We start from the raw sequence: 56,335 nt of genomic DNA, 5'->3' as shown, positions 1-56,335 counted from the left end.
GGCTCCCCCCGAATGAGAAGCCCCTTGATCGTTTCATCTTGAAGTGTAGCTTTGGCCTTGCGCATAACCTGCTCCTCCCTTCTGCTCCATCAGCTTCTGCAGCTTCAGCTTCAACCGGCCGTATTTTTTCTTGACCGCTCCCTCACTCTTCCCCGAAATTTCTCCTATCTCGGCAAAAGACTTCTCTTCAAGCGCTCGCAAGATCAGCAAGCTGCGCTCCTCCGCATTTAACGAGGTGATGGCGGAAGCCAGCGGTTCCCCGAATAAGCGTCCGGTCATCGTTTGCTCTGCGCTTTCGGTTATCGTATCCTGCCGGAACCAACGCTGGAACTTACGCTGAACGCTACGCTTACGGAGTAAATTCAGACAATGGTAATGCGCGATTCTGTATAACCAGGATGAAAAGCTGCCGGTCGGCTCGTACCCTTCTATTTTTTCAAACGCTCTGATCAAAATGTCCTGCACTGCATCCTCCGCCTCCTGCCGGTTCCCCAACATCCGGGTGCAGTACCGGTACAGCGGAGCCTGGAATGCTTCCACGATATGTACATACTTTTGAATTTCGCCCGCTTGGACTTCCATTACGTATTTTTCCGCAGACTCCATGAAGCCGCCTCCTTCCTACTATAAAACACTTCAGCGGCAGCAAAAGGGACACTTTTTCCCGCTTTCGTTATTTCATGTACGATGCTTCCAATAGACGCCCCATAGGGAAGCCATGCGGACAAACGCGATGACCGCTTAACCGCGCAAAAAAAGAGACGGCCCTCCTAACGCATGGCCGCCCCTTCTTCATCCTTTGATGTAACTATGCTTTGGCCCAAAACCGAAATCCTTCTTCTTCCAATTTAGTTCGGAATATGGATTTCGTCAACAAATTAGCTATCTTCGTTGATTCCCATCTCAGAATTAGCTAATATATCAATAAATTAGCTAATTCGAGGTGAAATGTATGCGAGTGCCTTCCACCGATATGCAAAACCATTTCGGAAAATATCTAAAGTTTGCCGAGGCGGGCGAGGAAATCATCGTGACGAAGAACGGCAGAGATGTTGCCAAATTAACAACCTATACCGACGCAAATGAGCTTGTACTAAGGGAGGGAGCTGCGAGGTATACGGCTGACAACGACAGAGTCACCTACGAGGAGTTTCTGGAGCTGACCGAAGGCTCGGAACAGCGCTACGAGCTGATCGACGGGATCGTCTATAACCTGGCCTCCCCTTCGTACAAACACCAACACGCGGTCAATGAACTGCACGGCACCTTTTACAACTGGTTTAAAGGAAAACCCTGCACTCCCCTGACTTCTCCATTCGATATTACGTTAGAGAAGGAGAAGACAAACATCTGTGTCGTGCAGCCGGATCTGGTCGTCATTTGCGACAAAGACCAAATCGATGAGAAGGGAAAATATATGGGTACACCCGACCTCGTCATCGAGGTGCTCTCCCCGTCCACGCGAAGCAAGGATATGATCCCGAAGCTTGATCTCTATCGGCAATGCGGCGTGAAGGAGTATTGGATCGTCGATCCAATGAAAGCTCTAGCCACGGTGTATTCCTTGTTAGACGGAGAGATCGCGGATGTGAGCTATTACGCGGGGGCCCATGATCCGTTTGTGGAATCCGCACTTTACCAGGGCTTAAAGGTTTCAACGCAAGATTTATTTGCGTGAGCCTTGCATATAAAAAAAGCAGGGGCCCCTTCGGCCACCTGCTTCCTAGCTTATGAAACCGCCGCTACACTGCGATAAAAGATTGGTGCTGAGGCGGTAAGCGAAAACGCCGGTTATTGCCGCCATATTCGCAGATCTGTACAAAAGGGACCGGCTTCCCCTTAAGATCAGTTAACTGCTCGGTTAACTAACTTTCGGAATCAGGCATTACCTCCTGCTGATTACTTGGATAAATCTTGCATGAGGGCGTTTTGGTCTTTCGGCTGCGCCTCAAACCATTTCAGGAAAGCTTCGGCAACCACCGCACCCGCAAGCCCGTTCGGATGCGGATCATCGGAAGAGCTCATATACTTCGGCTCGATCCGATGCTCCTCCGGAGCCGGGCAGGACAGGATTTCCGCAATATCGAACACGGCGTCCACGCCTTCCGGAGGACGGGTGCGAATCACTTCATTGACGGTACGCCATACCTCTTCCCTGTCTCCGGTAAAGTTGAACGGAGCTACAGTGAAGAGGATGATCCGCGCTTTCGTCCCGTCCTCCCTCTGCTTTAACCGCCTTACGATCGCGGACAAATCATCCAGCAGTTCCCCGGAGCTTCTCGCTCCGATATCGATATCGTTGACGCCGAGCGCGATCGCAACAATATCCCCTTCCGCTGCCTTCGCTAGCCACGGGCCGTCTGCCGAAGCGTCATAGGCCCTCGCCCAACCGGAACCGATATTCCATACGCTGTATTCCGGCGAGAGACCTTCCGCGATACGGGACACCCAGTATTCGTAGCCGTCTTTAGCCGTTCTTACACCTTGGGTAATAGAATCGCCCAGGAAGATCATCCGCTGCTTGACCGGTTGGGCATACCCTATAAATGCAGGCATAACCAAACGGTTCTCTGCCGGCATGAATCCTGTTCCACGCTCGTCATCCGCCAGGTTCCCCTCAGCCTCATAAGCTGATACGAGCAGTCCCTCCGTATTGTACGGCACCGTTTTCCCAGGAGAGCGCGTCGTAATGGTCCACGTGAACGCCAGATCATGTCCATCGGGCAGTTCGAGCTGTACCGGATCGCTCCAAAACGTTTCGCCGGGAGCCACCTCCTTACCGGGCTTCCCGTCAAATGTAATCTGCACGCTGGTTCCTGGTACAAGCTGTCCATCCCGGCCCGTGCCGCCATCGGCAGCATAAGCCGCTTCAATGCGCCACGCTCCCCCCGGCATGCTCCCTTTTGCGACCGAGCCAACATCCCAAGTAGAATCGACCGAGTTGCTATGCCAAAATCTCAGCTCCAGCTGCCCGGACTCTCTCGGTTTCATATAGGTTCGATATGTACGTGTACTTCCATCCCCTTGCTCCATAATAAAATTGGTTGCCGTTGATACTACCGTTAATGATGCATATCTTCCTCTCACAATGTCTCACCCTCAGCTTTATGATCTTGGGAATCTGCGGGAATCGTTTGCAGTTCCGCTTCTTGCTTAATCTATCGTCGGCCTCGTTCCCCACCGGCATCGACTGCTGATAATCGGCCGATGCTCATGGCCGCCAGTTGTCCTGTTATCCGGCCTAATGCTCATTGTAGATCAATCCGGTGGAATTGTGTTCATTTTTTTACGCATCATGATGCTAACAGCTTGCCCGGCGCCTCCTGGAACCCAGCAACCAGTTTAAGGCTTTTTTGGGAAGCAACACAAAAAAGCTCTTGAACTCCCACAAGGGAAATTCAAGAGCTTCTTCATGGTAAATAAGGTATGCGGTCGAGAGGACTCGAACCTCCACGGGGGTTAGCCCACACGGACCTGAACCGTGCGCGTCTGCCAATTCCGCCACGACCGCGTATCATGTTCTTCGCTATTCGGAGACAAGCTCTTATCAGCGGCGACAAGATATATAATATCACGGTAATAATAGGGAGTCAACACTTTTTTTAAACTTGATTAAACCATGGATGTTCGGTTAAAATAAGAACATAAGTTCGTATAATATATCCAATTTCTATATAAAGGCGGTGAAGTTAATGGCCATACCGGCTGTTACCTCAGAGGAGCGGGCGTTGATTAAGAGCTACCTGCTTCTGATGTTCATTCATAAGGTGTTTGAGCGGGATTGCCGAATCATTCAGGAGAGCGGTGTCTTCAAGACCCCGCAATTGTATGTGGAGGTGGTCGGCAACGGAGCGAAGCGGGCGGCCGTGCTTCTCCGTGAAGTGAAGCAGGAATTCGCGAAGCGGGCGATCAAGGTGTTCGACATCGGTCAGGGCAAGGAAGGAATCGAGGCGCGCTATGCGTGCAGGGGCTACATTGGATCGATCAACATTCTATGGCCCTCCTTTCGCGAGGAGATGATGGACCGCATGCGGGCCTACCTCAATCTGCCCACCTCGGAGGCGGAAGAAGGCGTCCTAACTCCCGCTGAGGCCGCCCCAGTCCGCTGAGCGGATTACCACTGGACTACACGGATGACCTTGCTTGATCTTAATGAATCGGGTCCCATCGGTGTCCACAACATAACAACAACCGTCTGCCCCGAAATCCATTCGGAACCGACGGTTGTTTCCTTAGAGGCTATTGCAGATGGTGCTGTACCCGGGTCAGACCCTGCGACAGGGCATGTCCTGCGCTTGCAGCCGAAGCGACCGCTACGGCCTCCATAATTTCAGCCTCCGTAGCCCCCTTCGAGCGAGCTTCCTCCATATGATAGAACGTGCACAGCTCATTGTTCGCGAACAAACCGATGCCAAGAGCAATCAGCTGCTTCGTCTTCTCGTCCAGCTCTCCCTCACGGAAGCACACGCCCGTGAAATGATGATAAGCCTCTGCCATCTCCGGCATGCTCTGCTTCAGATTGAGAATTTCATTCTTGTAAGCTGTTACTTTGTCATTGATCATGTCCAAGCGTCTAATCACACCTTTTCTGAATAATCATGCGTCCAGCTTAAGATGTCCGACGTTCGGCTGATCTATGCCTTATGCCCTGCCTATTGCCTGCTTATCATCTGCTTATCCTCTGCCCTATGGTTCAATCGGGCTTACCCGCGGCTCGCTCTTGAGCTGGTAGCTGTAATTCCGGTCCAGCTTCACAACGCGCCGATTTCTCCGGCGGATAATGACATGCTGGGGATCCCATGCCACGACGAAGCCGATAATATCATTGCTCTCGAGGCCGTCCCGGACAACCCGAACAAGGTCGCCGGACAAGCGAAGCTCGTCCAGCCGTTCATCGCTAATCATAGTCGATCATTCCCTCCCTTAGAATAGGATGCGCATTTCCTGCAACAAAAAGACCTAAATGAAACCATTTAGGTCTTCCTGTACGATATGGATAAACATCTGAAGCCTCAGATGTTCTATATTCCCATTAACGCTGCGCTGGCTCAATGCTGTCATTCTTCTCGTACCAGAAATCCAGCACCGTCGAAGACATGACGCGCTTCTCGATATATTCCACTTGCTGCGGCGTAAACTGCTCCTTCCACTCGAAGGAAAGCTCTTCGCATAGACCGGCAATCGTCAGAAGTTCGGACCAGGCAACATATCGTTTGTACCAGAAAAACTGAGGATGTTCAATCATATAGGGATATAGATCATCGAACTCCGTATGTTTACAGTCCAAAGCTCGTTCAAAGTGTACCTTCGCTTCATTCAGCTTCTCAATCATAAACGGCTCGGTTACAGGTTGTTTCCCCATGTTGCTGCCTCCTCTCTCATGCCTATACCTCTTCATTATAAGCGAAAATGCCCGGGGCGAAAAGAATTTGTTGTGATTTTAGGCTGAAAATTCGAATCGACAAGCGGTTGCCCACTTAAAAGAACAAGGTTCGCCAAGCTTCGCTTAGGGCGGCAGTTGGTATCGGCAGCGCGCGGATGCGACTGCATCGGCAGGATCGATCGGGATCACCTGCATCCCGGCTAGTCGAAATGAATATGTCCGTCCTCCAGCGAAGAAATGGTGACCAGGGATTCCACGCGAACATTCTGCTCGCGGAGTGTCCGCGCACCCGCCTGGAAGCTTTTCTCGATCACGACGCCAAGACCAACAAGCTCCGCGCCGGCCCGGCTGATAATTTTGATCAAGCCTCTGGCTGCATCGCCATTGGCAATAATATCGTCAATGAAGAGTACTCTGTCATTATCCCGTATATACTGCCTGGACACCATGATGTCGGTCACAATCCCTTTTGTAAAAGACGGAACCCGTTCGCATAAAGCATCCGGATCGGCGAGCAGCGTCTTTTTCCGCCGGGCGAACACCATCGGCACCCCGAGCTCCAGCGCAGCCGCAAACGCGACCGATATGCCGGAGGATTCCAGCGTAATCACCTTCGTCACGCCTTGATCCCGAAAACGCCTAGCAAATTCCCTGCCCATATCCATAATAAGAGCCGGGTCCACTTGATGCGTCAGCAGGGCGTCCAAGATCAGCACCTGATCCGACAGCACGACCCCCTCTTTAACAATCCGCTCCTTTAACCAATCCATCCACAATGACCTCCCACCCATTCCTTTGTCGTAAAAGTAACATATTCAACCCTTGTACGGCAAGTACAAACGCTCCACCCGTCACTTATCCGTCATGTAATTACACGGGAATTCGTCATTATACCTGACATTGGGAGTGGAGCCATCGGTTCACCTTACCATGTGCCCCTTCTGAAGCACGGTGTAAGGATGTTGCAGTGTGATGTTCGCTTGTGCGATGCTCGCCAGTGCGCTCCACGGCAGTGTGCTGCATGGCTGTGCGCTGCATGGCAGTGTGCTGCATGGCTGTGCGCTGCATGGCAGTGTGCTGCATGGCAGTGCGCTGCATGGCAGTGCGCTGCATGGCAGTGCGCTGCATGGCAGCGCGCCACGACAGTGCGCTTCCCGCCAGTGTGCTGGGAAGCGCAAGCACCAAGCACAATCCCCCTAAACCCAGCGTGGCAGGACAGGTTCGAGTCATGTCCATGCGCGGTCAGGCATACCTTGTACTATACACAGATGTGCCGATCACACCATTAGCAAGGGGGCTTAGCGCTTGAAGGATATTATCCGTGTTTTCCAGATCGCTTTCACATATATCGGAACCATCGTCGGCGCAGGCTTTGCCACCGGCCGTGAAATCCTACAGTTTTTTACCCAATACGGTCACTGGGCAACCCTTACCATCATTCTCGCAACCGGTTTGTTCATTTGGCTCGGCACGAAAATCCTGATGATCTCCAGGCGGATCGGCGCGAAATCGTTCGAGGATTTAAATAAATTTTTGTTCGGCTCGAAGTCAGGGAGCTGGATCAGCGTGTTCATGTTCGTCATTCTGCTTGGCGTCAACAGCATCATGCTGGCCGGCGCCGGGTCGGTGTTCGTGGAGCATTTAAATATCGGTTATCAGACCGGCTTGTTCGTAACCATGATCGGGGCCTACTTCATTCTGAGAAAGGGCATCCAGTCCATCATGACCATGAACTCGCTCGTCGTCCCCATGATGATTACATTATCCATTGCGGTGATCTCGCAGACGTTCCAGGCTCCCGGCGCCACCCGGTTTCTCACCTTAACGACGGATCAGAGCCTGCCCGCGGCATGGCTGGCCCCGCTTCTGTACACCGCCTTTAATTTGGTGCTGGCGATGCCCGTACTGGTGCCCCTCGGCAATCAGACCGAAAATACGAATGTCGTAAAATGGGGCGGCATCCTCGGCGGAGCGGGGGTTGGATTTATGCTGATGGCTGCCCATTTCGCCTTATCCGCGCAGATGCCCGGCATCGCCCAGTTTGAAATTCCGATGGGGAGCATTGCCGCTCATCTCGGCTGGTTCGTGCAAATGATCTACCTGATCCTGATCTTCCTCGAAATCTTCAGCACCTTCGTGGCGAATATATACGGGATAACACTGCAGGTGCAGCAGTGGACCTCATGGTCCTCAAGAACGATCACTTTCGGGATCATGCTGTTCTGCTATTTCTTCAGCCAATTCGGCTTCAGTTCGCTGCTGTCGCTGCTCTATCCGATCTTTGGCGGCCTCTGCCTGCTGTGGGTGCTGCGCCTCACCTTGTTCGGCACCCCCTTGACGAACACGAAGTAAGCGACCAGCATTTAATCGAAAAAAAGACCGGTTTCCTCCGACTGGAACCGGTCTTCCCTTATATTTACATTACGATGACTTGCGCCCCGGGAATACGCTGCCGGATCTGATCTGTAACGTGCGGATGACACGTCATCATGACGATCTGGCGGCTGTGCGACAGCTCGGATATCAGCTCCAGGACATACCCGAGCCGCCGGCTGTCAAAATTGACGAACAGATCATCGAGCATAAGCGGAATGCCCGCCGCATGCGGCATGGATTGTACCAGAGCAAGCCGCATCGCCAGATACAGCTGCTCCGCCGTCCCCCGGCTCAACTTCGCGCTCTCGACAAGCCCGCCGTCCGGCCGCTCGGCTAATAGGGCATGATCTCCCATGCGCATAACGATCCTGCTGTAGGTGCCGCCTGTAAGCTTCGAGAAATAGCGGGAAGCAAGCCGCAGCACCTGCGGCTGCTTCTCCTGTTCATAGAAGCGTCTTGTGCGCTCAATCAGCCCAGCTGCAATGGCGCGAACGGCATATTGGCTGACGAGCTCCTTCAGCTCTGCCCGCTGCTCCTCCAGCTGCTGGTTCGCAGAGTCGCGATTCCCGGCGGCCTCCAGCGATTCCCGCTCCTGCAGCAATCTTCCGCGCCGCTCCTGAAGCTCATCCCGCAGCTCAGCCAAAGAGGCATCGGCCGCCTCCCGCTCTTTGAGCATGGCCTCCAGCGCCGCACCGTCGGCCGATTCAAGCAGCTGTAAGACCTGGCTTCGGAGCTGGCTGCCCAGCCCGCTGAACATCGTGATTTCATGATGACGGACCGTGCGCTCCAGCTCTTCCTTTCGCCGTGCGGCAGCGCCCATCCGCAGATAGGCTTCCCCGTCGGCTGCCCCGGACAAGCCGAGCAGCTGTTCCTTCCGCTGCAGCACTGCCGAGCGGGCTTCGTCCGCGGCTGCCGCTTCTTCCTGCAGCTCCAAGAGCCGATGCCGAAGCGATTCCCGCTGTGCCGAAGCCTCTTGATACTGCTTCCAGCGCCGGTGCAAATCGCCGAGCAAAGACAGAATGGCATCCGGGGTAGTCAGGGACTCTCTGTTTCGCTCCGGGTCCTGTTCGCCCTGAGCCAGCTCAAGGCAGGAAGCCGCATAAGCCTTGGCATCTCGCGTTAGCTCAGCGATCTTTGCCGCTCTCGCTCTCTGCTGCCGCACGATCTCTTGCCCCTGCTCAATCGCACTAAACATATCCATCATCGCATCAGGCGACAGGCTCTGCGGCAGCAAACGCTGCATCAGCCAGGATTCCCACTGCCGCTCCAGCTGGACAAACCGCCTCTCTTCACTTTGAATTGCACTCTCGATCGCCGATCGCTCGGCAGCCTGGAGCTTAACCTTCTCCTCGGCCGAAAGGCACTCGGACGTCAAGCGGTCCAGCCGCTGACGCCATGCCTGCCAGGCATCCATGACCGATCGGAGCTCCCGCAGCTGAGCCTCCACCGCGAGCGGATCCCGCGCAGGCCGCGCTTCGGTCTTCGCCCGTCGGCTCCCCCGATACTCCAGCGTCGCAGCGGCAGCATGGTATGGACTGGAAACAAGCTCCGACAACAGTTGTTCAACCTCATGGGCATCATCTCCGCCGGGCTCCCCGGCAGAAGGGGAGGATTCCCGGGAAGGACTGTCCTTCACATTTCTTCGGCCGCTCCAGATCACATAGACCATACCCGCCAGCATGAGCACGCCGGATATAGCTGCTGCGCCGTTCGCACCGCTCCAGAACAGGAAGGACACCAGGACAACCGTTAATATGGCCATGACGGCAAGCAGGCCCGAATAAGCGGACGGCAGCCAGCCATGCTCGCTTGCCCCGGAAGCCTTAAGCTCAGGCAGGGCCTGGCTGAGCCTTCGCTCCCGCCAGCGCTCCGCCGTCTGCTGAAGCCGGCTCCATAGCATGGCCGTCTCTTGTGGCGAGCGGGGCTTAAGCATCGCAAAATTCTCTTTCCCCCGCTCCATCTCCTCGCGCAGCTGCCGCCGTGCTTCGCTTAATTCAGACTCCGCAGCGACTGCCGCCCGCTGGGCTCCGCGCAGCTCCAGCGACAGCTGCTCCATCCGGCGGTCATAGCCGGCAAAGGCAGCTCCGAGCCGCCGAACCTCCTCGCGTTCGGCCGCCGAGGTGGACAGCGCGAGCAGCTCCGCCTCGGTCCAGCCCGGATCGATGCTTCGCAGCAGCCCTGCAAGACGGTCGGCCTGGGCCGTTTGCTCTGCCGTAAGCTGTGCAAGCTCGCGGTTTCCCGCCTCATACAAACTCCGCTTGCCCCATAAATCCTCAATTCGCTGTCCCTGCTCCTCCAGCCATGTCAGCCGGGGCATGTCGGCAAGCTTCGCCTCGGTATCCCCGAGCGCACGCTCGATCCGCTGGATCTGCGCCTCCAGCTGCAGCAGCTCCTCTTCGATTCTCTCCCACCTCGCGGCACCCTCCGGCGGGAAGCTGCCGCAATCCGGCAAGTCGTCCAGCTCCAGCTTGGCCTCACGCCAAGCCAGCCACAACGGGCGGATATCAATCGCCTTGCGCAGCAGCGTTAGATCCTCTGCAGTGTCCGCGCGTTCAAGCTCCAGCCTCTCCAGCCGGTCCTCCGTTTCCCGGATAGCATCGATGACCTCGTTATAACGAGGGACATACGTCCTGCTCTCTGTCACCTCCGCCTTGAGCTGCTCGATGGACTGCAGCAGCTTTGCCGCATGCTGTACTTTGCCCCGCGGCTTATACAGCTTGTCCATCTCCTGCGTCAATCGGCGCTCGGCTTCCAAAATATTCGCGCCGCCGCCGATTCCGGCATGGAACAGATAGCCGCTGATCTCGGCGGACTGCAGGCTGCGAATTTCCTGCAGCTCGCTAAGCGAGATGGCAAACAGCTGCCGGAACATATCTTTCGATACACCGCCGAGCGCTTCCCGTTCAAGGTCATACTGCCCCAGCTCAAGCACCGTGCCGTCACCGGCCTGCTTCTGGATATGTACGCGTTCCTTCCGGCTTCCCGCAGAGCCCTCACTCGGCTGACCAAAGCGGCGGATCGTCCATAACGTTCCCTCATCGTCCAAGAAGCGCAATTCTCCCCCATGAACGCCGGAATCCGCCGGTTCACCGCGCTCCGCCGGCACACTCTTTCCGGGAAAGCCGTACAGCATTGCTCTTATAAAATACAGCACCGTGCTCTTACCCGCTTCATTCGGCCCGTACAGTACCGTTACCGGCGCCTCGATCGGGATACGCTTGTCCTGTACGCCGCCGAACCCCTGAATATGCAACCGCTCAAGCCTCATATCCCGGCACCTTCTCCCCGCTTAGACTCTTGAGTCAGCAGCGTAAGCGTCAGCTCCTCCGCCCTGCGCAGCCAGTCCAGCAGTTCTTCGGCGGGCATGCGTTCGAGCAGCGCCCGGATTTCGGCATGCTCCATCAGCGGCGCCAATGCATAGGGTACAATCCCGTCGTCCGCAAGCAAGCGCTGCTCCGACTGCTCCTTGCGAGCAAGACGGAGCAGTTCCCCGGCGAAGCTGTCCTCGGCAAGCAGACGGTCCAGATCAAGCACATCCCCGGATTGAAGCGCGAAGCCCTCGATCCAGACGCAGCCGCCGTAGCCCTGGGTCTTCGCCTTAGCCGCTTCCCTTCTCCTCATCTCGCTTAGCAGCTCATCGAGCACGTAGCCGTTTTCAAGCTGCCGGTGGACAGGACTGCGGCCCGTGATCATGACCCGGACCAAACTGAGCTTCTCCCTGTTTTCCTCCGCAACCTGCCCGAGCGTACGCTCCAGGTATTGCCTCCATTCGTCCACGCTGCCGCATCCATCGATCGGCGCTTGCACAAGGCTCCACCGCATGGAGTCCAGCTCATGGAAGCTCAGCACGGTGTTATACCCCTCGTCGACATCGACGACATAGCACCCTTTCGGTCCGGTTTCCTTGATATGCCGCCCTTGAATATTGCCCGGATACACAATATAGGGCGATTCCTGCAGCATCCGACGGGTATGGATATGCCCGAGCGCCCAGTAGTGATAACCGGCCTGCGACAAATCCTTCCGCGTGCACGGCGCGTACGTTTCGTGCTGGGCATCGCCATCCACATTCGCATGAAGCAGCCCGATATGATAAAGCTCCCGGGTTGCCTGCGGATAGGTAAGCGCAATATTATCCGTCACCTTCGATGTCGGATAGGACATGCCGGTGATCTGCGCCACCTCCCGCTTGTCCGAACGCCGGACGGCCGTCACCCGGGAAGGCTCGGCCCCGAACACTTGAACGTTCGGGGGCAGCTTCACCGCAAGCTTCGTGCTGTCCAGCGGATCGTGGTTTCCATGGATAACGTATACCGCTATTCCCTCCCGCGCCAAGGACTCCATCGCATCCAGGAAGCGAAGCTGCGCGCGGAGCGAAATGTTGGAACTGTCATAAATATCGCCGCTAATGACCATAAAATCCACCTGCTCGCTTACGGCAAGCCGAACCAGCCGTTCCAGCGCCCGGAAGGTCGAATCCTGAATGAAGGAGCGCATCCCGTCATCCAGTCCCCGCAGGCCGATGAACGGACTGTCCAGATGGAGGTCCGCAGCATGTATAAATCGAAATGAAGCCATAGCCGCTCTTTAGCTCTCTTTCTTCGGTTGATAATTCAAATACATTTTTTTCAGCTGATTGACTGAACGGGACAACGAATATTGGTTTTTCGCCTTATCCGACGCGGTCCGGGCCAGCTCATACCGGTACAGCGGGTCCACGATGACCTTCTCCAGGGCGTCCGCCAGCGCATTCGGATCCTCCGTCGGTACCAGCAGCCCGTTCACCCCGTCCTCAATCTGCTCCGCAATACCGCCGACATTGGTGCCGACTAGCGCAAGGCAGCTCAGCGCCGCCTCCGCGAATACGGAGCCGAAGGCTTCCGCCCTCGATGGCAGAACGAAGATATCAAAGAATGGCATGAATTCCTCGGGATGAAGCGTATAACCGTAAAATATCGTTTCCTGGTAAATGCCCAGCGATTTGGCCATCTCCTCCAGCTCTTGGCGAGCAGGGCCGTCTCCGATGATATGAAGGACATAATCATGGCCTTTTCGTTTCAGCTCGGCGCAAGCCTGGAGCAGAATATCCAGTCCCTTCGCAGGAACAAGGCGGCATACGGTCACCAGCTGAGGGACCGCATTTTCATGGGGAACCGGCTTAAAGCGCCGATCGTCGAATCCGTTATGGATGACCTCGATCGAATCGGCCTGATCCACATAGGGTGACATATAGGACTTGAAGGATTCCGAAACGGTCACCAGACGGTCGCTTATAAACTCAAGCTCTCTGTACAAAGAGGTGAGGAAACGGTGCTCGGGCCCGCCCTCTCGAATTTTCCCGTTCAAAATCAGCTCCCGCTCATAACTCGAATGGACGGTCTGGATAAGCGGAACCTCCGGGAACACGGCTTTCATGGACATGCCTGCAATCGGATGATGGCTATGAATGAGATCATAAGGCTTTTGGATGCGCAGCCGGGTCCACCATAAATAATCCCGGTAGGTCTGTATATATTTTGCAACAGTCGGGCTTTCCTCGAACTCCTTCCAATCAAAGGTATGAAAGACCGGATCCTCGTGGCCTTTATTGCGGATCCGCTTCGGGAGCCAGAACATCTCCATCTCCCATCGGGAGGAATGGAACCGTTCCTGCAAATATGGAATCATCGACGATACGCCGCCCGGCTGTTCAGGAGGGAAGAATAATGCTTGAAGAAGTTTCATGGGGATCTCCCTTTCTATAAATCTCTTTCTTTAAATCTCTTTCCAGAATCTTTTTCGATATGATATATTAGAACATATGTTTCATGCAAAGGAAACCTACAGGAGTGAAGCCATTTGTCCACAGATTTGACCTCTTGGTCGACTTCGCCTCTGCCAATGATATTCGCTGTCTGCGGGGCTTGCATCGCGTTCATGATGCTGATCATGTGCCTTTTTATGTACAGCAGGCAGCGGAAGAGCGCATATATTTATATGGCGGCCGCTTTCTCTTTCATTATGACACACGAGGGTCTGAACATCCATTCGGCATGGATCGGAATTGTCGATTTTTCGCCTGAACCGATCGTGCTTCGCATCATCCGCCTCTTCTCATTCGTGCTGCTCAATATGTCCGTTGTCATGCTGTACCGCAAAATCAAGACGATGCATTACTGGCTCCCGCTGCTGACCGCCGCCCTTCTATTGCTTCCGCTGATTCTTCCATCATTTCTGTCTTTCACCATTGATCCGGTCTGGCAAAGCGTATATTTTGACGTCATCTTGCTCTGCGCTTTATATGTCGCCTTTACGAAAGGGGTTCCGCGCATCGGGCAGCCCGTGAAATATGCGGTCGGACTTGCCGCCTACGCTCTGTGGTTCGCGCTTCAAGCCGTACAAACCTACACAGGCATCGTATCCATCCCGCTGCAGGGCTTTGCGCTCGCGCTCCCGGTGTTGTTCTACACCCTTGTATTCTTCATCCTGTTCCGGCGGATCGTAGAGCTGATGCAATCCATCTATCGCTCGGCGATCACGGATGGCTTGACCGGCCTATACAACCGGAGACATTTCATGAAATACCTGGATCACTACACTGCCCAGGCTTTGAAGATATCCGCAATCTTCTGCGATATTGACAATTTCAAGAAGCTGAACGATACCCAGGGCCACGCCAGAGCCGATGAAGTGCTGAAGCAAGTGGCCGCCATCATGGAAGAGGAGCTGGACGGGATCGGGATTACCGGCCGATACGGAGGCGAGGAGCTGGTTGCGCTCGTGGTGGATCGCAAGATCAAGCCCTCCCAGGTTGCCGAGAATATCCGGGCCCGCGTGGCAGCGGAGACCATCGTGACCATCAGTGTCGGATACAGCGTGCTCCGTCAGGGCGTCCAGGGGGACGAGCTGATGAATCAAGCCGACAAAGCGATGTATCATTCAAAAACGACGGGTAAGAATAAGGTTACCGATTACCGCTCTTTGGAGGAATTGCTCAATGAGCCGAAGGAAGCCGCCGTCCAGTAAAGGCCAAGGCCGTCCCTTAATCAGGGCGGTCTTTTTTTGCGGCAGAGCGGGTCGTAATGTATTCTTTACGAGCAGCGCTGCCGCGTGATAAACTATTGACCGTTCCTCAAGAGCCCGGGAAGTTGCCGCATGGAATTCGCATGATGTTTCGTCCTGGCGCGGCCGCCTTCCTAAGTGCCGTTACCTTATAGTTGCTTCTGCGTGAGCTGCTCGTGGTTACGAGAGAGAACAACGGATATTTTGCACGAAAAGGAGCTGCTGACCGGATGGGAAAGGAACAACTGCCCGCCGACTTCGTCTCCCGTATGCAGGAGCTGCTTCGAGAGGAGTCGGACGATTTTTTTGCCAGCTATGACACGCCCCGTACGCAAGGCCTTCGTCTTAATCTGCTGAAGGCAGAACAGGCTGCTGAACCTGTTCGGAACATCCTGCGGGATTTCCGGCTGACACCGGTTCCCTGGTGCGATACAGGTTATTATTACGATGAAACGGTACGTCCCGGCAAGCATCCGTACCATACTGCCGGACTATATTATATTCAGGAACCCTCGGCGATGTCAGCGGTAGAGCTGCTTGACCCGCAGCCGGGAGAGACGATCCTTGACCTTGCTGCGGCGCCGGGAGGAAAAACCAGCCACATTGCTTCCAAAATGGCGGGACGCGGCCTGCTCATCGCCAATGAGATTCATCCGGAGCGGGCCCGAATCCTCTCCGAGAATGTGGAACGAATGGGGATTTCCAATGCCGTCGTGACCAGTGCTGCACCGGACGAGCTCTCCCGGCGCTTCGCCGGATGCTTCGACCGGATTATGCTGGACGCCCCCTGCTCGGGCGAAGGGATGTTCCGCAAGGATCCCGGCGCGATCGAAGAGTGGTCGCCTTCCCACGTGGAGCTATGCGTCTCCAGGCAATGGGACATTGTGCAGGACGCTTGTGCCATGCTGAAGCCTGGAGGCACGTTAGCCTACTCCACCTGCACCTTCAACGAAGACGAGAACGAGAACATGGTGCAGCGCATCCTTGGCCGGTATCCTGAGCTTCAGCTTCGCGGCATGAAGCGCCTGTGGCCGCACCGGGAACGGGGAGAAGGCCACTTCGTGGCCATCCTCGTCAAGAACGCGGAGGGAGGATCAGCGGGCGAGCAGCCTCACACGGAGGCAGAGTCCAAGCGAGGCGGCAAATCACGCCGCGGAGACAAGCCCTCGGCGGAGCGATCCGCCCTTGAAGCGTTTAAAGCGTGGGCAGAGCAGGACTTACCGGGCCATGAGCTGCCTCCGGGCGCTCCTCTGTTGTTCGGGGATGAGCTTTACTGGCTGCCGGCCGGCGAAGGCTGGAGCTGGAGCGAGCATCAGCTGCGCGGGCTGAAAATTCTCCGTGCCGGCCTTCATCTCGCCCACCTTAAGAAGAACCGGATCGAGCCCGCCCACGCGCTCGCGATGGCCAGCAAGCCGGAGCAAGCCGCGCGCGCCGTCGATCTGCCCCCGGATTCGGTCGAGGTCTCGGCCTACCTTAGGGGTGAAACGCTATCGGTTCCAGCCGATTATAAAGGATGGACCCTCGTGACGACCGACGGGCTGCCGCTCGGATGGGGCAAGGCCAGCAGCGGACAGCTCAAGAATCACCTGCCTAAGGGCCTGCGCCAGTTTAAGTAATGACAGTGACATTTAAGGCTCCTTCATGCTTGACGACATTGCGGTAGATTCATGTGAACCGTCATTCAAGCAAATAAGGCGCTGCTGCAGCCACATATCCGTGGTTGCAGCAGCGCCTTGTTTTATGCGCGGAGCATAATAGCACTAGGACAAGCAGTATTTGACCAAAGCTTCGTGAACGCCGTCTTCGTTGTTGGACGCGGTCACCGCATTCGCAGCAGCCTTTACCTCGACCGGCGAGTTGTCCATGGCAATGCCCATGCCGGCAAATGTAAGCATCGTAATATCGTTATAATAGTTGCCGATGGCAAGCACCTCTTCCTGCCGGTATCCCCTTTTCGCGGCAAGCTGCTTCAGCGCACTGCCCTTGGAGGCCTCCGCATGCATCAGATCGATGAAGTATTCGCCGCTGCGGAGCATGTTAAGGGTCATCGTCCATGTGCTCCAGTCCTTGAGGACGGCGTCCATATCCCCGGGTTCGCCGAAGGCGGTAAATTTGACAACCGGGTCGGGCAGCTCCTCCCAGGCCGGGAGATTGCTCGGCATCATCAAGTAATTTTCATACATATGCCGGACAGGGCCTGCAAGCTCCTCCACATTGTCTACATACATCTCGAAGGCTGTATTGATGTCGAAATGAACCCCCCGCTCCCGGCAATAGGTCATAAACGGATCCAGCTCCGCCTGCTCCATGCCGAACTGGTGAACGATTCGCTTCGTTTCAACCTCCACCGTAGCCGCCCCGTTATGACTGATTACATAACCGCCGAGCCCCATGCTCTCCATGAACGGAATCGAGTTGAGCGGTCCGCGGCCCGTGCACAGCACGATCTCAATCCCCTGCCTTGCAGCTTCCATCACGGTGTTCCTGGTTACCTCGGTTATTTCATGCTCATCATTCAGAAGCGTCCCGTCTACGTCAAGCGCTACTAATTTGTATGCCATTCTCTACCCATCCTTATCCACTTTTTATCGTTGTCTATATCTTTAGCTCGTCCATTTTATTCGTCCGTCGCCCGTCCGATCCCGGCCAGCTCCGCTTTCGTCAGCTCCCGGTAAGATCCGATCTCGAGCGATTCGTCCAGCCGGAGGGTTCCCATACTGATCCGCTTGAGGTAAATCACCTTTTTGCCGACCGCTTCGAACATTCGTTTGACCTGGTGGAACTTGCCTTCATGGATGGTCAGCGTAATGCGGGAGCGGATGCTTCCATCGCCTTGCTCTTCCAAGGCGTCGATAACGAGCTCCGACGGCAAGGTTACATAACCGTCATCCAAGGTCACGCCCCTGGAAAATTGCCGGATATCCTCCTCGTCCACCCGTCCTTCGACGATCGCCTGATAGGTCTTAGGCACATGCTTTCGGGGTGACAGCAGCTCATGTGCGAGCTTGCCGTCATTGGTCAGCAGCAGCAGACCTTCCGTATCTTTATCCAATCTTCCAACGGGAAAAGGCTCGAATACAAGATACTTTTCATCCAGAAGATCCAGTACCGTCCGTTCCCGCACATCCTCCGTCGCAGAGATCACGCCTGGAGGCTTATGCAGCATGAGATACACAAACTCCCGATAGGCGATGGTTTCCCCATCGATTTCGATCGAATCCGTATACGGATCCACATGCTTCCCCGGATCCTTTACGACAGTGCCATTCACTACAATGCTGCCGCTCTTGGCCTTCTTCTTCAGCTCGGCCCTGGAGCCGAACCCCATATTGGACAACACCTTATCCAACCGCTGTGTCGTTCTTCCCTTTGCCCTCATACGGATGTCCACCTCCAACCTGCCGGATATTCGTTCTTAAGCATGCCGCCCTGCCATTTGCCCCAGCCTGCCGAGTAGCCATCTATACAGACTAACACATATCCCTTTCCTTCTGCAGCCCCGAAAACTTGCAGCCGCTCCTCCGGTATCGACAGCGTCTCGCCCTTCAGGTAACGGATCGCTTCCCCGTCTTCCGAATGCAGGCTGATCGTCCGCACGAATTCCTCAGCGCGAAGAGCGGTTGCCAGCGGGTGGCCGGGAACAAAGCGTTCGTTCTTGATCTGACCCATATACCACCCGGGGCGAATCACCTTGAGCCTCTCCAGGCGTTCTTTCGGTAACGGGGACAAATACACATGATTCCCGTAGGTAACCGTATAACCATGTAGAGTTCCTGGCAGATCCCCCCTCAGAAACGTTGTAAAAGGTTCCAGCGAGATGGAGTCGGCAGGACGCCCGGAGCCTTGCTGGCGAGTCGAATCATGCTGACCGCCTCTTCCGCCTCCGCGCGGATTGCCTTTGCGCGGATCCCGGAGGGACCCCCGTCCCTTGCGTTCGCTTCGCTTCTCCTTACCGGATGTGACCGCCAGGTGGCCGCCGGCAGCAGTATCCACATGAACAGGGGGCGCTTGTTCATCAGCTTCCTCCATCCGTGCAAGCTCGCCTTCCCGGCGCAGAACGGCAACAAAATGGCCTTCCCCTTGAACTTTATGCGGCCACAGCCTGCCTGTTCCGGCGACCTGCTCGCGCACTTCAGCGGAGATATGTTCCATGTGCCGAGCTAACCACTCGGTTTCCCCCGGCGAAAACGGGCCCGAATGATCGATCGGTATGACCCGGAAATCCGGATGCTTCATCAGAAGCTCTGCAATCATTCCCTCATTCTCCTCCGGCGAGAAGGTACATGTAGAATATACAAGCGTTCCTCCCGGACGCAGCATCTTCACGGCTGAATGCAAAATGTCGCGCTGCATTTCGGCAAACGTCAGCGGGGACGACTCCTCCCAATATTTCAGCATCGACTCGTCCTTGCGGAACATGCCTTCACCTGAGCAGGGTGCGTCAATCAGTATTTTCGTAAAGGCCTCGGGAAAGGCCGCGGCAATCCGCTCCGGGCTGTCATTAAGCACAATGGCATTGCGTACCCCGTACATTTCCAAGTTTTTGGCCAGCGCTTTGGTGCGGTCCGGATGCAGGTCATTGCTGACCAGCACCCCCTTGCCCTGCAGCTTGGCAGCTATTTGCGTCGATTTCCCGCCCGGTGCGGCGCACAGGTCCAGCACGACATCGCCCGGCTCAACGCCAAGGAGCTCAACCGGAGCCATGGCGCTCGGCTCCTGAATATAATACAGCCCCGCATGATAATACGGATGCCGTCCCGGGCGCTCCCCTTCTTCAATATAATAGCCGGTCTTGCACCAAGGTATCGGGTCCAGCTTATATGGCGAGATGCGGCGGAAATCTTCATCCGAAATCTTCAGCGTGTTGACCCGGATCCCGGCAAACGGAGGCTGTTCGTAGGATTTCATAAAATTGTCATAGTTCGGTCCCAGCAGTGTTTTCATCTTCGCCTGGAACGGCGAGGGCAGACGTAATGCCATGTTTAGTACCTACCTGTTCTGTATCAGATCTGTTGCTCGCTTATTTCGTCAATATGTAGCGGCGTTTCGCATGTTCCGCTCCTACCGTTAATATTGTATAATAAACTACATTAAAAAGGACAAGTCCTTATAGAGGTTGTTCAAAAAGTCGTCTTTTGATCACGAAGGGGGTCATAAAGTAACTCGACCTTTTTGAACTCTCACTTGTGCGCTTATTATTAATCCTTAAGGGGTGTATTCATGAATCGAAAAAAAAAGAATAACTACACAGCGCTTTACGCATTCGGAGGCGTATTTGTTGTCCTTGTTGCGGCGCTTGTCATTCTGAACCTCTCGGGCGGGAAGAGCGACCTGTACGGCGGCAAGAAAATATCCAGCCTGAATCCGGCTACGCAAGAGCTGCTGAATGATCCGAACTATCAGAATATCATACTTCCGGATCAGTTGAAGGACAAGGTCAACAACAAGGAGAACTTCTTCGTATACTTCTTCGCATCCGACTGTCCGCATTGCCGGGCGACAACCCCTGAACTGATGCCGCTGGCCAGCGACGCCGGCATTTCACTGCACCAGTACAATCTGCGTGAATATCAGGAAGGCTGGAGAGATTACAATATCGAGTTCACCCCTACCCTTGTCTACTTCGAGAACGGTGTGGAGAAGGAACGCATGGTCGGCGGTTTGAAGCCGGAAGGTGCATCGGAAGGGTACAGCTTGGACGATTTCAAGCAATTCCTGGACAAATATAAAGGGAGTGTGACGAAATGAAGCGCACTCGGGCCATCCTATTTACCTTCATTCTGTCAGGCATGCTACTTGCCGCATGCGGCGGCAAGGAATCTGCTACCGCAGGGCATCATCATGGGGCCGCCTCCGAACGGTATGAAACAACGGCAAGCGTGAGCGAGATGCCGAAATTCCTATCAAGCTACACCGACAATACGCAGGCGACCTATGCGACGGTCGGCGAACTGGAAGATATCATTAAAGAGATCAAATGCTACTGCGGCTGCATGGACGAGGAAACCGGCTATCACGATTCCCTTCACCGCTGCTTCATCGCCGAGAACAAGGACGGCGAGGTGAAATGGACGGACCATGGCGCCCAGTGCGGCATATGCCTTACCGAGCTTCAGGATGCGAAGCGGCTTCATGACGAAGGCAAATCCGTCGATGAAATCAAGCAATTTATCGACAATAAATATAAAGGCACCGAGTCCTGATTCGATATATTTGCAAAAAGAAGAGCTGCTCTCAAGTAGATTATTCTACTGACGGGCAGCTCTTGTTTATCTTTTCTATATCTTGCGCTAACTCCTTGATCGATATTTCCGACCATGCATTTCGCTTCCCGGATTAAGAGGACAATCCTTGCTTCGCACGCGGCCGTTCCGGCTTACGCCGCTGCGGCACATTCGGAGGAATATGCCTCGAGGCCTCATCGACGGCTTTCCGAAGCTTCGGATCCACGATGTCGATCGTCAAATCCCGATACGGAATCGGGTATTGCTCGTACCCGGACAGTCCGCGGACATACTCCCGCATCTCCTCCACCAGTTTTCCCATCCGGATGCCCAGCTCATCTTCGGCATAGCCTTCGAGCTTGTTTACGGCGCTGCGAAACATCTTCAATCCGCCCCGAATGTTATCGTTCCGGAAATGGAACAAGGCGACAGCCGCTTGAAGGAGCCCCTTGTATCTCGGATCCTTATCCGTATCGAGCCAAAGCTCCTCCAGCACCTCATGACATTCGAAATAGTCCCGGTCCCGGTTGAAGTAAACGAGGAACGCTACGTACAGCCGCTCATACATCGTACTCGTTCACTTTCTTCTTGGCCTGTGACAACAGCTCCTTCACCTCGTCCAAGAGCAGCTTCATTTCCTCCATGTCATGCTCCTGCCAGATGGCGTTAAAGCGCTCCTGGAAGGAGATCGCTTCGTTGACCAGGTGGAAAAAATACAGCTGGTGAATCGCATGCAGCACCTGGGTCGTTATGTTGGAATCATCCTCGAACCGACGCTGCGCTTCCAGTATTTCCTCGCGGATGCTGGACATTTCGGTATCGAGCGTGTTCGCCGCTTCTCCGGCCTTTTTCAGACGTTCCCGGATATCGTCAGGCAGGCTTTCTCTATATTTATAGCTGAGCGAGTGCTCGATCGTAGCCCAGAAATTCATCGCAAGCGTCCGGATTTGAATCTCGGCTAGCACCTTCTTCTGCCCGAGCGCGGTCTGCACCGGATACTCGATGATCATATGGAAGCTGCGATAGCCGCTTTCCTTAAAGTTTGTTATATAATCCTTCTCATATAATACCGTCAGGTCCTTCCGTGCCCGAATATACTCGGCAACCCGCCGGATGTCTTCCACGAATTGGCACATGATCCGGATGCCCGCGATATCCTCGATTCCGGTTTCCAGCTGATCCATAGGAACATTAAGGCGTTTTGCCTTGTCCAGAATGCTCGATATCCGCTTGACCCGGCCCGTTACGAATTCGATAGGCGCATATTCCTCCCGTTTCTTCAGCTCTGCGCGCATCGTCTTGAATTTGACCTTCAATTCTTCAACGGTCTGCTCGTACGGAAGCAAAAATGTCCCCCAGTCTCTAACGTCCATTGCCCTTGCCTCCTGTCTTTACCCCTTTACCGATGATTCGCCCCGACAGCTTCGGAAATATGGCTGAAGCCGTCCTTGGCCAGCAGCTGCCTCAAACCGGCGTGCAGCTTGCGGTTGACCTCGGGCCCTTCATAGATAAGTGCCGTATAAATTTCTACCAGGCTGGCGCCTGCGCGTATTTTCTCATAGGCATCGGCTGCCGTGAAGATTCCCCCGGAGCCGATGATCGGCAGCGCTCCGCCGGTCTGCTTATAAATCCTGGAGATGATTTCAGTCGAGCGCTCGCGCAGCGGCTTCCCGCTGAGCCCGCCGGTCTCTTTGGCGTTGGTGTGCGTAAGCCCCTCCCTGGAGAGCGTTGTGTTGGTAGCAATAATGCCGGACACCCCGCTGGCACGGATCGTCTCCACCATGTACTCCAGCTCGGCATCGCTCACGTCCGGCGCAATCTTGACGAGCACAGCCTTCCGGCTGCCGTGAATCTCCGCCTGCCGGTTCATCTCGTTCATCACCGCTTCCAGCAATGACGAGAGCTCGCTGCCGTGCTGCAAGCTCCGCAGGTCCGGCGTGTTCGGCGAGCTGATATTCACCACGAAAAAATCGCCATACGGAAACAAAGCCTGGATGCAGGCCTCGTAGTCGCCATTCGCCTTCTCGTTCGGCGTAACTTTATTTTTACCGATGTTGACCGCTACCGGAATCCGGCGCTCCTTGAGCGCGGACAGCCTCTTCGCCATCGCATCGGCGCCTTCGTTATTAAAGCCCATTCGATTGATGAGCGCCTCATCCGGAGGCAAACGGAACAGCCTCGGCTGTTCATTACCCGGCTGGGCTTTCGGCGTAACCGTACCAACTTCCATAAAACCAAAGCCGATGGAGGAAAATCCCTTGACGGCTTGCGCATTTTTATCCAAACCGGCGGCAAGCCCGACCGGTGTCGGGAAGTGAAGTCCGAACAGGTCCACGGCCAAATCCGGGGTTTCGCTCACGCCATACATCCCCCGCATGACCGCTTCCGCGCCGATGACGCCGGAGGCACGCCCAAGGCCGCCGACCACGAGATGGTGGGCCTTTTCCGGGTCCATTTTGAAAAATAAAGGTTTGCCTATATTGCGGTACAGCACATCGACTCTTCCTCTCATCCAATTAATTTCTCTACCCTTCAGTTTATCCGTTTCCGCCGTAAAAAGAAAGTTTTTGGGCATAAACCGGGCGCGCTTGCGTACGGACATGTTATGGATTTTTGGGCGCAAACCCTATACAATATAAGGAAATCAGCGATTATTTCATTGAGAAAGAAGGGAACGCCATATGTCAGCCAAACGAAAGCCTCCAGTCCTGCAGCAAAAAAAAGAAGAGGTTAACAAGAAAGCTCTGCTGTGGATCGGCACAGGCATCGCACTCCTTGTTATCCTCATTATCGTACTGATTGTGATTTCCCAGCCTTAATCAAGCCAGTGATACACTTTGGCGGGGTTGGTCTGACCCTGGCTGTGCTTCAGCTTGAAGCGCTCTTTCGGCGTCCACAGGTCGTCAGGCAGAACCCCTTCCCGAATTTTCACCGAGGTTCCCATCGGAACGAGATCGAACAGCTCTTCGACATCCTCTTTCAGCATCCGGATGCAGCCCTCGGACTCGTCCGCGCCGATGCTGTCCAAATCCTCCGTGCCGTGTATCGCGTACTGCGTATCGGATAACTGCATGCCTCGTGTGCCGTAGGGGCCTCTGGTCGTCCCATTCGGGTTAACCACCTTATCGCTGATCTGAAAATCCCCAAGCGGCGTCTTGGCTCCGCCAAGCCCGACCGCATAGTTCCGAAGCATGATCTTACCGCTGACCACGGCGAGGCGATGCTTGTCCTTGTCAATGATGACCTGCAGCGGCTCCTTGAAATACGGAGCTCCGTCCGGCGAGGTGCCCCAGTATCCGGGCTTGTCCGCCGCTTCTCCTTCTTCCGCATTCCCCTTGGCATCGTCTTGTACCTTGCCGGGAGGGGCATCGTCCTGTTTCAGCTGAATCAGGACATCAAACATGTCCTCCATCGCAGTCGAGCGCCCGGACAGCCAGTTGTTCGGAAACGGCCGAGTCAGCTCATCCAGCGAACTCGGCAGCCGCCCGTGCCGTGTTTGATAGTTCTCCACCGCCTTCTCCAGCACGGCCGTCTCCAATTGCAGATCCGCCCACTGCTTCGCGCTGCGGGCCAATCCCGCACTGCTTTGCGGCTCGCACTCGCATTCTCCGGCAGCTCCTTCGAACGGCGTAATCGCTATTTCCCCTGCCCGGTCCCGATGCAATGCATATAACCGCTCCATATCGCTGCTCCAGAGCAGCCACTTGCCCCGGAGAGGCATACCAAGCGCAACCGACCATGAAGGTAATTGCTCGGGATGCATTAGAAGGCGAGGCAATGCGCTGTCTCCCTCTTCGTCCGCCCCGTCGCCGGCTACTGCGTTCCTGCCTTCGGCCACAGCTGTGAACATCGGTTTACCCGCACGTTCGCCCACCGCTTGCCTGATCGCCGCTGCGGAAGCCGGGGCTTCAGGCTGAGCATCGGCTTCCGCCGGCAATCCTCCCGGATATCCCGGAGCTTGCGCAGGCGGAATGAGAACGAGGAGCAGCAGCGCGAGGGCTACCAGCCAGCGCCGGTTCCGCCTCCGCTTGAGCTCCTTCTCCCGCTCGAGCTGCAGCAGACGCTGCTCGTAATTTTTCCATATGTCCGAAGGGACTTTGCTTAGCTCGAAGGCCTCGTATACCTCCTCAGCCCGGTTATAGCAGTAAGTGGCCTTGCCCTGCTCTCCTGCCCGCTCGTACTCCTTGCCCAGCAAATACCAGGCCATCTTGTTATCGGGATGGGTCTCCACATACCTTTTAAGGTACATTGAATTGTTCATATGAGAGCCTCCAATACGGCTTCAATTGTTATCTAGATCTGGATATGTCCATATCCTTTATATCGGATCCTGCATCCGGAATATGTATAAATTACAGATTGATGCCATATGTCATTCTAGCCTTATGTCCTTATGTCATGCTAGCCCCATATTTTCTGCCCCATGTCATCTTAGTCTTACGCCACTCTCTCGTGTATGTCGCTCGCAATTATCGTCATTTGCGCATACGAAAAACGTCCCCTGCCGCTGCAGGCAGGGGACGTAAGTTATGAGTTCATAAATATAGGATGTTATAGTATTTAGCCGACTCGCAATTATTCAGCGTTGAACGGTTCGTCAGCGATGCGGATCGAATCCGTCGGGCAACCGTCGCAAGCATCGAGCATATCGTCGTGCATGTCTTCCGGTATTTCCGTCACCCCGCGGTTATTGTCCCCGTTAAAGATTACTTCCGCCAGGCCTTCATCATCATAATCGTAAATATCAGGGGCTGTTGCTCCGCAAGCGCCGCATGCGATGCATGTATCTTTATCAACCCAGGTGTATTTAGCCATAGTCTCTCTTCCTCCTGTATATCTATAAACATTCGTTTAAATGAACAAAATACAAGCCAACGGATTTGCTCCGCCATCTTCATATATTAATACAATTTTTTTAGGAATACAAATAAATTTCCTAACATATTCCGACAAAACGACGTCTAATCTTCGTTATTTCGCGATTGGCCATGCTCTCTGGCAAAGTCCATCTGCAGCGATGTTCCTCTCCGTTTATGATCGCGGATGAGGGACGACGGATCATCACCCAGCATGCCGGCCGTCAGCACGGCGCTCTCCCCGAATTTATTGCGCAGCTCGTCCATAACCCGGGTCAGCGACTCCTTCTTCGGCTGCTTCTCATAATCGAACAGATCGAGCTGAATCGCCGCTTCCTCCTTCCGGGCAAGCTGCTGCAGCGTGACGCCGAGCAGCCTAAGCGGGCGTTCCTGCTTCCAATGCCGATCATACAATACACAGGCTTCCCGGTAGATGTCTTCCGTATTCTCGGTCGGAACGGAAAGCTGCTTCGATCGGGTGATCGTCTTCATATCCGGCGTGCGCAGGGTAATCTGGATCCCGCTGGCCATCAAGCCCTTACGCCTTAGCCGGCGCGCAACCTGATCGCTTAAATTCAGCAGCACGCGCTTCGCTTCGTCACTCGAGGTGACGTCCTGCGGCAGCGTCGTCGTGTGCCCGATGGATTTGCTCTGCTCCCGTTCCGCCACGACAGGTGAATGGTCAATCCCGTTCGCGGCGCGCTTCATCCAAGCCCCCGTCACGCCAAAGGCCGAAGTCAGCAAATGTTCATCGGCTTTGGCCAGATCGCCGATGGTGAGAATGTTCAGCTTGCGAAGCTTCTCGGCCGTCTTGCGGCCGATGCCGAACAGCTCGGCGCACGGCTTGCCCCACAGCACATTCGGCACATCCCGGATCCGGAGCACCGAGAGCCCGCTCGGCTTCTTCATGTCCGACGCCATCTTGGCGAGCAGCTTGTTCGGCGCGATGCCGACGGAGCATGGCAGGGACAGCTCCTCGCGGATCCGTTCCTGGATCTCCTTCGCGATATCGAGCGGTGTGCCGAATTGCTTGGAGCCGGTAATATCCAGATAGCATTCGTCGATCGACGTCGCTTCCAGCAGCGGCGTGTAAGCATACGCTATATTCATAAACGCATTGGAGTACTTCCGGTACAGATGGAAATCAGGCTGAATGATGATCAGGTCCGGGTACAGCCGCAGCGCCTGCCTTACATTCATTCCCGTGCGAATGCCGAGGGCACGTGCAGCATAGGAGCAGGTAACGATGACCCCTTTGCGCAGCTCGACGCTCCCGGCGACGGCCGTCGGCTTGCCGCGATACAGCTCCGGCTCTTCCGCCTCATGCACCGAGCAGTAAAAAGCATTCATATCCACATGTAGAATGACGCGGCCGCTGGCCGGATAATAATCATCAATATGTCCCATGGGGATACCTTCTTTCTGTTTGGTACGGTTCTATCTTAAATCCGAGACGCGGTTAATCTCATATTCGATAAGGATAAGGTTACATTCCTGACGCCTACAGCATACCCCTCGACGAATCGAACGGTCAAGACGGCTTGCTTTCTTAAAAGTTTGTTTTACTCTGTTACTTTCCCGCAAAGAAATGCTATAATACAAAATTATAAGAAAATCGTATACCAACAAGCATCATAAGAAGCACTGCTTCAGGCTTGCGGCATCTGGAATGCAAGCGCTATGAATGAATCACACACAAACTAAAAACAGTCCATCCCGGACACCCAAAAAGGAGGACATCATGTCTAAGTCCATTTCCATCTTTGATACGACGCTTCGCGACGGAACCCAAGGCGAAGGAGTCAGCCTGTCAGCGGACGACAAGGTCAAAATTGCCAAGAAGCTGGATGCTCTTGGTGTTCATTATATTGAAGGCGGGATCCCGGGAAGCAACAGCAAGGACATCGAGTTTTTCAAAAGAGTCCAGGAGCTTCGCTTAACCTCCAAAATAACGGCGTTCGGCAGCACCCGCCGCAAAGGTTCCGTTGCGGAGCAGGATGCGAATCTGAAGCGAATCCTGGAGTCGGGCGTACAGGCCGCGACGCTGGTAGGGAAGTCATGGGATTTCCATGTCCATACGGCGCTTCAGACGACGCTGGAAGAGAATCTGTCCATGATCTATGATTCCATCGCCTTTCTTAAGCAGAAGGGACTCGAGGTTATCTTTGACGCCGAGCACTTCTTCGACGGCTACAAGAATAATCCGGAGTATGCGGTTGCCGTGTTGTCCAAAGCCCGTGAAGCAGGCGCCGATTGGCTCGTCATGTGCGACACGAACGGGGGCAGCCTGCCGCATGAAATTTCGCAGATCGTCACTTCTTTGCAAGGCCCTCTGCCAGGTGCCAACCTGGGGATTCATACGCACAATGACTGCGAGCTGGCGGTAGCCAATACGCTAAGCGCTGTACAGGCCGGGGTCCGCCACGTTCAGGGAACGATGAACGGATACGGGGAACGCTGCGGTAACGCGAATCTGTGCTCCATCATCCCGAATCTGCAGCTGAAGCTCGGTTACGAATGCATCGGCGAAGAGAATCTGCGGACCTTGACCAATACCGCAAGATATATCAGCGAAATTGCCAATGTCAACATGCCGGTCAATCAGCCGTATGTCGGCAATGCGGCCTTTGCCCACAAGGGCGGCATCCACGTCTCCGCCATTTTGCGCGATTCCCGGACGTACGAGCACATCGAGCCTGAGAAGGTCGGGAACAAGCAGCGGGTGCTCGTATCCGAGCTGGCCGGCCAGAGCAATGTCGTCTCCAAGGCTCAAGATATGGGCATAGCGCTCGATCCGGCAAGCGAGCAGTCAAAGCATATTATCGGAAAGATCAAGGAGCTTGAGCATGAAGGCTACCAGTTCGAGGGTGCCGACGCATCCTTGGAGCTGCTGCTGCGGGAAGCGAGCGGGGAGCTGAAGGAGTTGTTCACCTTCGAATCCTTCAAAATGCTTGTCGAGAAGGCAGCCGGACAGCCGGTAGTCTCCGAGGCCTTCGTTAAGGTGAACGTTGCCGGGGAGAGCATCTACACGGCGGCTGAAGGCAACGGACCGGTCAATGCGCTTGACAACGCGCTCCGTAAGGCGCTCGTTCAATACTTTCCAACGCTTAAGGAAATGCATCTGGCCGACTATAAAGTGCGCGTCCTGGATGATAAAGACGCCACTGCCGCGAAGGTCCGCGTATTGATCGAATCGAAAAACTTCGAGAATTCATGGAATACGGTCGGCGTATCCAGCAACGTCATCGAAGCGAGCTGGGAGGCGCTGGTCGACAGTATGAGATATGCCCTCCTCGGCCAAATATCGCCGGAGCATGTGCATGCAGCCGAGAAACGGCAGGGGCTGGTCAATCACTAATCACTACTCCACTTAACGAAAAAGAGCGCGGGTATCCAAGCAAGATCGGATACCTGCGCTTTTTTATATGCCGCCGCTTACTCCTTGACAAGCTTCGCAACCTTCTTGTGCAGATCTTTCGGATCAGGCGCACCGAGTATGATTTCCTGGATGACGCCGTTGCGATCGATCAGGACGTTCGTAGGGAAGGCTTGGCCATGGTACAGCCCCTCGAACACCTCCCCCTTCGGGTCCGTGAGGATCGGATAACGAAGATTGTAGTCTTGAATAAACTGCTCTGCTTTTTTCTTATTATCGTATTTGCCTACATTAATCCCGTAAATCTCCAGTTCATCTGCGTACTGCTCCGCCAGCTTGTTAAGCTCCGGCGCTTCCTGCTGGCAGGGACCGCACCAGGACGCCCAGAAGTTGATCAGCAGCGCCTTATCACGCGGGCCTCCGGCGGAATACGTCTCTTTGTCATCAAAGCCTTGGAGCGTAAAAGTCGGGGCGAGCAGCCCTGCTTTGGCTCCCGTCTCGGTCGGAAGAGGCTTCTCCTGCAAGAAGACGGCCTCGATATCGTCGCCGGCCTGATTATAAATGACGGCACCCGCCGCGATAATGATCAGAACCAGGATCATGATGTTACGTTTCATGGGTATGGATTCCTTTGCTATACTTAGTAGGATGCTGCTTTGAAGAAGCGTATCCCCGCTAATATCAATCAGCATCCAATACCTATTGTACCCTGAAACCGGCAACTTTCAAACTACGCAGCACGAAGATAGTAATTGGAGGATGACCATGAATAAATCAGAGAATCCGTTCCGCCCCATTCTCCTCTGCAGGCCCGTATTCGAGCAGATGGCTGCTTATACATACGCCGCGCTTCCTCAAGAGGCATGCGGAATCCTTATCGGGCAGGGGAATCATCAAAATGCACCGATAAGCGTATCGGAATTTATACCTGTACCGAATACCGCCGAGGATCCGCTGCATCATTTTCGGCTTGAGCCGGCGGAATGGACCCGCCTTCTCCTGTCGAAGCGCGGCATCATCGGCTTGTTCCACAGCCATCCCTCCTCCCACCCGGAGCCCTCACGGAAGGACCTTGCCGACCTGCAGGCCTTCGGCGGCCTGTTCAGTATTTATCTCATCGGCACACCGGCTGGAACCGGGACAGAAGAGCTTAAGCTGAACGCCTACCGGGTTGAAGCACGCATGGACAAGGATGAACGAGGGGTTAAGAAAATACAATCGCTCCTCCCTCATACCTTCGAGATCCGGGACGATGGTTAGACAGCCCACCCCGGCTGCTGAACGATACTGCTACTGGCCCTTCAACGGCCGGAAACGGCTCGGGGCTCGTGCTGCGATTCAATCCTTGCCTAAATAAACGTACATATCGCCAAGCGTTTCGGCAAAGCCCCGCTCCTGGATTTCCCGTATATAGCGCGTCCACAGGCGGGCGGTCATCCGGGCATCGGACAATGCCTGGTGCCTTCCTTCCACCGGAATGCCGCTGCTTTGCAGCAGCTCATCCAGGCTGTAGCCAGTTTGTCCGGGGAAGAGCTTCTGTGCCAGCATCATCGTATCCAGCAGTCTGTGGGAGAGACGGACCTTAGACGTTTTCCACAGCGCCGCATTCAGAAACCCCCGGTCATGCGCGGCAGCATGGGCAACCAGAACACTGCCGCCGACAAAGCTCATGAAATCGCGAAGCCCCTCCACTAAAGGCGGGGCTTCATCGACCATAGCCTGCGTTATGCCCGTCAGCTCCGTGATCGAAGGAGGCACCGGAGCGCCGCTGTTAACGATCATGTGGAATTCATCCTCTTCGATGATTCGCTCTCCTATGGCCCTGACCGCTCCGAACGATAAGATTTCATCACCGTGCTGATGATGGAACCCTGTCGTCTCCAGATCGAACACGACGACCTCCAACTCGTTCAGGGGCGTCCCCAAAGCTTCCGGCCTCCGGTTATCCTTCATTTGCGAACGGATAAAGGCAAGCTGCTGCGCCGTCTGGGCACCGCGCATTGACGTGATGGCGGAATGGATGTTGCGGGGGCGGAGCATATTCCAGAACCCTCCGCCCGGTTGGACTGGCTCTGTCATAGGTTCCTCCTTTCCGCAAAACGATGCTCTCGCTGCAAGGAGCGGTGAATCCGTCTCACCACGCCCAGCGTATCGCGGAGCTCATACTGCACGTTTTTGTTCTTAAGCTGCTCTTTCTGAATATAACCGCTGCTCTTGACCAGCCCATCCTCGATGCGCCAAGGAGTATCGTTACGGTAACGCAAGGCTGTAAGGAATGCGCGCTGCACGCTCTCGAGCAGCAAATTATCCCCTTCGAGCAGCATCACTTTCTCCATCCGCTTCAAGGTGGAATGCTCGATAATTCCCCGCTGTAGCGCCATCGTTCGAATGCTGTTCACCAGCGGGATATACATCCCGTATTTCACGTCAAAATCGCCTGCATGCTCGCCGAACCTTTCGGTCACGATTCTGCCCATCACGTTTAGCGTAGCTTTATGCCGGACCGTGTTTCGCAACACGGCATGCGTAATTCCCGGATGCTGCGCCACCGAGCTTCGGAAATGGGACAGCCATGCATCAGAAAGCTCGGGGCATCCGGCGATGAGGCGAAGATCGGAGGCTATGATCAGATTCCGGATCGGCTCCCACTCGTGATTACTGCTCCATTCAAGGATCTGATTCTTCCAGTCTTCAAGACGCATACTCCACAAGGGCTCGGAGCACATCACCCTGCCCGGACATTTTGGATAACCCAGCACTTCCAGCATGTCGGCGAGTCTCAAACCGAATTCGCGGAAATATGCCAGATCCTCCCCCTGCATCTCATCGCCGATGATCAGACCGTTATCTTGATCGCTCCATAATGTCGCCTCCTGCCTTCCGATGCTGCCAAAAGCAACAAAAGCATAACGTGCGGGAAGCCGTCCGAAGCCGGCCTCCCACATGTTCTGCTCACAGAGCTCCGCTGCGCGCCTGTTGATCTGGTCATGCATGCTGTTCACGGAAGCGACCCACTCCAAAAACTCCATCTTGGGGCGCAGATCAAGCAGCTGCTGTTGACATGTAATCCGTACATCACGCAATTGCTCGACTGAATTTGCTTTCTGAATGTCCGGCATTTCCGAATGCTCCGGAAGCCGGTTGACGGATGCTTTGGATTCCATGCTGCGGCCTCCTTATTTATTCAATCATTCACATGACAGTAATGCTTAAAGCGCAGGATCACTGCCCGGTGCCGGATTCGGTCCGGTACGGAAGCTGCCCGATTTTACTTCGGATTCGGTCATCAGCTTCATTTGCTCCGGATAACCATACGTTCCGTGCTCGCTGATGTCCAGACCCATCAACTCCTCTTCCTCCGTTACGCGAAGACCCATCGTTACTTTCATAATGTACAAAATGATAAAGGAGATCACGAGCACGAATGCGAATGTGCCGATCAGCCCGAGGAGCTGCACGCCAAGCTGGCCGAAGCCTCCGCCGTAGAACAGTCCTGCTTTACCGACGCCGGTAATTTCAACAAGTCGTGGAGCCGCGAACAGGCCTGTGGATACCGCCCCCCACATTCCGGCGACGCCGTGCACGGAGAACGCGTATACCGGATCGTCGATGCCTTTGCGGTCAAACCACTGCGCCGTGAAAAAGGTAATCGTTCCTGCAATCGCACCGATAACGACTGCGGCCCATGGCTCTACGAATGCACAAGCGCCGGTGATTGCAACGAATGCAGCCAGAATACCGTTGAGCATGCTTGGAATATCGGCTTTGCCGAGCACCGCCCAAGAAATGAGCAGGGCTGCCAGCGCGCCTGCTGCCGCTGCGATATTCGTATTTAAAGAAACGAAGCCGAAGAATCCGTCCGTCAGCGCCGAAATGGTGCTGCCCGGATTAAAGCCGAACCAGCCGATCCAAATGATAAATACACCGAGAACCGACAGCACTTGGTTATGGCCGGGAATGCTGTTGGGCTTCCCGTCTTTGTTGTATTTGCCAAGACGAGGCTTCAGCAGAATAGTAGCTACCAGAGCTGCCGTAGCACCGGTCAAGTGAACGACGGTCGAACCGGCGAAATCCTGCATCCCCAGAGCACCGAGCCAGCCGCCGCCCCATACCCAGTGAGCAACGACCGGGTAAATGACGATCGTGAACAACAGTCCAAACACGATATACACGCTGAGCTTAGCGCGTTCTGCCATGCCGCCGCAGGCGATTGCCAAGGATACGGCAGCGAAGGACAGATGGAATAAGAACATAATCGTTGTCGGCACATCATAAATCGACAATGAGTCGAATGAGCTTGCGGCATTATCTCCGCTTAGGAAGAAGCCCTCAAACCCGAAGAAGCTGTTGCCGTTGCCGAAGGCCAGACCAAATCCGAACGCCCAGAATGCGACAATCGAAATGCCGAAGGTGAGGAAGGTCTTCCCAGCGACGTGCCCGGCGTTTTTCATCCGGACCGAGCCTGCCTCCAGCAATGCGAAGCCGGCTTGCATAAAGAATACAAGCAAGGCAGCCAGAAATACGAATACGGAGTTTAGTCCCGCCGTCAATTCAACGTTTGAGGCCCCTTCTTCCGCGGCGAACGCATTAACCGGAAACACCAGTAATGCGAGCATCCCCACCATTAAACCAATCCATCTTTTTTTCATCAAGCCTTGCACTCCCCTTCATGTCATATAATATAACACAAGTTCAAATTCTTATTGTTATTATAGGGAGCATCCTTCGCGATTTCAACGGCTTTTTTCAAAAAAATGATAACAAACCGCCGTTTTATGTAATAAAATATAACATATAGTGTTTACAGTGCAAACTCTCCGTACATTTCTTAGGAAGCGGTATAGGGGCATCGGCCAGCATATTCGTCACAACTATGACGTTTGACTGTACGGTTCCGAATCATGTATCATATTTCTATTAAAATGAAAATATATTGCTTTCATTAATGTCCAATCAAAGAACCTGTGAGGTGATTTCATTATGGGGATCATGAAAGGAAACCTTTTCCGGATCGGAGAGCTGGCGAAGGCAGCCGGAATCAGTGAAAGAACCATTGATTATTACACCAAGCTGGGATTGATCTCCCCTGAAAAACGGACGTTAAAAAATTACCGTTTGTACAGTTCCGAAACCTTAAGCACGCTCGAACGTATTAATCAGTTGAAGCAAGAGAAATATACTCTCGAAGAGATTAAGGACAGATTGAACCGGTGGAAATCCGTACCGAATGATTCCGAAATGACCGAAAAGCTGACCGAACTGGAAATCCAGATGAAGCAGCTGGAGCGCAACGTCAAGGAGCTCAATCCGCTTCTTCGTGAGATGAAGCCTAGTCAGGCCCGGGAGGTACTTGCGAATATTTTGCCCAAAGGAGCTGCATGTATCGAGTCACTTCAAATTTTGCTGAATCAATTCACGTCGATGTAGTCATGTAGCAGTCACAATCTTATTACGATGGGGGTATGATAAATGTACGCTGACTGGATGTTTGTTCTTATTATCATCGCTTTTATTTTCTCTTTATGGGCACAGTTCCGGGTAAAAGGAACGTTTAATAAATGGGCTAAGGTTGACAACAGCACCGGATTGACCGGCTATGATGCCGCACGACGCATGCTCGACGCCAACGGTCTGCACGATGTGCCGATCGAACCGGTGCCGGGCGCACTGTCCGACCATTACGATCCCGTTAAACGGGTGGTTCGCTTGTCGGAGCCGGTATATTACGAGCGTTCGATCTCTGCGGTTTCGGTAGCATGTCACGAGGTGGGCCACGCAATCCAGCATGCCGAGCATTATCCGATGCTGGTGGCGCGTCACAAGATGTTCCCGGTCGTTAACTTCGCTTCCGGCATCGCACCGTTTCTCCTAATTGCCGGGTTCCTGTTCCAGGCGATGAACCTCGTCGGTCTCGGTATCATCTTCTTCTCTTGCGCCGTGGCTTTCCAGCTGGTAACACTCCCTGTCGAGTTTAACGCCAGCAGCCGTGCCCGCCAGTTGATGGTTCAGGAAGGTTATATTGCGAACAACGAAGAACGCGGTGTGGCCAAGGTACTGAATGCTGCCGCTCTGACCTATGTCGCAGCAGCGCTGATTTCCTTGCTGGAGCTGATCCGTTACATTATGATCTTTACAAGCAATCGAGAGTAATCTTGCTTACCATCACCCCCGATCGGGCCGCTAGCGGCATGATCGGATGACAATCCAAAGATGCAACAAGCAAAGGGCCTCCCCTTACAGCCGCTACCGGCGTAAAGGGAAGCCCTTTTTCTGTGGAAACTTATGATAATTCGAATAACGAACCGCAATGCGCTAACTAGGGAGATGAAACCGACTCCCCTTCTTCTCCTTCCGGCTTGACGGATGGATCAATCCCGAAATATTGAAGGAGGAATGTGCGGAAGGCCTGGGCAACAGGCGGAAGCTTCTCATCCGCGCGATGAATCAGGCCGATTGAACGCGTAACCTTCGGTTCGGAAATCTGAACACGGGCCGGCTGAAGCGGGTTGGTCTGAAACAGCGCCATTTCGGGGAGCAGACTAACCCCCATGCCGGCTGCAACCAGTCCCCGAATCGTATCCGTCTCTTCCCCCTCGAAGGCGATCTTCGGGGTGAATCCGGCTTCCAGACAAGCATGCCAGACGATCGGACGGAGGGAGTAGCCTTTGCTGAACAGCACAAACCGCTCATCCTTGAGCTGCTCCAGCTTGATCGACTTCTCGCCGGCCAGCGGATGATTCGGAGGCAGGATCGCGAACAGCTCCTCCGTCAGCACGATATCTCCATCCACCTGCTCATGCCGTTCCGGAAACGGCGACACGAAGGCCAGATCCACCTCCGCCGTCACCACATCCCGGATCAGCGTCGGAAACATGCCTTGCTTGAACCGGAATTTGACGTTCGGATACTTCTTCCGAAACTCGGCTACAATCGAAGGAATCAAGTGTATGCCAAGGCTGTGAGGAAATCCGATGCGAATCTCCCCTTGCTCCGGGTCCAGAAATTCATGAATTTCGACGACCGCCCGCTCCAAGTCTTTCATGATGCTTTCCACCCGTTTGCAAAAAAGCTGTCCGACCGGAGTCAGCTGCAGATTCCGGCCCTTCTGCATGAACAAATTAACACCCAGCTCTTCTTCCAATTGATGAATCTGACGGCTGACGGCTGACTGAGCCACATGAAGCTCCTCCGCCGCTTGGGTAACGTGTTCCTTCTGCGCAACCTTTACAAAGTATTGCAACTGTCGTAATTCCACGCCTTTTATCGCTCCATTCTCATTCCCTAGAAAACTTTATCGGATCATTCATTATATTTGTTACAGCACCTCTACAGATCTGATTAAGTCCTCTGCTTAAATAATCGAATCATCAGACCATAGAGGAAAAACCCGCCGATCAGTCCGCCGAAATGCGCGACGAGGCTGATTCCCGGCGTAAAGGAGAGGACAATCCCTAAGATCAGCAAAGTGAACAATGTCCTGCGCGACGCCATGTCCATGACATGCCGTTGAAAGAGCGCAATATACAGATAGGCTCCGTAGGCCCCGTAGATGGCGCCTGACGCGCCCACAAGAGTCTCATAGCCTTCCATACGGCCGTAATAAGCCAGGGCGATCACGTTCCCCAGAATGCCGCTGAGCAGGTAGAGCAGCCCGAACTTCCAGCTTCCCATAATGCGCTCCAGCGGCGGGACGAAGACGAGCAGGGCAAAGCTGTTAAACAGCAGGTGATCGAACCCGTTGTGCAAAAACATCGCCGTCACGTAACGCCAAGGTTCCCCCGTAAATTGCGGCAGATCCGTCAGCGCCCCGTATTTCAGCAGCGTGATCGGATTTCGGGAGCCGCCGTCGAAGACCGTAATAAAGAACATCACCAGGTTTGCAACCAGCAGCAGCGAAGTGACGGGATAATAACGGAGATAGCTTCTCCAGTTCTCATAACGAACAAATATCATAGCATCCTCCTCTTCCAAGCCAAACAGGACGTCCGGAAAGTGGACATATCCTTTTTAAAAAGATTATAATGTACCATGAACCTGATCACCAAACTTTGATATCCAAGGAGGAGATTTCTCATGGCTCAAGAACGCACGGGGGCTGCCACATTCAAGGGCAATCCTATTACACTTATCGGACCTCAGCTTAAGGTTGGCGATTCGGCACCTGATTTCACGGTGAGCAAAAACCTGCTGGAGGATGCATCCCTTAAGGACTTTGCAGGCAAAATCAAGCTGATCAGCGTCGTCCCTTCCCTCGACACCGGCGTATGCGATGCGCAGACCCGCCGCTTCAACGAAGAAGCCGCAGGGCTCGGAGACGACGTTGTCGTGCTGACGATCAGCGCCGACCTGCCGTTCGCCCAAGCCCGCTGGTGCGGAGCAGCCGGCGTCGACCGTGTCATTACACTGTCGGACTACAAATCCCGTTCTTTCGGGGAAGCCTACGGCGTGCTCATCAAGGAATTCCAGCTTGATATGCGCTCGATCTTCGTGGTCGACAAGGAAGACAAGATCGCCTATGTGGAATACCTCGGTGAAATGACAGAGCATCCGAACTACGAAGCGGCCGTCGATGCCGTGAAGTCTCTTCGATAGAACCGCTTAGCCGCGGTTACATACGAAAATAAAAGCATCACCTTTAAAAAAGCGGGAGAGCAGCTCTCCCGCTTTTATCTATTGCCTAAGCATCCACTTTATACTTGCCGAGCTTCTTGTCCAGCACAGCGTACAGGTTCAGGATGACCCGGTAATTCGCCCCCAGGTCGCCCAGCGAGCCGCGGGAGGCCGAATACATATCAACTGCGCTGCGTACGGGACTGATGCCCAGCACGGATACGGTAATGTCCAGCGTTCGTCCGAAGGACGTTCTTTTCTCGAGTGTGATTTCTCCAACGGACTTTACTTCATGCAGCACTTTATAGCCCGGAATTTTTTTGAGTGTCGAGGTAACCTCTTCAAAACACTTTTCTTTTGAAAGATTGTAATAACGCGTCTTCAGCTTGGGATCTTTCGCACGGTCGCTTGTGCCGTCATAGCTGCGCACGATACCGATTAGAACTCGTTTTAATGACAAAGACCGTTCCTCCTTTATAAATGACCGTTCCTTTACCTACTAGTTTAACATTGTTTAGGCTTTCAGCAAACCTTTATATCCAGCAAAAAAAGGCATCTCTTCACTTCGGATTCGAAATAAAGAGATGCCGCTTCATAATCAGTACGAAACCCGCCTATGCCGTCCGGTAAACATTGTCTTCGAACCTGCTTAAGCAGGTGGGTGACCGCAGAACCGCTTATGAATTCCCCTTGTCATATAGACAGGGCTTTCCAGCCACGGTTACATATTGATCTCCCTAGACATCGTCATTGGTTCAAAACAACGGAAAACCGAAACGAACATCGCAGGATGTAGTCTTATTATAGGGGGTTTTGCCGCAAAAGTAAACCTATGAATTTCGCGGTTTCGATCCTTTATCCTCGGTTTTGACGTTATCCATGCTTTCGAGCAGCGCCTGCTCCGTCTCCGATTCCTCTTCCTCGGCTTGTCTCATCTTCTCCTGCTGCTCCTGCATCTTGGTAAACGTTGCATAGAAGTTAAAGAACGCGAACAATGCCATCAGGCAGAAGAGGAAGAACACGAACAGCACAGGCATTTGCGTGCCGATATATACCAAGATAGCGCTTCCGGCAAGCGTCGAAAACACCCGGAACGGACGAATCAAGGTCAGCAGGACCGCATTTTTCAGAAGCTGGGTCGTCTTCATCTCATAATGGACCGTCATGGAAAAGAAATTAAACAACGAGACGAACAGCACGATGAGCAGCACCAGCATAACGATGCCGACGAGCTGAAAGCCGTCTCCAAGCTGCGTCATATACACCGTATAATCCACATACATAATCACGAACAGCAGGGTGTAGACGAATCCGCCGATCATGCTTTGCTTATAATTTTCCTTATAGCCCTTGAAAAACGTTTTAAATACAGGTACATCCGGGTTCCCCATCACCCACTTGCGGACTACGGTAAAAAGGGCAGCGGTTGCAGGGAACAGCACAAAAGGCGACAAGATCCCCAAAATCCAGTTCGACAGCAGCTGCTCGTTATGAGCATCCGGCGTCTGGACGGCCATCAGGAATTTGGTCAGTACGATAAACAGGAATGGCGATGTGCATAAAACCCATAAAATATTAGAAAACGCGATGCGGGTAATCCATTCGGTGAGCTTATATAAGCCACCCATGGCTCCTTTCATTTCCAAATCTTTTCCTCCTCACTCAAAGCATGCATGTATCTATTAATATACCTTATATCGCATAGGCATGACCAGAGCCTAATTTGCGGCGGTCTGGGTGAATATCCAATCGCATAACCTGATATCACCATAGGATATCTCGTAATCCATTCAAATCAATGCTTCAATTCTCACTAATCAGAGGAGGGAATATGCATGTCTAACGTAGGCGGTTACGGTTATGGCGGAACTACTGGAGTAGTTCTGGTTCTCTTCATCCTGCTTGTTATTATCCTTAGCACATTCTATATCTAATGGATGAATTAGCAGCTTAAATGCATGATACAGCTAAGCTAAACACCATTGAACTCGTAAAAAAAGACGAAGCGCCTCTGCCCCATGCGAATGCGGGCAGGTGCTTCGTCTTTTTCATTCCATTCAAGCGATGGCCAGCGGGCTATTGCCGCTGCCGATCGGATTACTCGTCTCCGCTGCGGTTCGGACGGCGTTCGCCGCCGCCGCTGTAGCTGCGCTGCTTACGTTCGCCGCTGTTGTTGCGGTCACGGTTGTAGCCGCCATCGCGGTTATTGTAGCTGCCGCCTCCGTCACGACCGTAGCCGCCCTTGGAGTAGCCTCCGCGGTTGCCGCCACCGCCTTCGCGGTTACCGCGATAGCCTCCGCTGCGGCCGTTATAACCGCCGCTAGGCTTGCGTCCGCTGCGGATGTCCGGCTTCCGGCGCTTCGCGCGAATCGGATCCTCCGGCGTAAGGTGGATATCGGCTGCTTCCTTCTTGTCTCCGGTCAGGAGCTTCATCGCAGCTGCAAGCAGCTGAACGGAGTCATACTGCTCCAGAAGCTGGATGGCAAGCCCTTTATATTCGGTCAGCTCGCCTTGGTCGATGATTTCCAATACGCGTTCAGCGATGACGCGCTGCTTGCCTTCAATGGCTTCGGCCATCGTTGGCAGCGGCTTGCGCGGAATCCGGTGACGGGTAACGCGCTCGATGAAGTACAGATGATCCATTTCACGCGGGGTAACAAAGGACCATGCCGTTCCTTCTTTCCCTGCGCGGCCCGTACGGCCGATACGGTGTACATAGCTTTCCGGATCCTGCGGCAAGTCGAAGTTGACGACATGCGTTACGCCGGATACGTCCAGACCCCGAGCGGCTACGTCGGTTGCTACCAGCACATCGATGCTGCCGTCGCGGAACTTGCGCATAACGGTGTCGCGCTGGTGCTGAGACAAGTCGCCATGGAGGCCGTCTGCGGAATAACCGCGTTTTTGCAGCGCTTCGGCCAATTCGTCTACACGGCGCTTCGTGCGGCCGAATACAATCGCCAGCTCAGGCGATTCCATATCGAGGAGACGGCTCAGCGCCTCGAACTTCTGACGCTCAGGAACCTCGATGTAGGCTTGGTCGATCAGCGGTGCGCTCACATGCTTAGGAATGACGGATACATGCTCCGGATCCTTCAGGAACTGGGAAGCCAGCTTCTGGATGTTCGGAGGCATCGTTGCGGAGAACAGCAGGGTTTGGCGATTTTCCGGTACCAGCTTCAGGATGGATTGGATATCATCCATGAAGCCCATGTCCAGCATTTCATCCGCTTCGTCCAGCACGACGGTTTGAACATCGTCAAGCCGGATGGTCTTCCGGTTAATGTGGTCAAGCAATCGGCCAGGTGTGCCGATAATAATTTGAGGCTTCTTTTTCAAAGCGCGAATTTGCCGGCCTATATCTTGTCCGCCGTAAATCGCAAGGGAGCGGATCCCTTTAAATCTGGACAATTTGCCGATCTCTTCGGCAACCTGAATGGCGAGCTCGCGGGTTGGCGTCATGACGAGAGCGACGATCCGCTCTTCTTCTTTCGCGATTTTGTGAATAAGAGGAAGGCCGAATGCTGCGGTCTTACCGGTACCTGTCTGTGCTTGTCCGATCATGTCCTTTCCGGTGAGGGCAATCGGGATGGATTGGGATTGAATCGGTGTCGCTTCTTCAAATCCAAGTTCCGTAATCGCTTGAAGCACTCGGGGCTCCAAGCCAAAATCTGCAAAATTTTTCAATAGGTTCATACTCCTTCTATCTGTGGACTCCACTTTCTTCTCTGTATTCTTAAGTAGTGGTAACGTTTATAGGCTTTCCCGGCCAGCAGGATTTTCTGCATGAGGTGAACCGGTATATTTCTCTCTGATCACCAGCGGTGTAACTGGTTAATGTATAATCATCCTGATAAGCTTCCAAAAAGTTATCATTGTAACGGACTACTCAAGAATATCCAATACATTATATCACAAAACATTTCTGGAATACCAGCAAGCTTCAAGAAGTCATAATAACCGGGAGGTGATTCCTATGTTGAAGCGTCTATGGACCTACTTCTCCATCCTATTCGGCGGCATCATCATTGCCGCAGGCTTCAATCTGTTTCTGATTCCGCACCATCTGCTCAGCGGCGGCGTTTCCGGCGTTGCCATGCTGATCGGTTATTTCACGCCGCTTAATATCAGCATCCTGTACTTCGTGCTCAACATTCCCATCCTCCTTGCAGGGTGGTTCCAGCTTGGAAAACATTTTGTCGTGCTCAGCGTGCTCTCGGTCCTCGTGACAACGGTGTTTCTCGAGATCATTCCGGTCAGCGCCGTCGCCACCGACATGCTCCTCTCCGCCGTCTTCGGAGGAATCCTGGTCGGCTTCGGAACCGGCCTGTCCTTCCGGGTCGGCGGCTCGACCGGGGGATTTGACATCATCGGCTCCATCGTCACGAAATATCGCGACTTTCCGGTCGGCAGCGTCCTGGTATCGCTGAACGCCATCGTTATCCTGGCCGTCACTTATCTCGAGAACGACTGGAACCTCGCGCTTGCCTCCATGGTGTCCATTTACCTGGCGGGCAAAATGATCGATATGCTGCACATCAGCCATATCAAAGTGACCGTGTTCATTGTAACGAATCAGACCGAGGCCCTGCTGGAGAAGCTGCTCAAGCGCCCACGGGGCGTTACGAAGATCAAAACCCAGGGGGCGTTCAGCCACAAGGAGAAGGACATGCTGATGACGGTCACGACGAAATACGAGCTCGCCGAATTAAAGCATATCATTACACAGACTGATCCGGACGCCTTCGTCAACATCGTGGAGACGGTTGCGGTGATGGGACAGTTCCGCAAGAACTAATTGCCAAGATGAAAACACGGCAATTTTTGTGGTATAATATGAATGCCAGGTTCCTACAATATTCATGAGCTACTCTTCGTTGCCCCAATTTTAATGTTTTTCCGTTTTACAATAAGAACGTCCTGCCTGACCAAATTTGGAAGGAGAGGGTGATTTTTTATGGAAATGGAAACGGTAAAATTGTCACAGATCGTCATGAAGTGGTTCCCGGAAATGATTCCGTTCTTCAGACAGAGCGAGCTAAATTCCATGATCGTTTTGAGGGACGGGCTGAATATTTTGGAGCAGGATGACGCTTTGGAAATTATTCAGTACAGCATTTGCGAACACCAAAGCCACACGCTGCTGCATTAATGGAATATCCGCTTGAAATATTTGCAAGATCAATGCCGTTGTTCACCGGTGCATGCCGCTGAACAGCGGCATTTTTTGCCCGAATTCTCCTACGACGACAGCCCGGCTTGGCCAAGCTTAAGCCCCTCATCCTAAACATTATCGCTCGTCTTTGCCGGTGCATTTCTAAAATCCGATGCAGGATCGTTGATCTAGGCAATCCGTCTGCAATTAACTGTCCTCCCTTCAATTTCCTATCGTAATTATGTCCACTTTCGGTAAATATGGAAAAGTCGTTTAAATTGCCCTTCACCCGTTTAATGAACCAATACCGCATGCTTTAGCTCCATATCTTGGGCGAATGTAACAAACCTGTTCTTTTTGAAAGCTGCGGTTCCATTATAATCATGGTGAATGTAGACAAGGGAGAGAGTAATTATGAACATCATCTTGGCATTTTTCATCTTGGCTGCCGCGGGCTTTGGCGGCTCCGGCGCGCAGGAGAGCCCGCTTACAACCCAATTGCAGGCTTCCTGGAACTCCGCAGTGATTCAGAGCATGCATCAAAATCAGGGGAAGGGTCAGGGACAGAACGGCATCAAGCCGAATACGACCGAGATCGACCCGCAAGTCGACGCACCGAAAGTCAAAGGCATTTATGTAACAGCTTACAGTGCCGGGGGCTCCAGAATGACACAGCTTATTGACCTGATGGACACAACGGAGCTGAACGCCATGGTCATCGATATCAAGGACGACGAAGGCTACATAACGTACAAAACCGATAATCCGAAGCTTCAAAAGCTTGGAAAGTCCCAGCCCTTTATCAAGGATATCCATCAGCTGATGAAACGGCTGGAGAAGCATGACATTTATCCGATCGCCCGTGTCGTCGTGTTCAAGGATACGATCCTGGCCAAGAAGAATCCGGAGCTGTCCTTCCGCAAAGGAGACGGCACCGTGTGGACCAACGGCGGCGGAGACAGCTTCGTCAATCCGTACAGTAAAGAGGTATGGGATTACAATATCGAAATCGCCAAAGAAGCAGCCAAGCTCGGCTTTAAGGAGATCCAGTTCGACTATGTCCGGTTCCCGGAAGGCTTTGAGAAGCGGGCCGACACTTTGAAGTATGTGAAAACCGAGCAGTCCCGCGTCGATGTCGTATCGGATTTCGTCCAGTATGCCCGTGAAGAGCTTGCACCGCTCGGCATCCGCGTTTCCGTCGATATTTTCGGCTACGCGGCATCGGTGCCGGCAGCAGAAGGAATCGGCCAGGATTTTGTAAAGATATCGAATAATGTGGATATTATCAGCCCGATGGTATACCCGAGCCACTACACGACGGGCTGGTTCGGCGCCGAGGTGCCGGATAAGGCTCCGTACCAGACCATCAAGGGATCGATGGAGGATACCCACAAGAAACTCAAAGAGCTGGGCGACAATAAGCCGATCATCCGCCCATGGATTCAGGATTTCACGGCCAGCTGGCTGGGCAAAGGGAATTATATCAAATACGGGAAAAAACAGATTGAAGAGCAGATTCGGGCCTTGAAAGATACCGGAGTCGACGAGTATTTGCTCTGGAACGCCTCCAACCGTTATACGGAAGGCGTGAAGTATAAATAAACCTTAAGAGCCAGGCCGATCATGCGGCCGGGCTCTTTTTCATGAGACTGCTCGAACAGGGCTGCGCTCCCATGCCTGAACGGAGAGATTGAGTTATTTCGGCCGGCATATGGACGTAAATGAACCTTTCGCTCCATTTACGAATATGGAGGCTTGGCGAAGGATTCATGTCTTGACATCGGATGCTATGATGATTGTGGGACATGCACTTTCCCGGTCCGAGCCTAAAAGGATGTCATTCTTTGGTTCTTTTACTGCGCGCGGTGTGGCGCGAATCTAACGAATGGTCACCGCTCGCATTCGGACAGCGTGCAAATACTAAAGAGAGAAAGGCAATATGCAGCATGCAATCTACCACGACGATCCAGGGGAAACTGAGGCAGTTCGCCGTCATTCTCATCCCCATTCTCGTAACACAGCTGGCTTTATCCGCCATTACTTTTTTCGATACGAATATGTCCGGCAAATTCAGCTCCGTCGATCTGGCCGGCGTTGCGATCGCCACCAGCATCTGGGTTCCGGTACAGACCGGACTCAGCGGCATTCTGATGGGAATTACCCCCGTCGTCTCCCAGCTGGTCGGCGGGCGCCAGGAGAACAAGGTGGCCTATCAGGTTAACCAGGCACTGTGGCTGTCCATCTTGCTGGCCGTTATCGTGCTCGCTGCGGGATACGCCGTCGTCCCGAGCATTCTCGGAGCGATGAACCTGGAGCCTGAGGTTCGCCATGTCGCCGCGAGGTTTTTGGCCGCCATTTCGGCAGGCATTATTCCGCTGTTCGCCTATACGGTGCTCCGCTGCTTTATCGATGCCCTTGGACAAACCAAAATTTCCATGGTCATCACCCTGATTACGCTTCCGATCAACGTCGGGCTGAATGCCCTCTTTATCTATGGCTTTTGGGGCTTTCCCAGGCTTGGAGGCGTCGGGGCCGGCGTTGCATCCGCCATTACCTACTGGGCGGTGCTGGTCATTGCGATCATAACCGTCCACCGGGTGCACCCGTTTGCTGAATACGGCATCTTCCGCAGTTTCTCCAAGATTTCCTTCAGCGCTTGGAAGGGACATTTGAAGATCGGATTGCCCATTGGCTTCTCGATTTTCCTGGAAACCGCCGTGTTTGCAGCCGTAACGTTGCTGATGAGCGGCTTTGATACGGCTACGATCGCCGCGCACCAAGCAGCCTTGAACTTTGCCTCCACGCTGTACATGCTGCCGCTGAGCATCTGCATGAGCTTAACGATCCTGGTAGGCTACGAGGTCGGATCGGGTCGGATGAAGGATGCATGGCAGTACGCCAAGCTTGGGATCGGCACCGCCGTCATCCTCTCGCTGATAACGGCCGTCATTCTGCTTGTTGCCGGACGCCAGGTTGCGGGCTTGTACTCGAATGAACCTGCCGTAATCGCACTCATCCAGCAGTTTCTCCTGTATGCGATCTTCTTCCAGATCTCGGACGCCATTGCGACACCGACGCAGGGAGCGCTGCGGGGGTACAAAGATGTGAATGTGGCTTTCATCCTGGCCCTCGTCTCGTTCTGGGTGATCGGCTTGCCCGTCGGATATGTACTGGCCAATTACACGGATTGGCACGCCTTCGGCTATTGGATCGGCCTCATAACGGGCCTTGCCGCCGGTGCAGCGCTTATGCTGAGGCGCCTGGTCAAGATCCAGCGCAGATTCACCGAGCAACAGATGCCTGCTCGATCAGCCGCTTCCTCGCTTCCTCATCATCAATAGCCCGATTAAAAAAGACCGTCTTCCATTGCAGCGCTTCAGCTTCTGCAATGGAAGGCGGTCTTCTTTTGGTTGTGCATTAAAGGAAATCCGTAATTCGATTACTGCGACAGACGAAGTGCCAGATCGTACAACTCTCGATTGAATTCCTTCTTCGTATTCACGACCTTGTCAATATCGGTCAGGACGAGCTCGCCTTTGATGATGCCGCACCCTTTATCCGATTCTCCGTTGATCAGGCTGCGTACGGCGAAGTCGCCGAGACGGCTGGCAAGATTGCGGTCGAACGGCGTTGGCGCACCGCCGCGCTGAATATGTCCAAGCACGGTTACGCGGGCGTCGATGGAAGCATGACATTCCTTCAGCTTGCTGACAACGTCTTCGCCCCGGCCCACGCCTTCGGCTACAATAATGATGCTGTGGCGCTTGCCCTTCGCAAAGTTCTCTCTGAGGCGCTCTGCCACCTCATCCAGGTTAAATTCCACTTCAGGGACCAAAATAGTCTCTGCGCCGGAGGCAAGCCCTGCATGCAGCGCAATGTCGCCGCAGTGGCGTCCCATGACCTCGACGACGGATGAGCGCGCATGAGAGGACATCGTGTCGCGCAATTTGTTAACCGCATCGACAACGACGCTTACCGCGGTGTCAAAGCCGATCGTGTAGTCGGTAAAGGAAATATCGTTGTCAATCGTTCCCGGCAGACCCATCGTTTTGATGCCGAGCTTGCTCAGCTTGTTAGCGCCTTGGTAAGAGCCGTCGCCGCCGATGACAACGAGTCCGTCGATGCCGTGCTGATTCAGCACATCAGCGCCCCTCTGCTGCCCTTCCGGCGTCTTGAACTCCGCGGATCGGGCCGACCGAAGAATCGTGCCTCCCCGCTGGATGATATCCCCAACACTGCGAAGATCCATCTTGATAATATCGTTCTCGAGAAGCCCCTGGTATCCGCGCTGGATCCCGTATACCTCAAGCCCATAATACAAACCGCTGCGCACCACGGCGCGAAGCGCTGCGTTCATCCCCTGGGAATCCCCGCCGCTCGTAAGAACTGCAATTTTTTTGACTGCTGTCATAATTCTTGTTTCCTCCTTCTATGTCACTCATGCTTATGCTTGCGAATCCAACGACTGTTGACGTAGAAGAACAGCCTTGTCATCGGGCTTCTCCTCATCAGGCGTTTGGACACGGTGCGAACCAGCTGCTGCTCGCTGACTTTTGGATCGGATAAATATAACGCCAGTAATCCCTCAATGATCATCCGATGAAAAGGGGTGGAGGGAATTGCTCTGACATCCTTCCGGGCCCAATCGACAATGGAAGCAATGCGGTTCAGCATCGTATCGGCATCTTCGTAGTAGTTGCAAAAGTTCAGATCGCCGCCCAGCCTGTCTTCGTCCTGATCAATCAGGTAATCCAGCATAATGTGGAGACTGCATACATTCGGAAAATAAGAGGCATGAATTCTGGATGCATCCTCATCATCCAAAAACGGATCGGTCGCAGCCAAAAACAGCATGAATACGCCCAGCGTGGATCCCGTTGCAGCAGCAAACTCATTCCACCGCAAGTGCGGCGTATGATGGGCATGCTGGGACCACCATTCAAGCAATGCAGCCTCCCGCTGATCCGGGTGGATATGCTTGTAAACCTGCAGATCCGTGTACAGCCCGGCCAATTTCCTTATGTATGGCTTTGCTGCCTCATATCCCGACAATTGGCCGATGCAGTCCCGGCATGTCTGCACCAGTCCGGCCAGATAGCCTCCATCCTCCCTCTCGGTTCGGAGCGAGTAATAATCCGCCATCTCGTCTTCAGGCGTAACGGCATCCAGCATCGATTGATGGAGCTGCCGAAAATCCGCCGGATCCAGCGAAGTGCTGCGGTCACATAAATTATCGAGATAATCGCTGATCGTCTGGTAAGCAACAATCAACGGGATGAGTATATGCTTCTCTGGCAAATTGGCGGCGGCATATACCGCGCCTCCCTGGCAGTGGAATCTTTTCGTCTCTATACTGGCCAACGCCTGCTTCCGAAGCTCCTCATCCGGAATTTGCTCAGCCTCCCGGCGCCACTTCTCCAATTCAGCCCGCACTTCCGGGAGAATATATCGGTATACCCGGCTCATCAATCCAACCGGGCTTCGCGGAACCTTGCGGCTTAGCTCTTGATTATTCAATGAACTCTGCCTCCACATGGTTGTCTTTTTTATACCTATCCAAATCAAACCTATTATAATATGATCGGTCATTTTGCACAAATAACACACGTCATTGACGGCACAAAGGCCATGGTGGAAGGCCGTTACTTCCAGCTATCCCCAAGAAGACAATCATAATATACCAACCATGATGGATCAGCTGTACCCGTGAACAGGCCATCCCACGCAAAAAAACACAGTTCTCAGGGAGAACTGTGCTTCATGCCTAGGTAATTCTATAAGATCTCCTCTTCGGAGTTAGCTTACAGTTTTGTTACGTTGGCTGCTTGAGGACCACGGTTACCTTCTGTAATTTCGAATTCTACCGCTTGACCTTCTTCCAAAGTTTTGAAACCTTCTTCTTGAATTGCGGAGAAGTGTACGAATACATCCTCGCCACCTTCAACGGAAATGAAGCCGTAACCTTTTTCTGCGTTAAACCATTTAACTGTACCTTTCAAATGAACAACCTCCTAAAAATACCGCCATCTATGGCGAATATCCATATTATATCCCATGTTTTCCGACAATGCAATCCGTCAAACCCCCAGATGGAGCTTTTTTGGACCGATATTTTTACGTCATCATGATTTGCTTTTGAGCCCTTGTGTGCGTTATCATTGACCCAAAAGCCTAAGTAGCGGACGGAGAATGCATATGATCAAAAAACATGAAATATACAAAAAAGACAAGTGGAACATGATGACGGTCGAGGTTCAGGGCCGCTACATTGTACTCCGCGAAATTTCCGACCAGTGGGGCGAAGAGACGCATACCTTCATGAGCCGGCCGGCCTTGATGGAATGGGCTAGGAATCGCTTCCCCAAAGAGGATTTCGAAGGACGGGAAGAGGAATGGCAGGACATCATGGCTTCCTTTAAGCAGGTGTAAACGATGGATACCACGAATATTGTCATCTTCATTATTTTGGCGTTCAGCCTTGGCGCCATCATGATCCTGAATCGTGACCGGATCCCGGCAAGGCTGCGCCGCGGAATGGCCCTGATTGCCGCCGCCTTCATTTTGTTTGCCTTTTACCTTATTGTATACACTTTTATTAATCTGGGTTCCTCATAATTTATAAGGATGAAAGAGCCGGGTACGCGGCATACTATCGCTCGAATGCGATGAATTCGAGGAGGTTGTGCCATGAAAGGTTCCAAGGCGCTTTGCATTACGCTGGTCCTCTGCCTGCTGCCTTGTGCCGCTGCCCGCTCCGAAGCCTATACTGAAGAAGCCCGGACTCCAAATAATACATATCATGCAAGGAGGATCTCTATGGAACAACTACTGAAACGCTCCGAAGTCCCGAAGGAGCACCAATGGAAGCTTGAGGACATGTTCGCCGATCAACAGGCATGGGACGACAGCTTTGCCAAGCTGAAGGACCTGCTGAAGAAAACGGCCGATTATCAAGGCAAATTAAACAATGCCGCTTCAATCAAGGAATGCTTCGAGCTCGAAGACGAAATTTCCTACCATGCCGAGCGTCTGTACGTATATGCTCATATGCATCATGACGAAGATACCGCGAATCCTACATATCAGGCTTTGTCCGCCAAAGCCAAAAAGCTCAATGTTGAGGTGGGCGAATCCCTCTCCTTCATTACGCCGGAAATTCTGGCCCTCTCCGATGCGGAGCTGGATCAATTGATTGCCGATCCCCTGCTGAAGGAATATCAATTCACCCTTGTTGAAATGAAGCGGGAGAAAGCCCATGTGCTCTCCAAAACCGAAGAAGCGCTTCTGGCCCAGGTCGGAAATCTATCCTCTGCGCCGCAGACCATATTCGGCATGCTGAACAACGCGGATATGAAGTTTCCGAAAATCAAGAACGAGGACGGCAAGGAAGTGGAGCTGACCCACGGGAACTACATTCAATTCCTTGAAAGTCCGAATCGCGAAGTCCGCGAGCGTGCGTTCAAAGCCGTCTACGAAACCTACGGCAAGCAGAAGAACACCTTGGCCGCGACGCTTAATGCCAATGTGAACAAGAACATCTTCTACTCGCGTGTACGAAAGTATCCGTCCGTGCTGGAGATGGCTTTATATGGCGATAACATTCCGAAGGAAGTCTACACAAACCTGATCGATACGATCCACGAGAGCCTCCCGCTCCTGCACCGCTACATGGAGCTTCGCAAGAAGCTGCTTGGCGTGGATGAGCTGCATATGTACGATTTGTTCGCGCCGCTTGTCGAAGAGTACAAGTGGGACATTACGTACGAGGAAGCGAAGCAGATGACCAAGGAAGGACTCGCCCCGCTTGGCGAGGATTACCTGAAGAGTCTGCAGGAAGGCTATGACAACGGCTGGATCGATGTCTATGAGAACGAAAACAAGCGTACAGGCGCATACAGTTGGGGCGCTTACGGCACCCATCCTTACGTGCTGCTGAACCATAAGGATAACCTGAACAGCATGTTCACCCTGGCTCACGAAATGGGGCACGCGCTGCATTCGTATTATTCCGACAACAACTTGAAATACCGTGATGCGCAGTACACGATCTTCTTGGCTGAAGTGGCTTCCACAACGAACGAAGCGCTGCTGATGGATTACCTGCTTAAGAACGCCAAGGATCCGAAACAGAAGATGTACCTGCTCACTTATTATGCCGATCAGTTCCGGACGACCGTCTTCCGGCAAACGATGTTCGCCGAATTCGAGAAGATCGTCCATGAGCGCGCCGAGAGCGGTGAATCCTTGACGGCTCAGGATCTATCGGACATTTATTACGACCTGAACGTCAAGTACCACGGTAAAGGCATGCAGGTAGACAAGGAGATCGGAATGGAGTGGGCCCGCATCCCTCACTTCTATACCAGCTTCTATGTATACAAATACGCGACCGGCTTCTCCGCTGCAACGAGCTTCTCGAAGCAAATTCTGGAAGACGGCCAGCCGGCGGTGGATCGTTACCTCGGCTTCCTTAAGAGCGGCGGCAGCGACTATTCCATTAACATCCTGAAGAAAGCCGGCGTGGATATGTCCTCGCCGGAGCCGATTCGCGAAGCGATGAGCGTTTTCGAGGATATTATCAACCAAATGGAGCAGTTGACGAAATAACGATCAAGCACTTACCCGCGTTTACAATCGATCTCAATTGACCGGTGGAATAAAATCCCTTGCCCTTGCAGGCAAGGGATTTTATACTGTGTGAGGAAGGAGGTGTTCCCAGTGAAGATTCAATGGTCATTAATCGCTGCCCTGCTGTTTGCATTAATCACGGCTGTATTTGCCGTCATCAACGTCAATCCGGTACAGGTGAATTTGCTGTTCGGTACCGTCGACATCCCGCTAATCCTGCTGATTATTGGCTGCTCGCTGATCGGGGGATTGATCGTCGGAGCATTCGGCATCTACCGCCAATATCAGATGCAGAAGGAAATCCGTTCGCTCGCAGAGCAGCTCATCCATATCCGTGAGGTTACGGGATACACCCCTGAAATGCATGCCGCGGATCACCAGCTGGAGGAAGAGCAGAAGGAAGAATCCAAGGAAGGTCCGAAGCTCTAGATAACGGTTCCTGCCTTATGGATTCACATCCTATGCTTCCATTGGTTGTTCCCAGCTCATACATACAAATCCGAGGAGGCTGTTAGCCAGATGTCGATACAACCGAATGAAACCTATATCCTCAATCTGTTGAAGGAATTGCTGGATACCCCAAGTCCGACCGGATATACAGGACATATCATGAAACGAATCGAGAAGGAGGCTGCCTCCCTTTCCGTCCCGCTGGCCTGGAATGAAAAAGGCGGGGCGATCCTGTCCATCACGGGACAGGATACCAGCCGTACGGTAGGCTTGAGCGGGCATGTGGATACGCTCGGCGCCATGGTTCGCGCCATCAAATCCGAAGGCACGCTGAGGCTCACTTCCGTCGGCGGTTATATGATGAACAGCATTGAGAACGAATACTGCGTCATTCACACCCGCAGCGGCAAGAAATATACGGGCACTATCCTGTCCACGCACCCATCGGTGCATGTCTACAGCGATGCCCGCAAGTTCAAACGCGAGGAAGCCAATATGGAAGTCCGAATCGATGAATGGGTTGAGTCTGCGGATGATGTGAAGAAGCTCGGCATCGGCGTCGGCGATTTCGTATCCTTCGACGCCCGTGCGGTCATTACGCCAAGCGGCTTTATCAAATCCCGGCATCTTGACGACAAGGCAAGCGTTGCTGCGCTGTTCGGCCTTCTGGAGAGCATGAAACGCGAGAATTGGAAGCCGAAATACAATGTTAAAGTACTGATCTCGAACTACGAGGAGGTCGGACACGGCGCAGCTTACATTCCTTCGGACATCAAGGAGCTCATCGCCGTGGATATGGGCTGTATCGGCGATGATTTAAGCTGCAAGGAAACCGACGTTTCGATCTGCGCCAAGGATTCCTCCGGTCCATACGATTATGAAATGACAAGCCGTCTGATCCAGCTGGCCGAACAGGAAGGCATTGCATATGCCGTTGACGTGTACCCTCATTACGGCTCGGATGCATCGGCCGCGCTCGGCGCAGGCAGCAACATCAAAGCAGCGCTCATCGGACCGGGCGTTCACGCATCCCATGCGATGGAAAGAACGCATAAACAGGCCGTTTTAAATACAGTGAAGCTGCTTGCCGCTTATGTCAAATAATCAAGATGTAAAGAAATAAGCTCCGAACCGGTAAAAAGGGACGCCCGCTACGGCCATTGGCCGACGGGCGTCCCTTTTTCATCGAACGGCGAGTTACGACTTCTTGCTCTGCTCTATCTTCTCCGCCAGCTCGTTCAAATACGTCCAGCGCTCCATCAGCCGCTCCAGCTCCTGCTCGCATGCCTCCTGTGCCTGAAGCAGCTCCTGGAGCCTCGCAGCATCGCTTCCGGCGGCTTCCATCTCGGTCTGGACAGCGGCGAGCTTATTCTCGGCTGCCTCGATCAAACCATCGATCTGTTCAAACTCCCGCTGCTCGTTGTAGCTGAACCTGAGCTTTTCACGAGGCGCTTCCTTCGCCGGGCTGCCGTTTCCGCAGCCTGCCGCCCTCCCTTCCCCCGATGGGCTTCCTGCTGCTCCTGTACCGGCGCTATCTCGGCTTCCTGCTGCTCCGGATCCGGAAGCTTCCCCACCATTGCGCAGCATCCATTCCGCATACTCGCTGTATGAGCCTACGTGCACACGCACACGTCCTTGGCCTTCGAAAGCCATGATTTTATCGACGGTACGGTCCAAGAAGAAACGATCGTGAGACACGACGATAACAACCCCGGGGAACTCATCCAAGTACTGTTCCAGGACCGACAGCGTCTGGATGTCCAGATCATTCGTCGGTTCGTCGAGCAGCAGCACATTCGGAGCGCTCATCAGCACCCGCAGCAAATATAATCTGCGTTTCTCGCCGCCCGACAGCCTTGCAATCGGCGTCCACTGCATCGCCGGAGGGAACAGGAAGCGCTCAAGCATCTGGGCTGCCGTAATCGCAGAGCCGTCTGCTGTCCGGACGACCTCCGCCTCATCTTTAATATATTCGATCACCCGCTGGCTTCCGTCCATCTCCTGATGCTCCTGGGTGAAATAACCGAGCTTCACCGTCGGACCCATCACGATATTCCCGGAATCCGGCTCAAGCCGGCCTGCGATGAGATTCAGCAGGGTCGATTTGCCGCTGCCGTTAGGACCGACGATCCCGATCCGGTCCTCAGGAACGGCAATATAGGACAGATCGTCAACAAGAACCTTGTCGCCGACCGTTTTCCGAAGCCCTTCGATCTCCAAAATCTTGCGCCCGAGCCGCGTCGAGGCAACCGAGACGTCCAGCTCGCCCGAGCTGTGGACCGGCTCCTGCTCCTTGAGCTTCTCAAACCGCTCAATTCTCGCCTTCTGCTTCGTCGTCCGGGCCTTCGCGCCGCGGCGGATCCAGGCAAGCTCATTTCGAAGCAAGTTTTGCCGCTTCTGCTCGGATGCCGCTTCCCGCTCTTCCCGCTCTGCCTTCAATTCAAGAAACCGGCTATAGTTGGCCTCGTACCGGAATAGGCGTCCGTGGTCCAGCTCCAGCATCACGTTGGCCACGCGGTCAAGGAAGTACCGGTCATGCGTAATCATGAGGAGCGCGCCCCGGCGTTTTTGCAAATACTGCTCCAGCCAGGCGACCGATTCATTATCGATATGGTTGGTGGGCTCGTCCAAGATGAGCAAATTCGAGGGCTGAATCAATGCGGCGGCCAAAGCGACCCGCTTCCGCTGCCCGCCGGACAGCGTCCCCATCTTGGCATCATAATTCCGGATTCCGAGTTTGGACAGAATGATCTTGGCGTCGCTCTCCAGCTGCCAGGCCTGAAGATTGTCCATCTGCTGGCTCAGCTTCAGCAGCTTCTGCTGAAGCGCCTCATCATGCGGGTGGAGCTCCAGCAGCTCCATCGTTTCCGTATATTCCCGGATCGCCTTCATCTCCGGCAGCTCGCCTTCAAATACTTGCTGCAGCACCGTGTTATCGGGAGCAAATTCCGGATTTTGGGCAAGATAGCGCACCCGAATGCGTCCGCCGATCGATATTTTACCCGAATCCGGCGGCTCCAGGCCGGCGATAACCCGCAGAAAGGTGGACTTTCCCGTGCCGTTTACGCCAATGATGCCGATCTTATCCCCATCCTCCATACCGAAGGAGGCATCCTGAAACAGGATTTTCTCTCCATAGCTCTTCGTCAACTGTTCAACGGTCAAGATATTCATTCTTCTGATCCCTACTTCTGTATATAAATTTCGGTGTTCGCTTCGCTCTTTAGCCGTCAGTAATTCAATAAATCGTAAATAGAAGCGCCGTCCCGTAAGCCGCGGCCCCTCCGAGCAGCGAGCTGATCAGGTTAACCGCATCATTGGAAAGCCAGCGGAAGCCCCGATGATAGACGGTTGCCTTGCCGCAATGCCGGGAGACCTCAACCGCTCTGCCGCAAACTTGGCAGCGGTACATAACTTGAAGAGATGCTCCTAGGATCGAATCCGCAAACGCACCGACCAGCCCTCCGGTCAGTCCTGCCGCCAGGTAAGGCAGAAAGGAGGGATCCATCCCGCTCCATTCAGCCAGCAGCCACCCTCCGGCTCCGATCAGCAGGCTTCCCGCCCCGGCCGCACTGGATCCGAGCCAGGTTATGCCGCCCGATTCGCCGGCTGTCAGCTTCCTGCCGCCAAGAATGGAGCGGGGCTGCTTGCGGCTTAGACTTCCCAGCTCCGTTGCCCACGTATCCGCCGTTACCGTTGCCATGACGCCGATGTACAGCATCACCCAAAGCTCGGAGGGTTGAATAGCATGCAGCAGGCACAGGATCATGCCGATGCCCCCATTGGCGAACACCTGCCCCGCATCGCGGCGTCCGGTCTTCGCATAGGATTTCTCCAGCTCTGCCTTCCTTCTCTTTCCGTACCTCGTCAACAGCGTCGAGGTGATGAAAAAAAGAAGCAGGGTCCCGAACCAAAACAAGTTCCCCGCTCCGTAATAAATCGTACCCATCAGAATCGCGGCGGCCGCGCCGGATTCCGAGAGCGATCGTCTCCGGTAAGCCGCTGCGGACACCATCGCCGCACAGACGGCACCGATCAACCAATCCATTCCAGGACCCCTCCACCTCTATCGCGTAATGCTTAACCGATTTCGCAGCGGCCCAGACGGACATCGCCCCAGTACAACTCAAATACATCACCGGATACAGTCGGACCGACACCCGCCGGCGTTCCCGTAAAGATCAAATCTCCTTTACCCAAGCCATAATGCTTACCGATATAGTCGACAATCGTCTG

At 53.8% G+C, this 56,335-nt stretch carries 57 protein-coding genes, 1 tRNA gene and 1 other RNA gene (2 of these 59 only partly in view); 23 read left to right on the top strand and 36 right to left on the bottom strand.

The genetic code is table 11. From position 1 onward, the window contains the following. Both NSQ46_RS09215 and NSQ46_RS09210 read right to left on the bottom strand, forming a co-directional pair. A protein-coding gene (locus NSQ46_RS09215; RefSeq protein WP_342576667.1) for a DUF4367 domain-containing protein crosses the window boundary here: on the bottom strand, positions 1-65 show its 5' end (the start). Its footprint begins 943 nt before the window's first position; 65 of the gene's 1,008 nt are visible here — the first part of the coding sequence; its start codon is at positions 63-65; its stop codon lies off the left edge, out of view. Then, positions 34-606: an RNA polymerase sigma factor gene (locus NSQ46_RS09210; RefSeq protein ID WP_342576666.1), complete on the bottom strand. Its 573-nt coding sequence runs from the start codon at positions 604-606 to the stop codon at positions 34-36. Before NSQ46_RS09210 ends, NSQ46_RS09215 begins: the two co-directional genes overlap by 32 nt. A 346-nt stretch (positions 607-952) precedes the next feature. Here NSQ46_RS09210 and NSQ46_RS09205 point away from each other — a divergent pair, with 346 nt between their 5' ends. After that, positions 953-1,678 (top strand): type II toxin-antitoxin system prevent-host-death family antitoxin, encoded by a 726-nt coding sequence (locus tag NSQ46_RS09205; protein ID WP_342576665.1) that lies wholly within the window; start codon positions 953-955, stop codon positions 1,676-1,678. Between the two features lie 221 nt (positions 1,679-1,899). Here NSQ46_RS09205 and NSQ46_RS09200 read toward each other — a convergent pair whose 3' ends face one another. Together NSQ46_RS09200 and NSQ46_RS09195 are read right to left on the bottom strand one after the other, a co-directional pair. Beyond that, on the bottom strand, positions 1,900-3,087 hold the full coding sequence (locus NSQ46_RS09200) for an SGNH/GDSL hydrolase family protein (RefSeq protein ID WP_342576664.1): 1,188 nt from the start codon (positions 3,085-3,087) through the stop codon (positions 1,900-1,902). Between the two features lie 340 nt (positions 3,088-3,427). Beyond that, positions 3,428-3,511, bottom strand: a tRNA-Leu gene (locus NSQ46_RS09195). A 181-nt stretch (positions 3,512-3,692) separates the two neighbouring features. Between NSQ46_RS09195 and NSQ46_RS09190 the strand changes: the two genes are divergently transcribed. Then, positions 3,693-4,109 (top strand): hypothetical protein, encoded by a 417-nt coding sequence (locus NSQ46_RS09190; RefSeq protein WP_028405202.1) that lies wholly within the window; start codon positions 3,693-3,695, stop codon positions 4,107-4,109. 130 nt (positions 4,110-4,239) lie between these two features. Here NSQ46_RS09190 and NSQ46_RS09185 read toward each other — a convergent pair whose 3' ends face one another. From NSQ46_RS09185 to NSQ46_RS09170, 4 genes are all read right to left on the bottom strand, one after another. After that, complete coding sequence (locus NSQ46_RS09185; protein WP_028405201.1) at positions 4,240-4,569, bottom strand: carboxymuconolactone decarboxylase family protein; 330 nt, start codon at positions 4,567-4,569, stop codon at positions 4,240-4,242. Between the two features lie 117 nt (positions 4,570-4,686). After that, on the bottom strand, positions 4,687-4,905 hold the full coding sequence (locus NSQ46_RS09180; RefSeq protein ID WP_007127734.1) for a hypothetical protein: 219 nt from the start codon (positions 4,903-4,905) through the stop codon (positions 4,687-4,689). Positions 4,906-5,032: 127 nt separating this feature from the next. Beyond that, positions 5,033-5,362, bottom strand: coding sequence for a hypothetical protein (locus NSQ46_RS09175; protein WP_007127733.1), 330 nt, complete (start codon positions 5,360-5,362; stop codon positions 5,033-5,035). Between the two features lie 221 nt (positions 5,363-5,583). Further along, entirely contained in the window at positions 5,584-6,153 is a 570-nt protein-coding gene (locus NSQ46_RS09170) for a xanthine phosphoribosyltransferase (protein ID WP_007127732.1), read from the bottom strand. Positions 6,154-6,688: 535 nt separating this feature from the next. On the opposite strand from NSQ46_RS09170, the gene NSQ46_RS09165 reads away from it, so the two are divergent. Beyond that, positions 6,689-7,735 carry a membrane protein gene (locus tag NSQ46_RS09165; protein WP_007127731.1) on the top strand — a complete coding sequence of 349 codons (1,047 nt, stop codon included), beginning with the start codon at positions 6,689-6,691 and terminating at the stop codon, positions 7,733-7,735. Between the two features lie 64 nt (positions 7,736-7,799). On the opposite strand, the gene NSQ46_RS09160 is transcribed toward NSQ46_RS09165, so the two are convergent. From NSQ46_RS09160 to NSQ46_RS09150, 3 genes are read right to left on the bottom strand one after another with little or no spacing between them, the layout of a single operon-like run. Further along, positions 7,800-11,027 (bottom strand): AAA family ATPase, encoded by a 3,228-nt coding sequence (locus NSQ46_RS09160; protein ID WP_342576663.1) that lies wholly within the window; start codon positions 11,025-11,027, stop codon positions 7,800-7,802. Continuing rightward, positions 11,024-12,337 (bottom strand): DNA repair exonuclease, encoded by a 1,314-nt coding sequence (locus NSQ46_RS09155; RefSeq protein WP_213614647.1) that lies wholly within the window; start codon positions 12,335-12,337, stop codon positions 11,024-11,026. Before NSQ46_RS09155 ends, NSQ46_RS09160 begins: the two co-directional genes overlap by 4 nt. Before the next feature lie 9 nt (positions 12,338-12,346). Next, positions 12,347-13,483 carry a glycosyltransferase family 4 protein gene (locus NSQ46_RS09150; protein WP_342576662.1) on the bottom strand — a complete coding sequence of 379 codons (1,137 nt, stop codon included), beginning with the start codon at positions 13,481-13,483 and terminating at the stop codon, positions 12,347-12,349. A 114-nt stretch (positions 13,484-13,597) separates the two neighbouring features. On the opposite strand from NSQ46_RS09150, the gene NSQ46_RS09145 reads away from it, so the two are divergent. Next, positions 13,598-14,764: a GGDEF domain-containing protein gene (locus tag NSQ46_RS09145; RefSeq protein ID WP_007127727.1), complete on the top strand. Its 1,167-nt coding sequence runs from the start codon at positions 13,598-13,600 to the stop codon at positions 14,762-14,764. Positions 14,765-15,030: 266 nt separating this feature from the next. Then, positions 15,031-16,416: an RsmB/NOP family class I SAM-dependent RNA methyltransferase gene (locus tag NSQ46_RS09140; protein WP_342576661.1), complete on the top strand. Its 1,386-nt coding sequence runs from the start codon at positions 15,031-15,033 to the stop codon at positions 16,414-16,416. Positions 16,417-16,560: 144 nt separating this feature from the next. On the opposite strand, the gene NSQ46_RS09135 is transcribed toward NSQ46_RS09140, so the two are convergent. From NSQ46_RS09135 to NSQ46_RS09125, 3 genes are read right to left on the bottom strand one after another with little or no spacing between them, the layout of a single operon-like run. Beyond that, a complete protein-coding gene (locus tag NSQ46_RS09135; protein WP_007127725.1) occupies positions 16,561-17,361 on the bottom strand; it encodes a Cof-type HAD-IIB family hydrolase in 801 nt (266 codons plus the stop codon). 56 nt (positions 17,362-17,417) lie between these two features. Further along, positions 17,418-18,179 carry a pseudouridine synthase gene (locus NSQ46_RS09130; RefSeq protein ID WP_342576660.1) on the bottom strand — a complete coding sequence of 254 codons (762 nt, stop codon included), beginning with the start codon at positions 18,177-18,179 and terminating at the stop codon, positions 17,418-17,420. Then, a complete protein-coding gene (locus tag NSQ46_RS09125) occupies positions 18,176-19,780 on the bottom strand; it encodes an RsmB/NOP family class I SAM-dependent RNA methyltransferase (RefSeq protein ID WP_342576659.1) in 1,605 nt (534 codons plus the stop codon). The genes NSQ46_RS09130 and NSQ46_RS09125 overlap by 4 nt, the downstream gene beginning before the upstream one ends. Before the next feature lie 240 nt (positions 19,781-20,020). Here NSQ46_RS09125 and NSQ46_RS09120 point away from each other — a divergent pair, with 240 nt between their 5' ends. Together NSQ46_RS09120 and NSQ46_RS09115 are read left to right on the top strand one after the other, a co-directional pair. Further along, a complete protein-coding gene (locus NSQ46_RS09120; protein WP_007127722.1) occupies positions 20,021-20,548 on the top strand; it encodes a thioredoxin family protein in 528 nt (175 codons plus the stop codon). Further along, entirely contained in the window at positions 20,545-21,003 is a 459-nt protein-coding gene (locus NSQ46_RS09115; RefSeq protein WP_028405189.1) for a PCYCGC motif-containing (lipo)protein, read from the top strand. The genes NSQ46_RS09120 and NSQ46_RS09115 overlap by 4 nt, the downstream gene beginning before the upstream one ends. Before the next feature lie 133 nt (positions 21,004-21,136). On the opposite strand, the gene NSQ46_RS09110 is transcribed toward NSQ46_RS09115, so the two are convergent. From NSQ46_RS09110 to NSQ46_RS09100, 3 genes are read right to left on the bottom strand one after another with little or no spacing between them, the layout of a single operon-like run. Next, positions 21,137-21,592, bottom strand: coding sequence for a DUF309 domain-containing protein (locus NSQ46_RS09110; RefSeq protein ID WP_007127720.1), 456 nt, complete (start codon positions 21,590-21,592; stop codon positions 21,137-21,139). Next, positions 21,585-22,397, bottom strand: a complete 813-nt coding sequence (locus tag NSQ46_RS09105) for a GTP pyrophosphokinase family protein (RefSeq protein ID WP_007127719.1) — start codon at positions 22,395-22,397, stop codon at positions 21,585-21,587. Before NSQ46_RS09105 ends, NSQ46_RS09110 begins: the two co-directional genes overlap by 8 nt. Before the next feature lie 26 nt (positions 22,398-22,423). Then, positions 22,424-23,518 carry a quinone-dependent dihydroorotate dehydrogenase gene (locus NSQ46_RS09100; RefSeq protein WP_007127718.1) on the bottom strand — a complete coding sequence of 365 codons (1,095 nt, stop codon included), beginning with the start codon at positions 23,516-23,518 and terminating at the stop codon, positions 22,424-22,426. A 187-nt stretch (positions 23,519-23,705) separates the two neighbouring features. On the opposite strand from NSQ46_RS09100, the gene NSQ46_RS09095 reads away from it, so the two are divergent. Then, on the top strand, positions 23,706-23,843 hold the full coding sequence (locus NSQ46_RS09095) for a hypothetical protein (RefSeq protein ID WP_007127717.1): 138 nt from the start codon (positions 23,706-23,708) through the stop codon (positions 23,841-23,843). On the opposite strand, the gene NSQ46_RS09090 is transcribed toward NSQ46_RS09095, so the two are convergent. The 3 genes from NSQ46_RS09090 to NSQ46_RS09080 all read right to left on the bottom strand — a co-directional run bounded on the left by NSQ46_RS09090 (position 23,840) and on the right by NSQ46_RS09080 (position 27,287). After that, on the bottom strand, positions 23,840-25,285 hold the full coding sequence (locus NSQ46_RS09090) for a L,D-transpeptidase family protein (protein WP_007127716.1): 1,446 nt from the start codon (positions 25,283-25,285) through the stop codon (positions 23,840-23,842). The two genes, NSQ46_RS09095 and NSQ46_RS09090, sit on opposite strands and share 4 nt — an antisense overlap. A gap of 314 nt (positions 25,286-25,599) precedes the next feature. Further along, a complete protein-coding gene (locus NSQ46_RS09085) occupies positions 25,600-25,839 on the bottom strand; it encodes a ferredoxin (RefSeq protein WP_007127715.1) in 240 nt (79 codons plus the stop codon). 146 nt (positions 25,840-25,985) lie between these two features. Beyond that, a complete protein-coding gene (locus NSQ46_RS09080) occupies positions 25,986-27,287 on the bottom strand; it encodes a DNA polymerase IV (protein WP_007127714.1) in 1,302 nt (433 codons plus the stop codon). A gap of 334 nt (positions 27,288-27,621) precedes the next feature. Between NSQ46_RS09080 and cimA the strand changes: the two genes are divergently transcribed. Continuing rightward, entirely contained in the window at positions 27,622-29,238 is a 1,617-nt protein-coding gene (gene cimA, locus NSQ46_RS09075; RefSeq protein WP_007127713.1) for a citramalate synthase, read from the top strand. 77 nt (positions 29,239-29,315) lie between these two features. On the opposite strand, the gene NSQ46_RS09070 is transcribed toward cimA, so the two are convergent. Next, on the bottom strand, positions 29,316-29,873 hold the full coding sequence (locus NSQ46_RS09070) for a TlpA disulfide reductase family protein (RefSeq protein WP_007127712.1): 558 nt from the start codon (positions 29,871-29,873) through the stop codon (positions 29,316-29,318). A 148-nt stretch (positions 29,874-30,021) separates the two neighbouring features. Between NSQ46_RS09070 and NSQ46_RS09065 the strand changes: the two genes are divergently transcribed. Beyond that, on the top strand, positions 30,022-30,516 hold the full coding sequence (locus tag NSQ46_RS09065; protein WP_007127711.1) for a M67 family metallopeptidase: 495 nt from the start codon (positions 30,022-30,024) through the stop codon (positions 30,514-30,516). 78 nt (positions 30,517-30,594) lie between these two features. On the opposite strand, the gene NSQ46_RS09060 is transcribed toward NSQ46_RS09065, so the two are convergent. From NSQ46_RS09060 to NSQ46_RS09050, 3 genes are read right to left on the bottom strand one after another with little or no spacing between them, the layout of a single operon-like run. Next, positions 30,595-31,335, bottom strand: a complete 741-nt coding sequence (locus NSQ46_RS09060; protein WP_007127710.1) for an exonuclease domain-containing protein — start codon at positions 31,333-31,335, stop codon at positions 30,595-30,597. Then, positions 31,332-32,420 carry a DUF294 nucleotidyltransferase-like domain-containing protein gene (locus NSQ46_RS09055; protein WP_007127709.1) on the bottom strand — a complete coding sequence of 363 codons (1,089 nt, stop codon included), beginning with the start codon at positions 32,418-32,420 and terminating at the stop codon, positions 31,332-31,334. The genes NSQ46_RS09060 and NSQ46_RS09055 overlap by 4 nt, the downstream gene beginning before the upstream one ends. A 45-nt stretch (positions 32,421-32,465) precedes the next feature. After that, positions 32,466-33,905, bottom strand: a complete 1,440-nt coding sequence (locus tag NSQ46_RS09050; RefSeq protein WP_007127708.1) for an ammonium transporter — start codon at positions 33,903-33,905, stop codon at positions 32,466-32,468. A gap of 340 nt (positions 33,906-34,245) precedes the next feature. Here NSQ46_RS09050 and NSQ46_RS09045 point away from each other — a divergent pair, with 340 nt between their 5' ends. Together NSQ46_RS09045 and NSQ46_RS09040 are read left to right on the top strand one after the other, a co-directional pair. Then, complete coding sequence (locus NSQ46_RS09045) at positions 34,246-34,683, top strand: MerR family transcriptional regulator (RefSeq protein ID WP_028405182.1); 438 nt, start codon at positions 34,246-34,248, stop codon at positions 34,681-34,683. A gap of 42 nt (positions 34,684-34,725) precedes the next feature. Continuing rightward, complete coding sequence (locus NSQ46_RS09040) at positions 34,726-35,406, top strand: zinc metallopeptidase (protein ID WP_007127706.1); 681 nt, start codon at positions 34,726-34,728, stop codon at positions 35,404-35,406. Positions 35,407-35,572: 166 nt separating this feature from the next. On the opposite strand, the gene NSQ46_RS09035 is transcribed toward NSQ46_RS09040, so the two are convergent. Continuing rightward, positions 35,573-36,511: a LysR family transcriptional regulator gene (locus NSQ46_RS09035; RefSeq protein WP_007127705.1), complete on the bottom strand. Its 939-nt coding sequence runs from the start codon at positions 36,509-36,511 to the stop codon at positions 35,573-35,575. Between the two features lie 83 nt (positions 36,512-36,594). After that, the gene (locus NSQ46_RS09030; protein WP_007127704.1) at positions 36,595-37,209 is read right to left on the bottom strand and encodes a rhomboid family intramembrane serine protease; all 615 of its coding nucleotides are present in this window, start codon (positions 37,207-37,209) and stop codon (positions 36,595-36,597) included. A gap of 120 nt (positions 37,210-37,329) precedes the next feature. Here NSQ46_RS09030 and tpx point away from each other — a divergent pair, with 120 nt between their 5' ends. Next, the gene (tpx, locus tag NSQ46_RS09025) at positions 37,330-37,848 is read left to right on the top strand and encodes a thiol peroxidase (protein WP_007127703.1); all 519 of its coding nucleotides are present in this window, start codon (positions 37,330-37,332) and stop codon (positions 37,846-37,848) included. Positions 37,849-37,933: 85 nt separating this feature from the next. Here tpx and NSQ46_RS09020 read toward each other — a convergent pair whose 3' ends face one another. The 3 genes from NSQ46_RS09020 to NSQ46_RS09010 all read right to left on the bottom strand — a co-directional run bounded on the left by NSQ46_RS09020 (position 37,934) and on the right by NSQ46_RS09010 (position 39,512). Further along, complete coding sequence (locus NSQ46_RS09020) at positions 37,934-38,326, bottom strand: DUF1499 domain-containing protein (RefSeq protein WP_007127702.1); 393 nt, start codon at positions 38,324-38,326, stop codon at positions 37,934-37,936. 143 nt (positions 38,327-38,469) lie between these two features. After that, positions 38,470-38,661: non-coding RNA, 6S RNA (gene ssrS, locus NSQ46_RS09015), on the bottom strand. A gap of 35 nt (positions 38,662-38,696) precedes the next feature. Beyond that, positions 38,697-39,512, bottom strand: coding sequence for a DUF624 domain-containing protein (locus NSQ46_RS09010; protein ID WP_007127701.1), 816 nt, complete (start codon positions 39,510-39,512; stop codon positions 38,697-38,699). A 189-nt stretch (positions 39,513-39,701) separates the two neighbouring features. Here NSQ46_RS09010 and NSQ46_RS09005 point away from each other — a divergent pair, with 189 nt between their 5' ends. Next, positions 39,702-39,800 carry a hypothetical protein gene (locus NSQ46_RS09005; RefSeq protein WP_007127700.1) on the top strand — a complete coding sequence of 33 codons (99 nt, stop codon included), beginning with the start codon at positions 39,702-39,704 and terminating at the stop codon, positions 39,798-39,800. A 163-nt stretch (positions 39,801-39,963) separates the two neighbouring features. Here the strand turns inward: NSQ46_RS09005 and NSQ46_RS09000 are convergent, their stop codons facing one another. Next, positions 39,964-41,553 (bottom strand): DEAD/DEAH box helicase, encoded by a 1,590-nt coding sequence (locus tag NSQ46_RS09000; RefSeq protein ID WP_007127699.1) that lies wholly within the window; start codon positions 41,551-41,553, stop codon positions 39,964-39,966. A gap of 289 nt (positions 41,554-41,842) precedes the next feature. Here NSQ46_RS09000 and NSQ46_RS08995 point away from each other — a divergent pair, with 289 nt between their 5' ends. From NSQ46_RS08995 to NSQ46_RS08980, 4 genes are all read left to right on the top strand, one after another. Further along, positions 41,843-42,664, top strand: coding sequence for a YitT family protein (locus tag NSQ46_RS08995; protein WP_007127698.1), 822 nt, complete (start codon positions 41,843-41,845; stop codon positions 42,662-42,664). A 159-nt stretch (positions 42,665-42,823) separates the two neighbouring features. Then, complete coding sequence (locus NSQ46_RS08990) at positions 42,824-43,018, top strand: hypothetical protein (protein WP_007127697.1); 195 nt, start codon at positions 42,824-42,826, stop codon at positions 43,016-43,018. 417 nt (positions 43,019-43,435) lie between these two features. Further along, positions 43,436-44,623, top strand: coding sequence for a putative glycoside hydrolase (locus NSQ46_RS08985; RefSeq protein WP_340899905.1), 1,188 nt, complete (start codon positions 43,436-43,438; stop codon positions 44,621-44,623). Positions 44,624-44,967: 344 nt separating this feature from the next. Continuing rightward, complete coding sequence (locus NSQ46_RS08980; protein ID WP_007127695.1) at positions 44,968-46,362, top strand: MATE family efflux transporter; 1,395 nt, start codon at positions 44,968-44,970, stop codon at positions 46,360-46,362. A 98-nt stretch (positions 46,363-46,460) separates the two neighbouring features. Here the strand turns inward: NSQ46_RS08980 and pfkA are convergent, their stop codons facing one another. The 3 genes from pfkA to NSQ46_RS08965 all read right to left on the bottom strand — a co-directional run bounded on the left by pfkA (position 46,461) and on the right by NSQ46_RS08965 (position 49,020). Continuing rightward, positions 46,461-47,432, bottom strand: coding sequence for a 6-phosphofructokinase (pfkA, locus tag NSQ46_RS08975; protein WP_007127694.1), 972 nt, complete (start codon positions 47,430-47,432; stop codon positions 46,461-46,463). Positions 47,433-47,455: 23 nt separating this feature from the next. Continuing rightward, a complete protein-coding gene (locus NSQ46_RS08970) occupies positions 47,456-48,538 on the bottom strand; it encodes a tetraprenyl-beta-curcumene synthase family protein (RefSeq protein ID WP_007127693.1) in 1,083 nt (360 codons plus the stop codon). A 284-nt stretch (positions 48,539-48,822) separates the two neighbouring features. Continuing rightward, positions 48,823-49,020, bottom strand: coding sequence for a cold shock domain-containing protein (locus tag NSQ46_RS08965; RefSeq protein WP_028405178.1), 198 nt, complete (start codon positions 49,018-49,020; stop codon positions 48,823-48,825). A 196-nt stretch (positions 49,021-49,216) separates the two neighbouring features. On the opposite strand from NSQ46_RS08965, the gene NSQ46_RS08960 reads away from it, so the two are divergent. The 5 genes from NSQ46_RS08960 (at position 49,217) to NSQ46_RS08940 (ending at position 53,203) form a co-directional block, all read left to right on the top strand. After that, positions 49,217-49,450, top strand: coding sequence for a hypothetical protein (locus tag NSQ46_RS08960; protein ID WP_007127692.1), 234 nt, complete (start codon positions 49,217-49,219; stop codon positions 49,448-49,450). Positions 49,451-49,453: 3 nt separating this feature from the next. Next, positions 49,454-49,636 carry a hypothetical protein gene (locus NSQ46_RS08955; RefSeq protein WP_007127691.1) on the top strand — a complete coding sequence of 61 codons (183 nt, stop codon included), beginning with the start codon at positions 49,454-49,456 and terminating at the stop codon, positions 49,634-49,636. Between the two features lie 201 nt (positions 49,637-49,837). Further along, a complete protein-coding gene (gene pepF / locus NSQ46_RS08950; RefSeq protein WP_007127690.1) occupies positions 49,838-51,628 on the top strand; it encodes an oligoendopeptidase F in 1,791 nt (596 codons plus the stop codon). 111 nt (positions 51,629-51,739) lie between these two features. Beyond that, entirely contained in the window at positions 51,740-52,078 is a 339-nt protein-coding gene (locus NSQ46_RS08945) for a lipopolysaccharide assembly protein LapA domain-containing protein (RefSeq protein ID WP_007127689.1), read from the top strand. A 90-nt stretch (positions 52,079-52,168) separates the two neighbouring features. Continuing rightward, on the top strand, positions 52,169-53,203 hold the full coding sequence (locus NSQ46_RS08940; RefSeq protein ID WP_251537755.1) for a M42 family metallopeptidase: 1,035 nt from the start codon (positions 52,169-52,171) through the stop codon (positions 53,201-53,203). Between the two features lie 93 nt (positions 53,204-53,296). On the opposite strand, the gene NSQ46_RS08935 is transcribed toward NSQ46_RS08940, so the two are convergent. From NSQ46_RS08935 to NSQ46_RS08925, 3 genes are all read right to left on the bottom strand, one after another. After that, the gene (locus NSQ46_RS08935) at positions 53,297-55,273 is read right to left on the bottom strand and encodes an ABC-F family ATP-binding cassette domain-containing protein (RefSeq protein WP_341032719.1); all 1,977 of its coding nucleotides are present in this window, start codon (positions 55,271-55,273) and stop codon (positions 53,297-53,299) included. A 64-nt stretch (positions 55,274-55,337) separates the two neighbouring features. Next, a complete protein-coding gene (locus NSQ46_RS08930; protein ID WP_341032718.1) occupies positions 55,338-56,147 on the bottom strand; it encodes a DUF92 domain-containing protein in 810 nt (269 codons plus the stop codon). 32 nt (positions 56,148-56,179) lie between these two features. Further along, positions 56,180-56,335: the end of a fumarylacetoacetate hydrolase family protein gene (locus NSQ46_RS08925; protein WP_210095055.1), read on the bottom strand. The gene runs 468 nt beyond the window's last position; 156 of the gene's 624 nt are visible here — the last part of the coding sequence; the start codon falls outside the window, past its right edge; it ends in the stop codon at positions 56,180-56,182.

It is taken from the genome of Paenibacillus sp. FSL M8-0142 (genome assembly GCF_038597315.1).
Classification (GTDB): Bacteria; Bacillota; Bacilli; order Paenibacillales; family Paenibacillaceae; genus Paenibacillus_AQ; species Paenibacillus_AQ lactis.
Note: the sequence above shows the minus strand (reverse complement) of the source record. Positions and strands in the feature narration are given on the sequence as shown.

What these genes read in the sequence shown, in the direction of transcription:
- NSQ46_RS09150 (WP_342576662.1), bottom strand. Translation starts at nt 13,483, where the DNA reads ATGAAACTTCTTCAAGCATTATTCTTCCCTCCTGAACAGCCGGGCGGC.
- NSQ46_RS09120 (WP_007127722.1), top strand. Translation starts at nt 20,021, where the DNA reads ATGAATCGAAAAAAAAAGAATAACTACACAGCGCTTTACGCATTCGGA.
- NSQ46_RS09190 (WP_028405202.1), top strand. Translation starts at nt 3,693, where the DNA reads ATGGCCATACCGGCTGTTACCTCAGAGGAGCGGGCGTTGATTAAGAGC.
- NSQ46_RS09080 (WP_007127714.1), bottom strand. Translation starts at nt 27,287, where the DNA reads ATGGGACATATTGATGATTATTATCCGGCCAGCGGCCGCGTCATTCTA.
- NSQ46_RS09090 (WP_007127716.1), bottom strand. Translation starts at nt 25,285, where the DNA reads ATGAACAATTCAATGTACCTTAAAAGGTATGTGGAGACCCATCCCGAT.
- NSQ46_RS09180 (WP_007127734.1), bottom strand. Translation starts at nt 4,905, where the DNA reads ATGATTAGCGATGAACGGCTGGACGAGCTTCGCTTGTCCGGCGACCTT.
- NSQ46_RS09095 (WP_007127717.1), top strand. Translation starts at nt 23,706, where the DNA reads ATGTCAGCCAAACGAAAGCCTCCAGTCCTGCAGCAAAAAAAAGAAGAG.
- NSQ46_RS09175 (WP_007127733.1), bottom strand. Translation starts at nt 5,362, where the DNA reads ATGGGGAAACAACCTGTAACCGAGCCGTTTATGATTGAGAAGCTGAAT.
- pfkA (WP_007127694.1), bottom strand. Translation starts at nt 47,432, where the DNA reads ATGACAGCAGTCAAAAAAATTGCAGTTCTTACGAGCGGCGGGGATTCC.
- pepF (WP_007127690.1), top strand. Translation starts at nt 49,838, where the DNA reads ATGGAACAACTACTGAAACGCTCCGAAGTCCCGAAGGAGCACCAATGG.
- NSQ46_RS09205 (WP_342576665.1), top strand. Translation starts at nt 953, where the DNA reads ATGCGAGTGCCTTCCACCGATATGCAAAACCATTTCGGAAAATATCTA.
- NSQ46_RS09030 (WP_007127704.1), bottom strand. Translation starts at nt 37,209, where the DNA reads ATGATATTTGTTCGTTATGAGAACTGGAGAAGCTATCTCCGTTATTAT.
- NSQ46_RS09060 (WP_007127710.1), bottom strand. Translation starts at nt 31,335, where the DNA reads ATGACAGAGCCAGTCCAACCGGGCGGAGGGTTCTGGAATATGCTCCGC.
- NSQ46_RS09135 (WP_007127725.1), bottom strand. Translation starts at nt 17,361, where the DNA reads ATGGCATACAAATTAGTAGCGCTTGACGTAGACGGGACGCTTCTGAAT.
- NSQ46_RS09155 (WP_213614647.1), bottom strand. Translation starts at nt 12,337, where the DNA reads ATGGCTTCATTTCGATTTATACATGCTGCGGACCTCCATCTGGACAGT.
- NSQ46_RS08930 (WP_341032718.1), bottom strand. Translation starts at nt 56,147, where the DNA reads ATGGATTGGTTGATCGGTGCCGTCTGTGCGGCGATGGTGTCCGCAGCG.
- NSQ46_RS09160 (WP_342576663.1), bottom strand. Translation starts at nt 11,027, where the DNA reads ATGAGGCTTGAGCGGTTGCATATTCAGGGGTTCGGCGGCGTACAGGAC.
- NSQ46_RS09210 (WP_342576666.1), bottom strand. Translation starts at nt 606, where the DNA reads ATGGAGTCTGCGGAAAAATACGTAATGGAAGTCCAAGCGGGCGAAATT.
- NSQ46_RS08940 (WP_251537755.1), top strand. Translation starts at nt 52,169, where the DNA reads ATGTCGATACAACCGAATGAAACCTATATCCTCAATCTGTTGAAGGAA.
- NSQ46_RS09005 (WP_007127700.1), top strand. Translation starts at nt 39,702, where the DNA reads ATGTCTAACGTAGGCGGTTACGGTTATGGCGGAACTACTGGAGTAGTT.
- NSQ46_RS09130 (WP_342576660.1), bottom strand. Translation starts at nt 18,179, where the DNA reads ATGAGGGCAAAGGGAAGAACGACACAGCGGTTGGATAAGGTGTTGTCC.
- NSQ46_RS09055 (WP_007127709.1), bottom strand. Translation starts at nt 32,420, where the DNA reads ATGGAATCCAAAGCATCCGTCAACCGGCTTCCGGAGCATTCGGAAATG.
- NSQ46_RS09170 (WP_007127732.1), bottom strand. Translation starts at nt 6,153, where the DNA reads ATGGATTGGTTAAAGGAGCGGATTGTTAAAGAGGGGGTCGTGCTGTCG.
- NSQ46_RS09065 (WP_007127711.1), top strand. Translation starts at nt 30,022, where the DNA reads ATGAATAAATCAGAGAATCCGTTCCGCCCCATTCTCCTCTGCAGGCCC.
- NSQ46_RS08980 (WP_007127695.1), top strand. Translation starts at nt 44,968, where the DNA reads ATGCAATCTACCACGACGATCCAGGGGAAACTGAGGCAGTTCGCCGTC.
- NSQ46_RS08960 (WP_007127692.1), top strand. Translation starts at nt 49,217, where the DNA reads ATGATCAAAAAACATGAAATATACAAAAAAGACAAGTGGAACATGATG.
- NSQ46_RS09085 (WP_007127715.1), bottom strand. Translation starts at nt 25,839, where the DNA reads ATGGCTAAATACACCTGGGTTGATAAAGATACATGCATCGCATGCGGC.
- NSQ46_RS09125 (WP_342576659.1), bottom strand. Translation starts at nt 19,780, where the DNA reads ATGGCATTACGTCTGCCCTCGCCGTTCCAGGCGAAGATGAAAACACTG.
- NSQ46_RS08985 (WP_340899905.1), top strand. Translation starts at nt 43,436, where the DNA reads ATGAACATCATCTTGGCATTTTTCATCTTGGCTGCCGCGGGCTTTGGC.
- NSQ46_RS08935 (WP_341032719.1), bottom strand. Translation starts at nt 55,273, where the DNA reads ATGAATATCTTGACCGTTGAACAGTTGACGAAGAGCTATGGAGAGAAA.
- NSQ46_RS09040 (WP_007127706.1), top strand. Translation starts at nt 34,726, where the DNA reads ATGTACGCTGACTGGATGTTTGTTCTTATTATCATCGCTTTTATTTTC.
- NSQ46_RS09140 (WP_342576661.1), top strand. Translation starts at nt 15,031, where the DNA reads ATGGGAAAGGAACAACTGCCCGCCGACTTCGTCTCCCGTATGCAGGAG.
- NSQ46_RS09110 (WP_007127720.1), bottom strand. Translation starts at nt 21,592, where the DNA reads ATGTATGAGCGGCTGTACGTAGCGTTCCTCGTTTACTTCAACCGGGAC.
- NSQ46_RS09070 (WP_007127712.1), bottom strand. Translation starts at nt 29,873, where the DNA reads ATGAAACGTAACATCATGATCCTGGTTCTGATCATTATCGCGGCGGGT.
- NSQ46_RS08990 (WP_007127697.1), top strand. Translation starts at nt 42,824, where the DNA reads ATGGAAATGGAAACGGTAAAATTGTCACAGATCGTCATGAAGTGGTTC.
- NSQ46_RS08955 (WP_007127691.1), top strand. Translation starts at nt 49,454, where the DNA reads ATGGATACCACGAATATTGTCATCTTCATTATTTTGGCGTTCAGCCTT.
- NSQ46_RS09050 (WP_007127708.1), bottom strand. Translation starts at nt 33,905, where the DNA reads ATGAAAAAAAGATGGATTGGTTTAATGGTGGGGATGCTCGCATTACTG.
- NSQ46_RS08995 (WP_007127698.1), top strand. Translation starts at nt 41,843, where the DNA reads ATGTTGAAGCGTCTATGGACCTACTTCTCCATCCTATTCGGCGGCATC.
- NSQ46_RS09045 (WP_028405182.1), top strand. Translation starts at nt 34,246, where the DNA reads ATGAAAGGAAACCTTTTCCGGATCGGAGAGCTGGCGAAGGCAGCCGGA.
- NSQ46_RS09115 (WP_028405189.1), top strand. Translation starts at nt 20,545, where the DNA reads ATGAAGCGCACTCGGGCCATCCTATTTACCTTCATTCTGTCAGGCATG.
- NSQ46_RS09105 (WP_007127719.1), bottom strand. Translation starts at nt 22,397, where the DNA reads ATGGACGTTAGAGACTGGGGGACATTTTTGCTTCCGTACGAGCAGACC.
- tpx (WP_007127703.1), top strand. Translation starts at nt 37,330, where the DNA reads ATGGCTCAAGAACGCACGGGGGCTGCCACATTCAAGGGCAATCCTATT.
- cimA (WP_007127713.1), top strand. Translation starts at nt 27,622, where the DNA reads ATGTCTAAGTCCATTTCCATCTTTGATACGACGCTTCGCGACGGAACC.